The 57,671-nt window shown below is 67.8% G+C and carries 42 protein-coding genes, 2 pseudogenes and 2 riboswitches (2 of these 46 only partly in view); of the genes and pseudogenes, 33 read left to right on the top strand and 11 right to left on the bottom strand.

Going from position 1 to position 57,671, the window contains the following annotated elements; genetic code table 11:
• From QF050_RS17550 to QF050_RS17480, 15 genes and pseudogenes are all read left to right on the top strand, one after another.
• On the top strand, positions 1-5,731 hold the 3' portion of the coding sequence (locus QF050_RS17550; protein ID WP_308931560.1) for an Ig-like domain-containing protein. 380 nt of this gene lie to the left of the window's left edge; 5,731 of the gene's 6,111 nt are visible here — the last part of the coding sequence; the start codon falls outside the window, past its left edge; the stop codon is at positions 5,729-5,731.
• 69 nt (positions 5,732-5,800) lie between these two features.
• A complete protein-coding gene (locus QF050_RS17545; RefSeq protein WP_308931559.1) occupies positions 5,801-6,772 on the top strand; it encodes a MoxR family ATPase in 972 nt (323 codons plus the stop codon).
• Positions 6,773-6,846: 74 nt separating this feature from the next.
• Positions 6,847-8,190, top strand: coding sequence for a DUF58 domain-containing protein (locus QF050_RS17540; protein WP_308931558.1), 1,344 nt, complete (start codon positions 6,847-6,849; stop codon positions 8,188-8,190).
• A complete protein-coding gene (locus QF050_RS17535; protein ID WP_308931557.1) occupies positions 8,187-10,814 on the top strand; it encodes a transglutaminase-like domain-containing protein in 2,628 nt (875 codons plus the stop codon). Before QF050_RS17540 ends, QF050_RS17535 begins: the two co-directional genes overlap by 4 nt.
• A complete protein-coding gene (locus QF050_RS17530) occupies positions 10,811-12,565 on the top strand; it encodes an RDD family protein (protein WP_374121544.1) in 1,755 nt (584 codons plus the stop codon). The genes QF050_RS17535 and QF050_RS17530 overlap by 4 nt, the downstream gene beginning before the upstream one ends.
• The gene (locus tag QF050_RS17525) at positions 12,562-13,497 is read left to right on the top strand and encodes a protein phosphatase 2C domain-containing protein (RefSeq protein WP_308931556.1); all 936 of its coding nucleotides are present in this window, start codon (positions 12,562-12,564) and stop codon (positions 13,495-13,497) included. Before QF050_RS17530 ends, QF050_RS17525 begins: the two co-directional genes overlap by 4 nt.
• Positions 13,484-15,556, top strand: a complete 2,073-nt coding sequence (locus QF050_RS17520) for an FHA domain-containing protein (protein ID WP_308931555.1) — start codon at positions 13,484-13,486, stop codon at positions 15,554-15,556. Before QF050_RS17525 ends, QF050_RS17520 begins: the two co-directional genes overlap by 14 nt.
• A complete protein-coding gene (locus tag QF050_RS17515) occupies positions 15,553-17,310 on the top strand; it encodes a serine/threonine-protein kinase (RefSeq protein ID WP_308931554.1) in 1,758 nt (585 codons plus the stop codon). Before QF050_RS17520 ends, QF050_RS17515 begins: the two co-directional genes overlap by 4 nt.
• Positions 17,311-17,398: 88 nt before the next feature.
• A pseudogene (locus tag QF050_RS17510) lies at positions 17,399-18,104 on the top strand (hypothetical protein).
• Complete coding sequence (locus QF050_RS17505) at positions 18,101-22,546, top strand: FtsK/SpoIIIE domain-containing protein (protein ID WP_308931553.1); 4,446 nt, start codon at positions 18,101-18,103, stop codon at positions 22,544-22,546. Before QF050_RS17510 ends, QF050_RS17505 begins: the two are co-directional and overlap by 4 nt.
• 122 nt (positions 22,547-22,668) lie before the next feature.
• A complete protein-coding gene (locus QF050_RS17500) occupies positions 22,669-23,292 on the top strand; it encodes a hypothetical protein (protein WP_308931552.1) in 624 nt (207 codons plus the stop codon).
• 148 nt (positions 23,293-23,440) lie between these two features.
• Complete coding sequence (gene ligA / locus QF050_RS17495) at positions 23,441-25,696, top strand: NAD-dependent DNA ligase LigA (protein WP_308932207.1); 2,256 nt, start codon at positions 23,441-23,443, stop codon at positions 25,694-25,696.
• Complete coding sequence (locus QF050_RS17490) at positions 25,693-26,502, top strand: inositol monophosphatase family protein (RefSeq protein ID WP_308931551.1); 810 nt, start codon at positions 25,693-25,695, stop codon at positions 26,500-26,502. The genes ligA and QF050_RS17490 overlap by 4 nt, the downstream gene beginning before the upstream one ends.
• Positions 26,503-26,652: 150 nt before the next feature.
• Positions 26,653-27,156: a GNAT family N-acetyltransferase gene (locus QF050_RS17485; protein ID WP_308931550.1), complete on the top strand. Its 504-nt coding sequence runs from the start codon at positions 26,653-26,655 to the stop codon at positions 27,154-27,156.
• 48 nt (positions 27,157-27,204) lie between these two features.
• Entirely contained in the window at positions 27,205-27,585 is a 381-nt protein-coding gene (locus QF050_RS17480) for a RidA family protein (RefSeq protein ID WP_308931549.1), read from the top strand.
• A 4-nt stretch (positions 27,586-27,589) separates the two neighbouring features.
• On the opposite strand, the gene QF050_RS17475 is transcribed toward QF050_RS17480, so the two are convergent.
• Positions 27,590-28,252: a response regulator gene (locus QF050_RS17475; RefSeq protein WP_308931548.1), complete on the bottom strand. Its 663-nt coding sequence runs from the start codon at positions 28,250-28,252 to the stop codon at positions 27,590-27,592.
• On the bottom strand, positions 28,245-30,014 hold the full coding sequence (locus QF050_RS17470; RefSeq protein ID WP_308931547.1) for an ATP-binding protein: 1,770 nt from the start codon (positions 30,012-30,014) through the stop codon (positions 28,245-28,247). The genes QF050_RS17475 and QF050_RS17470 overlap by 8 nt, the downstream gene beginning before the upstream one ends.
• A 212-nt stretch (positions 30,015-30,226) precedes the next feature.
• Between QF050_RS17470 and QF050_RS17465 the strand changes: the two genes are divergently transcribed.
• The 5 genes from QF050_RS17465 to QF050_RS17445 all read left to right on the top strand — a co-directional run bounded on the left by QF050_RS17465 (position 30,227) and on the right by QF050_RS17445 (position 36,057).
• On the top strand, positions 30,227-31,714 hold the full coding sequence (locus QF050_RS17465; protein ID WP_308931546.1) for a CitMHS family transporter: 1,488 nt from the start codon (positions 30,227-30,229) through the stop codon (positions 31,712-31,714).
• Between the two features lie 146 nt (positions 31,715-31,860).
• Positions 31,861-32,157, top strand: coding sequence for an Asp-tRNA(Asn)/Glu-tRNA(Gln) amidotransferase subunit GatC (gene gatC / locus QF050_RS17460; protein ID WP_043455998.1), 297 nt, complete (start codon positions 31,861-31,863; stop codon positions 32,155-32,157).
• Between the two features lie 2 nt (positions 32,158-32,159).
• The gene (gene gatA / locus QF050_RS17455) at positions 32,160-33,731 is read left to right on the top strand and encodes an Asp-tRNA(Asn)/Glu-tRNA(Gln) amidotransferase subunit GatA (protein WP_308931545.1); all 1,572 of its coding nucleotides are present in this window, start codon (positions 32,160-32,162) and stop codon (positions 33,729-33,731) included.
• Positions 33,731-35,239, top strand: a complete 1,509-nt coding sequence (gene gatB, locus QF050_RS17450; RefSeq protein ID WP_308931544.1) for an Asp-tRNA(Asn)/Glu-tRNA(Gln) amidotransferase subunit GatB — start codon at positions 33,731-33,733, stop codon at positions 35,237-35,239. The genes gatA and gatB overlap by 1 nt, the downstream gene beginning before the upstream one ends.
• Before the next feature lie 206 nt (positions 35,240-35,445).
• Complete coding sequence (locus QF050_RS17445) at positions 35,446-36,057, top strand: DUF5666 domain-containing protein (RefSeq protein ID WP_308931543.1); 612 nt, start codon at positions 35,446-35,448, stop codon at positions 36,055-36,057.
• A gap of 47 nt (positions 36,058-36,104) precedes the next feature.
• On the opposite strand, the gene QF050_RS17440 is transcribed toward QF050_RS17445, so the two are convergent.
• Positions 36,105-37,016: a LysR family transcriptional regulator gene (locus tag QF050_RS17440; protein WP_308931542.1), complete on the bottom strand. Its 912-nt coding sequence runs from the start codon at positions 37,014-37,016 to the stop codon at positions 36,105-36,107.
• A 130-nt stretch (positions 37,017-37,146) separates the two neighbouring features.
• Between QF050_RS17440 and tdh the strand changes: the two genes are divergently transcribed.
• The 6 genes from tdh to QF050_RS17410 all read left to right on the top strand — a co-directional run bounded on the left by tdh (position 37,147) and on the right by QF050_RS17410 (position 43,637).
• Entirely contained in the window at positions 37,147-38,193 is a 1,047-nt protein-coding gene (gene tdh / locus QF050_RS17435; RefSeq protein WP_308931541.1) for an L-threonine 3-dehydrogenase, read from the top strand.
• Between the two features lie 8 nt (positions 38,194-38,201).
• Complete coding sequence (locus QF050_RS17430) at positions 38,202-39,398, top strand: glycine C-acetyltransferase (RefSeq protein ID WP_308931540.1); 1,197 nt, start codon at positions 38,202-38,204, stop codon at positions 39,396-39,398.
• Between the two features lie 69 nt (positions 39,399-39,467).
• Positions 39,468-40,583 (top strand): FAD-dependent oxidoreductase, encoded by a 1,116-nt coding sequence (locus QF050_RS17425; RefSeq protein ID WP_308931539.1) that lies wholly within the window; start codon positions 39,468-39,470, stop codon positions 40,581-40,583.
• Between the two features lie 11 nt (positions 40,584-40,594).
• The gene (gene hutI / locus QF050_RS17420) at positions 40,595-41,806 is read left to right on the top strand and encodes an imidazolonepropionase (protein WP_308931538.1); all 1,212 of its coding nucleotides are present in this window, start codon (positions 40,595-40,597) and stop codon (positions 41,804-41,806) included.
• Between the two features lie 98 nt (positions 41,807-41,904).
• On the top strand, positions 41,905-42,693 hold the full coding sequence (locus QF050_RS17415) for a DeoR/GlpR family DNA-binding transcription regulator (protein WP_308931537.1): 789 nt from the start codon (positions 41,905-41,907) through the stop codon (positions 42,691-42,693).
• A 164-nt stretch (positions 42,694-42,857) separates the two neighbouring features.
• The gene (locus QF050_RS17410) at positions 42,858-43,637 is read left to right on the top strand and encodes a CPBP family intramembrane glutamic endopeptidase (protein ID WP_308931536.1); all 780 of its coding nucleotides are present in this window, start codon (positions 42,858-42,860) and stop codon (positions 43,635-43,637) included.
• A gap of 114 nt (positions 43,638-43,751) precedes the next feature.
• On the opposite strand, the gene QF050_RS17405 is transcribed toward QF050_RS17410, so the two are convergent.
• From QF050_RS17405 to QF050_RS17400, 3 genes are all read right to left on the bottom strand, one after another.
• Positions 43,752-45,173: a DUF222 domain-containing protein gene (locus tag QF050_RS17405; RefSeq protein WP_374121543.1), complete on the bottom strand. Its 1,422-nt coding sequence runs from the start codon at positions 45,171-45,173 to the stop codon at positions 43,752-43,754.
• On the bottom strand, positions 45,149-45,469 hold the full coding sequence (locus QF050_RS20385; protein WP_374121542.1) for a hypothetical protein: 321 nt from the start codon (positions 45,467-45,469) through the stop codon (positions 45,149-45,151). Before QF050_RS20385 ends, QF050_RS17405 begins: the two co-directional genes overlap by 25 nt.
• 239 nt (positions 45,470-45,708) lie before the next feature.
• The gene (locus tag QF050_RS17400) at positions 45,709-46,347 is read right to left on the bottom strand and encodes a VOC family protein (protein ID WP_026265047.1); all 639 of its coding nucleotides are present in this window, start codon (positions 46,345-46,347) and stop codon (positions 45,709-45,711) included.
• A gap of 266 nt (positions 46,348-46,613) precedes the next feature.
• Positions 46,614-46,728: riboswitch (SAM riboswitch) on the top strand.
• A 43-nt stretch (positions 46,729-46,771) separates the two neighbouring features.
• On the opposite strand from QF050_RS17400, the gene QF050_RS17395 reads away from it, so the two are divergent.
• The 3 genes and pseudogenes from QF050_RS17395 to QF050_RS17385 form a co-directional block, all read left to right on the top strand.
• The gene (locus QF050_RS17395; protein WP_308931535.1) at positions 46,772-48,097 is read left to right on the top strand and encodes a bifunctional o-acetylhomoserine/o-acetylserine sulfhydrylase; all 1,326 of its coding nucleotides are present in this window, start codon (positions 46,772-46,774) and stop codon (positions 48,095-48,097) included.
• 99 nt (positions 48,098-48,196) lie between these two features.
• Positions 48,197-48,312: riboswitch (SAM riboswitch) on the top strand.
• 12 nt (positions 48,313-48,324) lie between these two features.
• The gene (locus tag QF050_RS17390) at positions 48,325-49,440 is read left to right on the top strand and encodes a homoserine O-acetyltransferase (RefSeq protein ID WP_308931534.1); all 1,116 of its coding nucleotides are present in this window, start codon (positions 48,325-48,327) and stop codon (positions 49,438-49,440) included.
• A 114-nt stretch (positions 49,441-49,554) separates the two neighbouring features.
• Positions 49,555-50,527: pseudogene (locus QF050_RS17385) on the top strand (zinc-binding dehydrogenase); the annotation flags it as partial.
• Between the two features lie 20 nt (positions 50,528-50,547).
• Here the strand turns inward: QF050_RS17385 and QF050_RS17380 are convergent.
• Both QF050_RS17380 and QF050_RS17375 read right to left on the bottom strand, forming a co-directional pair.
• Positions 50,548-51,123, bottom strand: a complete 576-nt coding sequence (locus QF050_RS17380) for a hypothetical protein (protein WP_308931533.1) — start codon at positions 51,121-51,123, stop codon at positions 50,548-50,550.
• Between the two features lie 49 nt (positions 51,124-51,172).
• Positions 51,173-52,042, bottom strand: coding sequence for an SGNH/GDSL hydrolase family protein (locus QF050_RS17375; RefSeq protein WP_308931532.1), 870 nt, complete (start codon positions 52,040-52,042; stop codon positions 51,173-51,175).
• 77 nt (positions 52,043-52,119) lie between these two features.
• Here QF050_RS17375 and QF050_RS17370 point away from each other — a divergent pair, with 77 nt between their 5' ends.
• Entirely contained in the window at positions 52,120-52,770 is a 651-nt protein-coding gene (locus tag QF050_RS17370) for an alpha/beta hydrolase-fold protein (protein ID WP_308931531.1), read from the top strand.
• 101 nt (positions 52,771-52,871) lie between these two features.
• On the opposite strand, the gene QF050_RS17365 is transcribed toward QF050_RS17370, so the two are convergent.
• Complete coding sequence (locus tag QF050_RS17365; RefSeq protein ID WP_308931530.1) at positions 52,872-53,105, bottom strand: RNA-binding S4 domain-containing protein; 234 nt, start codon at positions 53,103-53,105, stop codon at positions 52,872-52,874.
• Positions 53,106-53,137: 32 nt separating this feature from the next.
• Between QF050_RS17365 and QF050_RS17360 the strand changes: the two genes are divergently transcribed.
• From QF050_RS17360 to QF050_RS17350, 3 genes are all read left to right on the top strand, one after another.
• A complete protein-coding gene (locus QF050_RS17360; protein WP_308931529.1) occupies positions 53,138-54,133 on the top strand; it encodes a DMT family transporter in 996 nt (331 codons plus the stop codon).
• A 129-nt stretch (positions 54,134-54,262) separates the two neighbouring features.
• Positions 54,263-55,648 (top strand): glycine--tRNA ligase, encoded by a 1,386-nt coding sequence (locus QF050_RS17355; RefSeq protein WP_308931528.1) that lies wholly within the window; start codon positions 54,263-54,265, stop codon positions 55,646-55,648.
• Between the two features lie 2 nt (positions 55,649-55,650).
• Entirely contained in the window at positions 55,651-56,682 is a 1,032-nt protein-coding gene (locus tag QF050_RS17350) for a GNAT family N-acetyltransferase (protein ID WP_308931527.1), read from the top strand.
• 75 nt (positions 56,683-56,757) lie between these two features.
• On the opposite strand, the gene QF050_RS17345 is transcribed toward QF050_RS17350, so the two are convergent.
• Together QF050_RS17345 and QF050_RS17340 are read right to left on the bottom strand one after the other, a co-directional pair.
• A complete protein-coding gene (locus QF050_RS17345) occupies positions 56,758-57,585 on the bottom strand; it encodes a lysophospholipid acyltransferase family protein (RefSeq protein ID WP_308931526.1) in 828 nt (275 codons plus the stop codon).
• Positions 57,586-57,596: 11 nt separating this feature from the next.
• Positions 57,597-57,671 carry the end of an alpha/beta fold hydrolase gene (locus QF050_RS17340; RefSeq protein WP_308931525.1) on the bottom strand. It continues 708 nt past the right edge of the window, so 75 of the gene's 783 nt are visible here — the last part of the coding sequence; its start codon lies beyond the right edge, outside the window — the gene reads right to left on this strand; its stop codon occupies positions 57,597-57,599.

Raw genomic sequence — 57,671 nt, 5'->3', positions numbered from 1 at the left:
GGCGCAGACGATTTCGGTGACGGATCCGGGGTCGGGCAAGGTGTGGGCGGTGTCGCCGTCGACGGTGAATGGTTTTGATGAGGAGGCGTCGGAGCCTGTTTTGGTGGGTTCTGAGGGGATTGTTTCTGCGGTCGGGGCTGATGACCGGATTTATTCGGCGGATCCGAAGACCGGTGTGGTGTCGGTGACGGGGGTTGATGCCGATGGTGTGGTGACGTCCTCGGAGTCCGGTGCGTGGGATGGGCTTAAGGGTGCCGGGGATCTGCAGATGACGGTGGTGGGGGATAAGCCGGTGGTGTTGGATGCTGCGGCGGGGAACCTGTTTTTGCCTGGTGGTAAGCGGTTGGTGTTGGAGAATGCGCGGGATGCGAAGTTGCAGCAGGCCGGGCCGGGCAGTGATTTTGTTGCTGTTGCGACGCGGAAGGCGTTGTTGAAGCAGCCTCTTGATGGGGCGGCGGCGAAGACGGTGGGCTTTGATGGTGAGGGTGTGCCTGCTGCTCCGGTGCAGTTGGGCGGATGTGTGCATGCGGCGTGGTCGGGTGCGAACAAGTATGTCCGGGATTGCACCAATGATGCCGATGACAAGAATGTTCCGGTGCCCAAGGCGAGTGCGTCGCCGTCGTATGTTTTCCGGGTGAACCGGGACCTGGTGGTCTTGAATGATGTGAACTCGGGCAATGTGTGGCTGGTGAACCAGAACATGCAGCTGGTCAACAACTGGGACGACGTCATCCCGCCCAAGAACCAGTCCGATGACCAGGACCAGGAGTCGGCGGACAACAACACCATCAATGTGCTGCCGGACCGGACCAAACCCAACCGGCCGCCGGAAACCAAGCCCGACGCCATCGGCGTCCGCCCGGGCCGCACCACAATCCTCAGCGTGCTGGACAACGACTCGGATCCTGACGGCGACGTCCTGACCGCATCCGTGGGAGATGCAGGGCCGAAGTCAGGCACGCTCGAAAATATCTATGGCGGCACTGCCTTCCAAATCACCGTCCCGGCGGATGCCAAACCCGGCACGGAGACCTTCAACTACAGCGCCTCCGACGGCCGCGGGCTGTCCGCCACCGGGCAGGTCACGCTCAGCGTCGTCGGCCCCGACGAAAACAAGCCGCCGAAGTTCAAGCGCGGCGAGGACACCACCATGCTGGTGGAACAAGGCAAAACTGTCAGCCAAAACATCCTGACGGATTGGATCGACCCCGACGGCGACGACCTCGTCCTGCTTGACGCCAAGGCAGACAATGACCAGGACCAGGTCAAGGTCCGGCGGGACGGCCTGCTCACCTTCCAGGACTCCGGTGCGACAGCGGGCAAGAAGAACGTCCAAGTCACCATCTGGGACGGCCGCGCCACCGTCACCGGCAAGGTGGTGGTCAACGTCCAGCCGCCCGGAGCCTTGGCGCCGGTGGTCAACGCCGACCATGTCACCGCCGTCGTGGGCCAGGACCTGGTGATCTCACCGTTGAAGAACGACGTCGACCCGAACGGTGGTGCCCTCCGCCTCGCCCAGGTGGAGGCCAACGGTCCGGCCGAACTTAGCCCCGTCACCGACGGCGGCACCTTCACGTTCCGCAGCACCACCCCTGGGCCGGTCTACCTGACGTATATCGCCAGCAACGGGCCGCAGAGCAGCCAGGGTCTGATCCGCGTCGACGTCGAATCCGGCAACGACGGCGGCGATCCCGTGGCAGTCCACGACGTCGCCTTGATGCCCACGGGCGGCAGCGTCCTGCTGGACCCCCTGGCCAACGACTCCGACCCCTCAGGCGGCGTCCTGGTGCTGCAGTCGGTCAAAATCCCGGACAACGCCCCGGTGTCCGTCAGCGTGATCAACCACAGCGTCCTTCGGATCACCGACATCCTCGGAAGCAAGGATCCCCTGCTGTTCGAATACACCATGTCCAATGGCAAGAAGTCCGCCACGGGCAGTGTCTCCGTGGTGCCCGTCCCGGCGCCCGCCGTGCTGGAAGCACCCCAGCCAAAGCCGGACGAGGTGAACGTCCGCGTCAACGACGTCGTCACCATCCCTGTCCTTGACAACGACACGCACCCGCAAGGGCAGGAACTGACCGTCGATCCTGTCCTGCCGCAGGCCGTGGATCCGGCAGATGGCAAGAGTTTCGTCTCCGAGAACACCCTCCGCTTCATCGCGGGCAGCCAGCCCAAAACGGTCCGCGCCATCTACAACGCCGTGGATCCACAAGGCCAGAAGAGTGCCGCCGCGGTCACCATCCACATCCTTCCACTCGAAGGTGCCGAGAATTCCCGGCCCCAGCCGCGGAACCTCACCGCCCGGGTGGTGGCCGCCGGGACGGTGCGCATCCCGGTTCCGCTGGACGGCATCGATCCCGACGGCGACTCCGTCCAGCTGACGGGCATCGACAGCACCCCGGCCATGGGAACCGCCACCGTGGGAAGCAACTTCATCGACTTCACCGCCGCCGGTGACGGCGCGGGCACGGACACTTTCCGCTACAAGGTGGTTGACCGCCAAGGCGCCGTGAACACAGGCACCGTGACGGTGGGCATCGCCCCGCGCGGCGAGGTGAACCAGAAGCCCACCCCGGTGGACGACGAAGTCCGGGTCCGGCCCGGCCGGCAGATCGCCGTCGACGCCACCGCCAACGACACCGATCCCGACGGCGACCGCATCCGTATCCTCACCGACGGCATTGAGGCCGATCCCGCACTCCAGGCGAACGTCAGCAAGAACAGCGGGCGCATCATCCTGCTGGCACCGAACGAGGCCGGGACCGTCAACGTCCGCTACACCATCGCCGATGACCGCGATGCCACCGCGCAGGCGACCATCCGGCTGGTGGTGGACAACAACGTGCCGCTCAAGGCGCCCATTGCCCGTGACGACCGCGTGACGTCCGCCCAAGCGATGGGCAAGACCGCCGTCGATGTTCCGGTCCTCAAGAATGATGAGGACCCGGACGGTGTGGGGGAGAACCTGAAGATCAGCACGGAGGCCACCACCGCCAGGCCCGGCGGCAACGGCAACGTCCTGGTGGACCTGACCAAGGATCCCCAGCTCATCCCGTACACCGTGGAAGACGTGGACGGACTGCAGTCCACCGCGGTCATCTGGGTGCCGGGCCTTGGCCAGCAGGTTCCCACCCTGGCCAAGGATGAGGTCCTCGAGGTGGTGGCAGGCCAGTCGGTCGACGTGAACCTCAACGAATGGGTGAAGGTCCGCGAGGGCAGGTCGCCGCGGCTGACCCAGGCGGACCGGATCAAACTCATCGGCGCCGACAACGGCAACCCCGTGATCGGCGACGGCGCGGGCCTGAAATACACCGCAGGAGCCGACTACGTTGGCCCCGGGTCCCTCACGTTCGAGGTGACCGACGGGACCGGACCGGACGATCCTGCCGGCCTGAAGTCCACCCTCAGCATCCGTACCAAGGTCCTTCCTGACCCCAACAAGAACAACCCGCCCGAGCTGCTCGGCTCGGACGTGGACGTTCCCAAGGGAGACACGGCCAGCACGGACCTGGGCAAGTTGACCTCGGACCCGGACCGGGACGACGTCGAGAAGATGAAGTACGAACTGGTGGGCGGATCGCCCGGCGGCTTCAACGTGAGCATCGACGGAAAGACCCTCAAGGCTTCGGCGGCGGACTCCACCGCTACCGGCACCAGGGCGGCCGTCCAAGTCAAGGCCAGGGATCCGCGGGGGCTTGAGGCAACGGCCACGTACCAGCTTTCGGTGACCGCCTCCAACCGTCCCAAGCCGGTTGCCAACGACGACGTCGAAGCAAACGCCCCCGCTGGCAAGCCCGTAATCATCAACGTGCTGGCCAACGACGCCAACCCGTTCCCCGAGACCCCGCTGAAGATTATTGCCGCCAACACCGAAACGGGCAGCGGCAACGTGGGCGTCAACGGCGACTCGGTGACCGTCACGCCGGCGCCCGGCTTCACCGGAACCATGGTGGTGGCCTACACGGTGGAGGACAAGACAGGTGACGCGTCCCGGCACGCTACGGCGCGCATCCGGCTCACCGTCAAGGACAAGCCGGCGGCAGCCACCACGCCGCAGGCGCAGAGCGTGGGGGACCGCACCGCACTGCTGAACTGGACGGCCCCGGCGGACAGGGGCTCGCCCATCACCAAGTACACGGTGTATGGCGAGGGCGGGTTCCGCCAGGATTGCCCGGCCAACACCTGCACGCTCAACGGGCTGACCAACAACACTACGTACCACTTCCAGGTCACGGCCACGAATGAGTTCGGTGAGTCCGACCGTTCGCCGGCCTCGGCCGATGTCCGGCCGGACGTGAAGCCCGACACCCCGATGGCGCCCTCGCTGACCTTCGGCGACAAGCAGTTGACCGTCAACTGGACCCAGCCCGCCAGCAAGGGGTCGCCGGTGAAGTCCTACGATTTGGAAATCTCGCCGGCACCGGCCGGCCAGAACGCCCAGATCCAGAACCTGACGTCGGTCAGCTACGTCTGGAAGGGTCTGCAGAACGGGGTGTCCTACAAGGTCCGGGTCCTGGCGCGCAATGACGCCAAGGAACCGTCCGAATGGAGCCCGTATTCGGCAGCGGAGGTGCCTGCAGGGGTTCCCGCGACGCCCACCGCGCCAAGCGTGTCCCAGGCAACCCCGGTGGGCTCGCAGAGCCAGCTGCGGGTGGTCTGGTCCGCGCCCAACAACAACGGTGACGCGGTTTCTTCCTACACCCTGACCACACTCCGTGGCGGTGCGGCGGTGGCCAGCCAGCAGGTATCCGGCACGTCGCAGAACGTCACCGTGGACAACTCGGAAACGAACTACACCTTCACGGTGTCGGCCACCAACAAGGCCGGAACCAGCGGCACCAGTCCAGCGTCGGCACCTGTTCGTGCCGTCGGCAAACCGGGTATGGTCGGCACTCCCACTGCAACCCTGTATGACACCGGGGGCAACGGCGGCAAGATCGACGTGCGGTTCTCGCAGTTGACCGCCGCGCAGCGCAATGGATCGACAGCGGATGAGATCACCTATCGGTACAGCTTGACCTCCGGCGGGGGCAGCGGAACCATACCCGCCGGTGGTGGCGTAGTTCCCGCGGCCAATGGGACGCAGACCTCCGTGGTGGTGTGGGCGGTATCTTCACGCAGCACCACGGCGGGCGATGCAAGCCCGCCGTCCAACGCCGTCAACCCTTACGGGCTCGCTTTCGCTCCAACAGTCACTGGCAGCAACAGCAGCGGGGTGGGTGACAAGACCGTGTCCTGGACCTGGAACCAGCCAAGCGGCAACGGCCGGGCCGTGACCGGGTATCAGTACAGCCTGGACAACGGTCCGTGGCAGGACACCCAGCAACGGAGCTTCTCCAAGAGTGTCGGATACAGCGAGACGCACAAGCTGGAGGTACGTGCCATCAGCGCCGGCCAGCCGGGCAGGATCGGCAGCGATACCTCCCGCAGCGGTGCTGCGCCCGCCACGGACTGGTACGTCACTGCCAGCCCGACCCGAAGCTGCACGGAGCCCCGCCAGGGGACGGACAGCTTCATTGACGGCAACCCGTCGCAGTGCACCGGTGCAGGCAAGTGGCTCGATGCCGGTGCCCCGTCCACGGCTGACCGCTACCAGGTTTGGTACAAGACCTCCAATAACCCCAGCGGTATCTGGTACCACCTGAACTCCGGTATGGCCTCGGGCAACTGGCTCCGCTGCGACACCTCCAACGTGGGCTGCAACCCACCAAACGGCATGCCGAACCGCTAGCAACCGCATCACGCCTTGTGGGCCCGGGCCCACAAGGAAAATTCGACCCATCAGAAGGAAGCACATTTCATGACCATGACCATGGAGCAGGCCGAGTGGTTTGCCGGTACGTTCGAAAAGCTGGTTGCCAACGTGGGGCAGGCGGTGCTGGGCAAGGAACACGTCATCCGGCTGACCTTCACAGCCATGCTGGCCGAGGGCCACGTGCTGTTCGAGGACGCACCCGGAACGGGCAAAACCTCCCTGGCCCGGGCCCTCGCGGCCACCGTGCAGGGGTCCAACAACCGGATCCAGTTCACCCCGGACCTGCTTCCCTCCGACGTCACCGGTGTGACCATCTACGACCAGAAGACGCAGAAGTTCGAGTTCCACAAGGGCCCGATCTTCAACAACATCGTCCTGGCCGACGAAATCAACCGGGCATCGCCCAAGACCCAGTCCGCGCTGCTGGAGGTCATGGAAGAATCCCGGGTGACCGTGGATGGCGTCACCTACTCCGCGGGCCGGCCGTTCATGGTCATGGCCACCCAGAACCCGATCGAGCAGGCCGGAACCTACCGCCTCCCCGAGGCGCAGCTGGACCGGTTCCTGATCAAGACCTCCATCGGGTACCCAGACCACGCCTCCACGGTGCGGCTGCTGGGCGGCAACAACCTGAAGGACCGCTCCCAGGACCTGTCCGCCGTCATCACCACCCAGGCAGTGGCGGACATGGCAGACCTCGCCGCCACCGCGCACGTGGACACCGCAGTGCTGGAGTACATTTCGCGGCTGTGCGAGGAGACCCGGAGCGCCCCGGAAACCCGGCTCGGCGTGTCCGTGCGTGGTGCCCTGGCCATGGTCCGGGCCGCAAAGGTCTGGGCCGCCTCGCAGGGACGGAACTTCGTCCTGCCGGATGACATCAAGGAACTGGCACCCGTGGTGTGGACGCACCGGTTCGTGATGGACCCCGAAGCCGAGTTCTCCGGTGCCACCCCGGAGGCCGTCCTCACCAGGATCCTGGCCGACGTCGCCGCCCCTCAGCAGCGCACCAACGCCTGACCGGTCCGGCGCCCAGCCCAACGCTGCACGCCGGCCACCATCCCTTTCCAACGCAACAACGAAGGCACACCCACATGTCCGACGGCACGTCCAGCGGCACCCCGTTGACCCGGCTCGCGGAGCGGATCCAGCTCCTCTTCCACCGGAATGGCCGCCCCACCCGCCTGCATCCGGCAGCGGTATGGTCAGAAGCCAGCAACACGGCCCTCCTTGCCCTCACCCCGGCCTGGCGGGCCGTCCGCACCACCTGGCTGAAATACGTGTGGCCGGTCCTGTCCGTGGTCAGCATCCTGGGCTGGTCTGTCCTGGCCGCTGCCGTCCTGTTGTGGATCACCGGCCAGGCGTACGGATGGCAGGAGGCCACTGCAGCCGCCATCGCCGCCTTTGCCATGTTCGTGATCGCGGTGGCCTTCATCCTCGGCCGGTCCTCCTACGGCGTGGTCCTGGACCTTGCCCGGACCCGCGTGGCGGTGGGGGACAGCGCCGTCGGAAGCATCGCCGTCTCCAACACCTCCGCCCGGCCGTTGCTTCCCGCCGCCCTGGAACTGCCGGTTGGCAGCACCACAGCCGTGTTCCACCTGCCCCGGATGAAGCCGGGACAGGTCCACGAGGACCTGTTCACCATCCCCACCGCACGCCGCGCCGTCATCGTGGTGGGACCGGTCCGCTCCGTCCGCGCCGACCCGCTGCATCTCCTGCGCCGACAGGTCCTCTGGACCCAGCCGGAGGACCTCTTCGTGCATCCGCGGACCGTAGCCCTGGCCGGCTCCGCGGCAGGCTTCATCCGCGACCTTGAGGGCATGCCCACCACGGACCTGTCCAGCGCCGACGTCTCCTTCCACGCCCTGCGCGACTACGTGCCCGGCGATGACCGCAGGCACATCCACTGGAAGACCACCGCCCGGACCAACAAGCTGATGGTGCGCCAGTTCGAGGAAACCCGCCGCGCCCACCTGGCCATTTCGCTGTCCATCAACACGGACGAATACGCCTCCGAGAACGAATTCGAGATGGCCATCTCGGTGGCAGGGTCCATCGGCCGGCAGGCCATCCGCGAACAGCGCGAACTGGACGTCCTCACCCAGAAGGGGCCGCTGCGCTGCGAAACGGGCCGCAACCTGCTTGATGACATGACCCGGATCGTAGGCACCCCGATGCGCCGCACCGCCGTCGACCTTGCCCGGACCCTGGCGGACACCGTGCCCAACGCCTCCGTGGTGTTCTTCGTGGTGGGAAGCAACGTGACCGCCACCCAGCTCCGCTCCGCATCGGCCTCCGTCCCGCCGGGAGTCCGCAGCCTGGCAGTCCGGGTGGAAGCCGGCGCAGCCCCCACCAGGGCCAACATCGCAGACCTGACCGTCCTGACCCTCGGCGACCTGGCCGACCTTGCCATCGTGCTGAGAAAGGCCGCCGCATGAGCACCGCACCGGGCCAGTTCCCGCAAACCCGTACCCGCCGCAAAGCGCCCGGCCCCGAGTCCGCCTTCGCACACGGGCAGCCCTGGCACTTCCTGCTCGACGCCGGGGCCCTGGTTGTCCTGCTGGGGCTGGGCCTGCTCGGGTTCGGTTTGAGCTTCGGCGGCGACCCGTACTACCTGTTGTCCGGATTCGGCGGCATCATCCTTGGCTTGGGCATCGGTGCCGCCAACGCTCACCTGCGACTTGGCCTGCTGATCACCACGGCCCTGGCCTTGGCGGCCTACCTGGTCTTCGGGACCTGGCTGGCGGTGCCGGACGCGGCCATCGCCGGCTTCGTTCCCTCCCTGGATTCGTTGCGGACCCTGCTCCTGGGCGTCGTCTTCGCCTGGAAGGACATGCTCACCGTCGGCGTGCCGGTGGGAACTGCCGGCGGCGTGCTCATCGTGCCCTTCCTCAGCTCGCTCATCACGGCACTGGTGGCCGCGCTCCTGACCTGGCGCGCGCGGAGCCCCTACCTGCCCCTGCTGCCTGTCCTGGTCCTGTTCGTTACCGGCATCGCGTTCAGCACCAACGCGGCGTTCCTGACCCTGGAACGCGGAATCGGCCTGACAGTCCTCGGCATTGCCTGGGCCACGTTCCGCCGGGACATCCTGCGGCGGGACAGCACCCGGCGGGTGGCCGTCAACACCCCGCAGACCGACAGCGGCACCGCCCGGCGTGCCCGGATCCGGCGCCTCGGGATGGCAGCGGGAGTAATCGCCCTCAGCGTGGGCGTCACCGCCGTGGCCGCACCCCTGGTCAACGCCGGCGAGGACCGGAAGGTCCTCCGCAACGTGGTGGTCCCGCCGTTCGACCCCAAGGACTACGTCACGCCGCTGGCGAGTTTCCGCACCTACGTCAAGGACAAGAAGGACGACACCATCTTCGTCGTCAAGGGGCTGCCGCGGGACGGCCGGGTACGGCTGGGTGCGCTGGACGCCTTCAACGGCACCAACTACAACATGGACCCCAACGGCTCCGGCAACTTCAGCAAGGTGGGCGATGCCAAGTCCATCAACACCCTTGCCGACACTACCGGGGTGGTGCCCACCAACGACTACTCGATCAGCATCAACATCGAGGACTACCAGGGCTTCTTCGTCCCCGGCGGCCGCAAGACCACCGGCATCAGCTTTGACCAGTCCGGCTCCGCCGCGGCCGCCGGCCTCTACTTCAACCCCGGCACGGACACCGCCGTCACCACCAACGGCCTCACCCGTGGCGATTCCTACAGCGTCCAGGTTTCCGATCCCGTCAAACTCGAACACGGCCAGCTGACGCAGTACGACTTCGCGAAAGTCTCTCTACCCGATCCCCTGGAAGTGCCGCCCGTCGTAGGCTCCCAGGCCAATGACCTCTCCGCGGATGCCCCCACGGCGATCGACCGGGTCCGCCAAATCGAGGCGCATTTCCAGAAGACGGGTGCCTTCAGCAACGGCCTGGTCAGCGAAGGGCAGCTGCCCAGCGTTTCCGGCCACGGCGCGGCCCGAATCCGGAACCTGCTCACTGCCAAGCAGATGCTGGGCGACGATGAGCAGTACGCCGTGGCCATGGCCCTGATGCTCCGGCACCTGGGCATCCCGTCCAGGGTGGTGATGGGGTTCTATCCTGAGCCCACCAGCCCTGAAAACGGTGCCGGCGAAGTGAAGATCACCGGTAAGGACGTCCACGCCTGGGTGGAGGTCGCGTTCGAGCGCGTGGGCTGGGTCAGCTTCGACCCCACCCCGCCAAAGGACAACATCCCCATCCCGCCGGACCCGGAAAGCAAGTCCAAGCCCAAGCCACAGGTGCTGCAGCCGCCACCCCCGCCACAGGAGCCCGCGGACCTGCCGCCGGACTCCTCGCCGGACGCGCTGGACGCCGACCAGAAGAAGAACAATCCGTGGTTGTTCTGGGGTGCGCTGCTGGGTGCGCTGGGCGTCGTTGCCATCCCCGTGGTGATCATTGCCTTGCCGTTGTTGCTGATCGCCTTGTTAAAGACGCGACGGCGGAAGCAGCGTTTCCGCGACGGCCATCCGGCCCAGCGCGTCGGCGGAGGGTGGAGCGAGGTGGTGAGCCTGGCAACGGACATGGGTGCCGCCGTCGACGCCCGCTCGACGCGCCGGGAAAGCGCCGCAGTGCTGGCCGAGGCGTTCCCTGCCAGCCAGGGAACCACGACGCTCCTTGCCCGCCGGGCCGATGCCTCCATCTTCGGCGCCGGCCAGCCCACGGAAGAGGAGGTCAAGGAGTACTGGACTATCGTTGATGGCTCGCTCAAGGAGATGACCGCCACCGTGGGGTTCTGGCGCCGGCAACAGGCGCGGTTCTCGCCCCGCTCGCTGCTCAGCGACGCGCGGAGTGCGATGAACTCGGGCAGCGGGCTCTCGCTGCGCCGCCTCCGGCAGGGACTGCCGGCGTCGGCGTCCGTGTTCGCCGGCCGCCGCCGTCGTTCCCCGGGCGGCCCCGCAACGCCCGGCCCACCGGCAAGCGAACCACAAGGACCAAGCCAGCAAGGACCAAGCGAGCAAGGACCGGGCCAGCCGGGTGCCGGCCAACCGGGACCCGGCGATCCAGGAACCAACCAGCAAGGACCAACCGAGCAGTGACTTCAGACGCCGACCGCTGCCCGCGCTGCCAGCAAACCATCCGCGCGGGCGCCACCTTCTGTGCTGCCTGCGGTTCGCCGCTGCCCAACCGGGCGGCCCGCCGCAACCGCACCCAGACCCCCGGCGCGCACGGCGTCCAGGCCGGGGCCCGGACCGTGGGCGCCGCGCACGCGCCGGGGATTCCCGGTACTATCCCGGTAGTAGAAAGGCCTGCGGCAGCCCAGCCGGCGGGCATCGCATATCCGGGTACCGCACCTGCGGGCACCGATCCGGTCAGTGCCGGCGGTTCCACCAGGGTGGGGGCCGCTCCAGGGGGAGGAACGGGAATGGCAGTTAACCTTGAGCTTGTTCCGGCTGCGGCGGGCAAGCGGTTGGGCGCTGCCGTCATCGACTGGCTGCCCGGCGTGGCAGTGCTGGTGGTGACGTTCGCCATCGGCTTCGCCGGCATCACCCGGACCCGAAGCGGCGGCTTCATCGTCTACGACACTTCATCCCTGGTGCTGTTCGGCGGCATCGGCCTCGGCCTGACACTCGCCTACCTCTTTGTGGTGCTCGGCCTGGAAGCCCGTACCGGCAAGACCCCCGGCAACCTGCTGATGGGCATCCGCAGCGCGGACCAGGACGGCTACGCGCCCGGGGCCGGCGCCGTCTTCCTGCGGGGAGTGATCACCGGCGCAGGCATCCTGCTGGCCCTGCTGGCTGCTGTCCTGGTGGTGGTTTTCAAGTGGTTTGACGCCGCCCTATTCGTCCTCGGCCCGCTGCTCCTGCTGGGTGCCGTGTGGGCGGTGCTGGTGGTGGTTTCCAGCCAGTGGGACAAGAATGGCGGGTTGCGGGCCTGGAACGACACCGCCGCGAAGACGCTCATGTTCGACGTCAAGGCAGGCCGCGACCCCATCGCCACCGGTGGCATCCAGGGCCCCTACAGTTTCGCGCCCCTGGACCTTCCGCCCGTCCAGCAGGTGCTGTCCCCGGTGGCCGGGGCCGCGACGGCCCACGCGGCTGCCGCGCAGCCACCCGCGCCGCAGCCGCCGCACTCGCAGGCTCCGCTGCCCCGGACCGCCCCGCCGCAGGCAGCTCCGCTCCAGACGGCACCCCAATTCGCTCCTCCGCAGGCTCCGGTGCCCCAGGCGCCCCAGGCGCCCCAGGCTCCGGCGCCGTCAGCCACCATGCCGTCGCAAACCATGCCCTACACCAGCCCTGCCTCCTTCGCGCCGCCGCCCGCGCAGGCCGCCGCGTATCCCGCAGCGTCCCGGGACGCACAGCCCGCCCCGTCGCACGCCGCGCAGCCGGTGGGTGGCAGCCGAGGGTTCGCGCCGGGGGCGCCGGCTTCCACCGCAGGCCACCGGGTGGCCGGGCCGCACGTTGACGACGACGTCGAACGCACCCAGGTGCGCCCGGATGCCGGCGGACCGGCCCCCGTGGCCGTCCTGCGGATCCGCTTGGACGACGGCCGCGACTTCCAGCTGGACCGCAGCGTCCTGGTGGGCCGCAACCCCGTGGGCCAGGCCGGGGAACAGCATGCCCAGCTTCTGGCCGTGGACGATCCCGGACGCTCCATCTCAAAGACCCACCTGCACCTGCTCACCGATGGTGCAGGGATCTGGGTGACTGACCGGCAGTCGACCAACGGCAGCGCCGTGACCACCCCCGACGGCCTGCGCACCCCCTTGGCGCCGGGCGTCCCAACATTTGTTACCCCGGGCTCCAGCGTGCATTTTGGAGACCGCACCTTTTACCTAGGACAGGCATGAACCAGCACCCCGCCAGTGTTTCCTCCACCATCCAGCCGGGGCCGGGCCTCAGCCTCACCTACGGCTATGGGACGGACAGGGGACTCCGCAGGGAGCTGAACGAGGATTCCTACATCGCCGCGGATCCCGTCTTCGCCGTGGCCGACGGCATGGGCGGCCACGAGGCCGGCGAGATAGCCAGCGGCCTGTGCGTGCGGGCCCTGGCCGGGATTCCGCAGCTCGCCACGGGGGAGCGGAGCATCACGGCGTCGGTCCTCCAGCAGTACCTGGTGCGGGCGGACAACTCTATCCGTGAGGCCGCCGGAGCCCGCGCCGGCACCACCCTCACGGGAGCGGTCGTCGTGGAACAGATGGGCATGCCGTACTGGTTGGTGCTGAATATCGGCGATTCCCGCACCTACCGCCTCAGCCAGGGCCGGTTCGAGCAGATCAGCGTAGACCACTCAGAGGTCCAGGAGCTCGTGGACGCGGGGGAGATCACCGCCCAGGAAGCCGCCGTGCATCCCCGACGGCACGTTGTCACCCGGGCCCTGGGCACGGGGGATGAGACGGAAGCTGACTACTGGCTCCTGCCGGTCGAGGAGGGAGACAGGGTCCTGGTCTGCTCCGACGGGCTGACCGGGGAACTGGCGGACGAGGACATCCTCCGCATCCTCAGCACCGTGGCCCAGCCTCAGGACGCGGTGGACGCCCTGATCCAGGCCGCCCTGCGCAGTGGGGGCAGGGACAACGTCACGGCCATCGTGGTGGACGCCAGGAACGTAGCGAACGACGACGGCGCCGGCACCACCGCGCCGCGATTCAGCCCGGGGGACGGGGACGAGGAGACGCTGCCGCGTCCGCTGGCCAACGGAGCCGTGACGCAGCCCTTGCCCGAACAGGCGGAGACCGGCGCGGACGGCGAAGGGGAACGCGACGATGACCTGCGCTAGCTACATCCCCGGCACCTGGCTTGGCGTTGTCCGGTCCGGTACGGCCGTCCTCCTGGGCCCCGAGTCACCCGCCGAACTCGCCGGTGCCCTCTGGGAACTCCTGGCCGGCCGGCCCGAACCGCACGAGGTCCTCGCCGCCGTGACCAGCAGCTCGGGCGGATCGCTGGCCCGGATACCCTCCTTCGGCATCCTGGACTTCAACGGACCGTTGCGGGTCTTCCTGCGCGGCAACCTCGACCTCCGCGTGGAGCAGCCCGGCGGAGCCGTGGACCTGGACGGCCGGGACGTCACCACCTGGAACGAGCGCCGGTTTGCCGTCCCCGGGATGTGCCGGTTGGACATCGCTGACGGCGGCCCCGGGGACCAGCCCGAGCTGCCGTTCGGCGAAGGGGTGGTGTTGCTGCAGGCATTGACGCTCGGCGTCCCGTCCGGCCCCGCAGCGGTTACCGCCCCCGCGGCCCCGGAACGGGCCGCCGCCATGGAGAACCCGGATGCGGCAGAAGCCCCTGTTGACGCAGAAGCCCCGGGCCAGACGAAAAACCCGGTTGTCGTGGAAGACGTGGTTGCGCCCGAAAACCCGGTTGTCGTGGAAGACGTGGTTGCGCCCGAAAGTCCGGTCGGCGTCGAAAGCGTGGTTGCGGGGGATGCCCCCGGCATGGGCGGGGGCGCCGGCACGGCAGGCCGCTTCACCAGTCCCGACCCTGAGGAACAGGAGGACCTGCCCGGCATCACCCTCCTTCCCGAGCATGGTGCATCTGCCGAGACGGTGCTGGGAGTGCTTGACGAGGACCAGGAGGGGCTGCAGGTGGACGACGGACCCAACCCGGCAGCGGTCGGGGACGCGGCCGACCCCGACGCCACGATCGCCCCCGGCGCCATCTTCGCCGCTGACCCGGCGGTCGATGCCGGCACGGGGGACGCGGTTCAGCCGGAGGACGATGCGCCGCCGGCCGGTGCATCCGAATCGGCTGATGCGCCCCCTGCGGTGGAAATGACTACGTCCTACGACCATTTGTGGGACCGGACCGTGATGCGGAACATCGAGGACGCGGCAGTCCGTGAGGATCCCGACGCCAACTCCGGCCTCGTGGCCGTCAACCCGCAGCCTGCGCTGACGGCGGCCGAACAGCTCCCCGCCCTGGGCGCAGCCGAAGACTCATCCCCGGCCGGGCAGTCCTCCGGGCCCGCCACGGCGCCAGGAACCGCGGCGGTAGTTTCCGCTGGCACGGACTCATCTCCCAACCCCACCCCGGATACCGGCCCGGGAGCACAGGCTCCCGCCCCCGCTCCCACCGGCGTCCTCATCGACTCCGTACCGTGGCGCACCGGAGGAGCGGCGTCCGTTCCGTCGTCGGCCGGCTCCGCCCCAAACGTGGGGACGCCGCCTGCCTTCGCACCGCCAGCGGGCCCTGAAGGATCCGCGAACGCCGACACCGCACCCGCCTTCCCAGCAGGCCGGCCACCTGCGGCAGGAACTCCGGACCAGGCACCTGCCGCCGGATTCGACCCCGACCATGACGGCCAGACCGTCATGAAGAGCAGCCTCCCCGGCATGGCTCCGCATCCGGCGGCTCCGGCCACCGGCCAGGACACGGCCGGTGGACCGATGGTGCTGGCCCGGGTTTGTCCGCAAGGACATGCCAACCCGCCCACCCGCGCCCTGTGCAGTGCCTGCGGGGGCACCCTGCTGCCGGACGCCGTCCAGGTGGCGCGCCCCAGGCTGGGACGGGTGCGCCTGTCCACCGGCGACCTGCTGGACCTCGACCAGTCGATGGTTATTGGGCGGCAGCCGTCGGTATCGCGCGTCCAGGGCGGTGTGATGCCGCGGCTGGTGCAGGTGGCGAGCCCGGGCGGTGACATCTCCAGGTCCCACGTGGAGGTCCGGCTCGAGGGCTGGCACGTCATGCTCTGCGACCTCAAGGCCACCAACGGCACTGTCCTGGTGCGTGAAGGCCAGCCGCCGCGCCGCCTGGCCCAGAACGAGATGGCCATCCTGCTCGATGGCGACATCGCGGAGCTTGGCGACAACATCTCACTGCGTTTTGAGGAGATTCCTTGAGTTCCAAACGGCCCGTAGCGCCGCCGCCCCGGATCGCGGGGTTCAATTACATCAGCCTGCTCGGCTCGGGCGGGTTTTCCGACGTCTACCTGTACGAGCAGGACAGGCCGCGCCGGAAAGTCGCCGTTAAGGTGCTGCTCTCCGACTTGAAAACCGAGGGTGCCCGCCGGCGCTTCGAATCCGAGGCCAACCTGATGGCCCAGCTGTCCTCGCACCCCTACATCGTCACCATTTTCGAAGCGGAAGTGACCGACGACGGGCATTCCTACCTGGCCATGGAGTACTGCTCCCGGCCCAGCCTGGACGTGCGCTACCGGCGGCAGCGCTTCAGCGTCGATGAGGTCCTGGCCGTCGGCATCCAGGTGGCGTCCGCCGTCGAAACCGCGCACCGCGCCGGCATCGCCCACCGCGACATCAAGCCCGCCAACATCCTGGTGACGGACTACAACCGCCCGGCCCTGACCGACTTCGGCATTTCCGGCACCCTGGCAGGCGACACGGACGACGACTCGGGGATGTCCATTCCGTGGTCCCCGCCCGAGCAATTCCGCGACGGGAGCGTTGACGGCGTCATGGTGGACGTGTGGGCCCTCGGCGCCACCTTGTACACCCTCCTGGCCGGCCGCTCGCCCTTCGTCATGCCCGGGGCCGACAATTCGCAACGCGAACTGATCAACAGGATCAGCAACATGGCCCTGCCGCGGCTGGGACGGGCGGACGTGCCGGAATCCCTGGAACTGGCGCTGTCCACGGCCATGGCCAAGTCCGCGCAGTCCCGCTACAGTTCCGCGCACGCCTTCGCCCTGGCACTGCAGCGCATCCAGGCCGAACTCAACCTCTCCGTCACCCCCTTCGAAGTGCTGGAGGAACCGCAGCAGGAGGAGGGCCACCCGGACGACGGGACCGAGGAAACCCGCGTCCGCAGCATCGCCGCCATCGATCCCGAACGGACCGGCAGCGCACCAACGTTCCCCGCGCGCACCCGCCCCAACCAGCCCGGCGGCGGCACCGACGCAACCGGTCCAAGGGGAGGTGCCGTCCCGCCGTCGCACTTCACTCCCGCCACGCCGGGGCAGTGGCAGCCGGCCCCGTCCGTACCCCACCTTCCTGCCGGCCCCGCCGCGCCGGAAGCAGCCGACGGCGCCCGGCCGGGGGATTGGGCGCAGTCCACCGTGCTGCGGGGCAGCGCCGGGGCACCACACTATGGCGCGGCGGTCACCGGCCCGGCAGGCAGCGGGGAGGACACGGCATACACCGCTGACGCAACGGTCCAGCGGTCCGTGAAGGCGGACGAACCGCCGGCGGCTCCTGAGGCCGACCATGGCAAACGCAACCTCTGGCTCGCAATCGCCGGCGGGACCCTCCTGGCGCTTGCGGCTGTGGTGGGCATCGTGGTGGCCAATTCGGCCACCGGCACCTCCAAAGCTGTGGAAACCCAACAGGTCAGCAAACCTCCCGCGGACGCCCTGGACAACGGCACCGTGCCCGACGTCGAAGGGCTCAAGGGCACCATCGGCGCCGACGGGGAAGCCAGCTTCACGTGGACCAACCCGCAGCCCAAGGACGGGGACACCTACAAGTGGAAGGTGTACACCATCGGCGGCAACAGCGCGGAATTCACGTCGGTGGCGAACCCGCCGGTCCGGATCCGGCCCAATCCCGGCGGGCAGACCTGCATCCAGGTGATGATCGTGCGCACTGACGGTGCATTTTCACCCATGGAGGAGGGCTCCATCGCCTGCACCGGCCAATGAGCAGCTTGGACGTTCCAACGAGCCGGCAGCTCCGCACCACCAGCTTTGACGGTTACCGCAACACTTCTGCCCTGAGGAGGCACAGATCATGGGGGATCTCGCAATAGATTTCTGTGGCGAATGGTACGAGCCATCGGATGAGGACATCTTCAACATCGGCCGCGAAGGCGACCTTGAAGTGGACGACAACCCGTACTTGCACCGGCAGTTCCTGCAGGTTGCCCGCTACGACGGCATCTGGTGGCTCAGCAACGTGGGCAGCATGCTGTCCGCCACGGTGGCCGACGCCTCCGGCGGCATGCAGGCCTGACTTTCCCCCGGCGCACGGATCCCGCTGGTATTCAGCCACACCAACATTATTTTTACGGCCGGGCCCCACCACGTACGAGTTCGCGGTGCACCTGAAGACCCCGTCCTTCCGGCAGGAAGCCCGTGAAGACAGCAGTGGCGGCGACACCACGATCGGACCGGTGGTCTTCACCGATGCGCAGAAGGCACTGATCGTGGCGCTCGCCGAGCCGGTCCTCCGGCGCGAAGGCACCGGCTTCAGCACCATTCCGTCCTCGGCCGCGGCCGCCAAGACGCTCGGCTGGGCGCTGACCCGCTTCAACCGGAAACTGGACAACGTCTGCGACAAGCTGGACCGGGTGGGCGTTGTGGGGCTGCGCGGGGGCGGCGGCAAACTGGCCACCAACCGCCGCGCCCGGCTGGTGGAGCACGCCGTCACCACCCACCTGGTGACGCCTGATGACCTGTACCTGCTGGAAAAGATGAGGGGCGTGGACGAAGGATGAGGATCCGCCTGACACTCCGCCGCGAGCCCGCCGACGCCAAGGACCTGGCCGTCACGGTGGACGGCCTTGCCACTGTGGCCGACATCGCCACAGTCCTGTGGGCGGCGGACCCGGACCGCAAGGGAACGCCCCCGCCGGAGAACCTCTCGCTGCGCATCGACGAAGCCTTCGTCGGCGGCGGCATCACCGGAAATGTCCTGGCCCGCCAGGACAACCTGCTCGAATCGGGCCTGCGCCCCGGTTCGGTGGTATCGCTGGCCCAGGTCAGCGAGCAGTTCCACGAGCCGGGCGCCAGCCGCGGACCGGCCGCCGCCACCTTGCGCGTATTGTCAGGGCCCGACGTCGGCCGCGAATTTTCGCTGCCCACCGGCACCAGCTACATCGGCAGGGACCGGGACGTCGATATCCGCCTGACGGACCCGCTCACTTCCAAGCGGCACGCCCGGATCACCGTGGCCGACGGCATCGAGATCGTTGACACGAACTCCGCCAACGGCCTGCTGATGGACGGGCTTCCCGTCACGCGCGCAACCCTGAACTCCTCCGACACGGTGACCCTGGGGGACACCACTGTCACCGTGGTTCCGCTGGGCCACAACCATGCGGCAGCGCCGACGTCGCCCCTGGTGGACTTCAACCGTTCCCCGCGGGTGGTACCTCGGTTCGAGGTGCCCACACGCGTCCTGCCGGCCGGCCCCAAGCGCCCCGAAGACCATCCCTTCCCCTACATCATGCTGGTGGCGCCGCTGATGATGGGCGCGGTGATTTTCGCGGTCACCCAGAACGTGCTCTCCATGGTGTTCATGCTGATGATGCCCTTGTTCATCGTGGGCCATTACGTGGACCAGAAGATGCGGACCAGGAAGCAGCAGAAGGAACAGCTCAAGCAGTTCCGGGCGTCCATGGCGGCGTTCCGGCAGGACCTGACTGAACTGCAGCAAGTGGAACGGGCCGTCCGGCTGCAGGAAGCGCCGTCGGTCAGCGACACCGTGGACGCCATTTACAAGCTGGGCCCGCTGCTGTGGACCCACCGCCCGGAGCATTCCTCGTTCCTGGGCCTCCGCTTCGGCCTGGGCACCGCACCGTCCCGCGTCCCGTTGGAGGAACCCTCCAGCAATGACACCGAAGTCCAGTACAGCCGCGAAATCCAGGACTGCATCAAGCAGTTCAGCGAGATCGAAGGCGTGCCCGTGGTCTCCCAGCTGCGGACCTCCGGTGCCCTGGGCATCGCCGGTGCCCGCGGGCTGGTGGACGATGTTGCCCGCGGCATGGTGCTCCAACTGGTGGGCCTGCATTCGCCAGCCGAGGTTGTCCTGACGGCCATCACGTCAGCCCAGTCGCGGCAACGCTGGGACTGGCTGCAGTGGCTGCCGCATGTCGGTTCGGGCCACAGCCCGCTGGGCGGGGACCACCTCGCGGCCGGCTCCGCCGGCGGGTCCTCCCTGCTGGCCCGGCTTGAGGACCTGGTGGACGCCCGCGAAGCCGCGGCCAAACGTGCTGGCCCGGAGCTGCGCCCCGGCATCGACCCCGCCAAGCACGAGCTGGAAGAGCCCGTCCTGCCCGCGGTGCTGGTCATCGTGGAGGATGACGCGCCGGTTGACCGCGGCCGCCTGACCCGGCTGGCCGAGCAGGGACCGGATTCGGGCGTCCACGTCCTGTGGGTGGCCACCGACATCCAGGCGCTCCCGGCTGCCTGCCGCGATTTCATGGTGGTGGACGGCGACCACGGCACGACCACCGGACAGGTGCGCCTGGGCCGCCATACCTACCCCGTCAGCTGCGAGAGCGTAGACGCCGGGCTTGCGGCCCAGCTCGCCCGGATGCTGGCGCCAGTGGTGGATGTGGGCAAGCCGGTGAACGACGACTCCGACCTGCCGCGGGCCGTGTCCTATGCGACCCTGATCGGCAAGGACTTCCTGGACAACCCGCAGGCGGTGGCCGAGCGCTGGACGGAAAACAACTCCGTGCATGCCACCGCCGTGGCAAACCGCAAGGACAACGGCACGCTCCGGGCCCTGGTGGGCTCCAAAGGTATCGAGCCGCTCTACCTGGACCTGAAGAATGAGGGCCCGCATGCCCTGGTGGGCGGCACCACCGGCGCAGGCAAGTCCGAGTTCCTGCAGTCCTGGGTGATGGGCATGGCCGCGGCCTACAGCCCGGACCGGGTCAGTTTCCTCTTTGTGGACTACAAGGGCGGCGCCGCATTCGCGGACTGCATCAACCTGCCGCATACGGTGGGCCTGGTCACGGACCTTTCCCCGCACCTGGTGCGCCGGGCCCTGACGTCCCTGCGCGCCGAGTTGCATTACCGTGAGCAGCTGCTGAACCGGAAGAAAGCAAAGGACTTGCTGGCCCTGCACCGCGAAGCTGACCCGGATGCCCCGCCGTACCTGGTCATCATCGTGGACGAGTTCGCCGCCTTGGCAAACGATGTTCCCGAGTTTGTGGACGGGGTGGTGGACGTGGCCGCCCGTGGCCGCTCCCTGGGCCTGCACCTCATCCTGGCCACCCAGCGGCCGGCCGGCGTCATCAAGGACAACCTCCGCGCCAACACCAACCTTCGCGTGGCCCTGCGCATGGCCGACGAGGAAGACGCCACCGACATCCTCGGCGTCCCGGACGCAGCCTACTTCGACCCCGCCATCCCCGGCCGCGGCGCAGCCAAGACCGGCCCGGGCAGGATCCAGGGGTTCCAGACCGGCTACGCCGGCGGCTGGACCACCGACAAGCCGCAGCGGCCGCAGATCGACATCGTGGAGATGGCCTTCGGGTCCGGTCCCAGCTGGGAAGCGCCCGCGCCCGACAAGCCTGCTGCGCCGGAGCCGGCCGGCCCCAACGACATCGCGCGGATGACCTCCACGATCGTGCACGCGGCGGACACACTGGACATCCGGCCGCCGCGCAAGCCGTGGCTGGATGAGCTGGCAAAGACCTACGACTTCTCCAAGCTGCCCAACCCCCGCACGGACGAACAGCTGCTGTTGGGCGTCGCGGACGACCCCGTCCACCAGGACCAGCCCACCGTGTTCTACGAACCCGACCGAGACGGCAACATGGCCATTTACGGCACGGGCGGCTCGGGCAAGTCGGCCGCACTGCGGGGCATCGCGATTGCCGCAGCTGTGACCCCGCGCGGCGGACCGGTGCACGTCTACGGCATCGACTGCGGCTCGTCGGGGTTGCGGATGCTTGAGGAACTGCCACACGTCGGCGAGATCATCAACGGCGACGACGTCGAACGCGTGGGGCGCCTGCTGCGGCTCCTGCGGGACATCGCCGAGCTGCGTTCCGCGCAGTTCGCCGAGGTGCGGGCGTCCACCATCGTTGAATACCGGAAGCTGGCGAACCGGCCGCACGAGAAAAGGATCTTCGTTCTGGTGGACGGCATGTCCGCCTTCCGCGAGGCCTACGAGCACAGCAAACTCTCCGGGCTCTGGGACATCTTCCTCCAGCTGGCCACCGACGGCCGCACCTTGGGCATCCACCTGGTGGTGACGGGGGACCGGCCCAACGCCGTGCCCGCCTCACTGCTGGCCTCGATCCAGCGCCGGCTGGTCCTGCGCCTGTCCTCCGAGGACGACTACATCTCCATGGACGTGCCCCGGGACGTCCTCACCGCCACGTCGCCCCCGGGCCGCGGGCTCCTCGACGGCCTCGAAGTCCAGCTGGCGGTCCTCGGCGGCAACTCGAACCTGGCCCTGCAGGCCCGCGAAGTCCACAAACTCAGCGAAGCCATGCAGCGCCAGGGCCTGGACACCGCCCCCGGGATCGAACGGCTCCCGGACCAGGTGGACCTGGACGTGCTGCCCGCCGGCAGCCCCGACCTGCCCGTCATCGGTGTGGACGACGAGTCGTTGCAGCCGGCCGAGGTCATGGCCCGCGGCCCGCTGCTGCTGGCAGGCCCGCCCGGCGCCGGGCGTACCGTGGCGCTTGTCACCCTGGCATACTCGCTGCGCCGGTCCAACCCCGCCACCGAGCTGATCTACATCGGTTCCCGCCGGTCCGCCGTCGCCTCGTTGCCCATCTGGAACCGGTCCGTGGTGGGCCCGGACGACCTCGCCGAGGTGGTGGAGGACCTGGTGGAGCACTCCACCGGCAACCCGGGATCGGTGGCGATCTTCATCGAGGGCCTCACCGAGTTCACCGACACCGTCGCGGAATCCGGAATCGCGCAGCTGGTCACGGCGTCCCTCAAGGCAGACCAGTGGGTGATCGGCGAGTCCGAGTCCTCCACCTGGTCCTCGGCCTGGCAGCTTGCCCAGCCCTTCAAATCAGGCCGGCGGGGATTGCTGCTGAACCCGGGGGACATCGAGGGCGACAGCCTGCTCAACACCTCCCTGGGCCGGGTCAGCCCCGACTTCATTCCCGGCCGTGGCTACGTGGTGGGACGCGGCAAGGCACGGAAAATCCAGGTGGCGCTGCCGCCTGAAAACCGGGACTGAACAGCCCGGATAATTGCGGGGCCGCCACAGCCGCGGATTTGCGGCCCCGCAGGGCGTTGTAGAAGACTACCGGGGACACCAGAAAGCCGCGGTGGGGGGACTGCGCGCAGCGAAAGGTAGCAATGGCCCCGTCCGCACCGGTTCTCCGCACTGTTTCGACGACGGCAACAGCAGCTGTCCTGGCCCTGGCCTTCGGCATCTTTCCGGCTGGCCCGGCGCTCGCCGCCACCCCGCAGCCCTCGCCCACCCTCGCGTCAGGGACCCAAACGACGCCAGACTGCGGGATGCTCTGCCTGCCCGTCCTTGCCAGCAGCCCGGACACCGGCCAAACGGGGCGGCCGCGTAAATCCAAGGACCCGGTATCGCCGCCCGCGTCCCCGGCGCCTCCCGCCGGGGACGCGCCGGTCCAGCCGCCACAGCCTGCCGAACCCCCGGCCGGCACCCCGCTACCGGCCGACGCTCCGGCCCAGTCCGCAGACGCGGAGGCAGCTCCCGACGGCGCGGCAACCGCAGCCACTTCAGCCGATGCCGGTTATCGGCCGCCCACCGGCCCGTCCAGCGGGCAGGACTGGAACAGCCCGGTCACCCGGTCCGCGGCGCCAACCCAGCTGGCTGCCGTTTCCCCCGCCCGCGGAGAGGGCCCCGGCGGACCGGCACTCCTGCCTATTGCGCTGGGAACGGTGCTGTTGGCCATAGCGGCCGGCGCTTTCGCATGGTGGAACCGCAACCGGCTCCGGTCGCACTGACGCCGCCTCGGCACGGCCTTGGTTCGTGCCGTGCAGTCCTGCCAAGGAAATCGTCGGAGGGGTAGGGCAAGATAGGTCTGTGAGTACAGGACCAGGACCCGCAGAACAGACCGCCACCCGGACCGCGGCCCCACACGAGCCCGAGGCCATCCCTACCGAAGCCCTCCGCGAGGAATACGAGAACCTCGCGGACCTGGTGCGGAAGTACCGGTTCGCCTATTACCAGGAGGATGCGCCCCTGGTGTCGGACGCCGAGTTCGACACCCTCTTTCGCCGTCTGGAAGAGATTGAGGCCCTGCATCCGGAACTGGTGGCCAACGACTCGCCAACCCAGGAGGTGGGCGGTGAAGTTTCCGCCGCGTTCGCCCCGGTGGAGCACCTGCAGAGGATGTACAGCCTGGAAGACGTCTTCTCGCTGGAGGAACTCGAAGCGTGGCTCAACCGGGCGGAGGCAAGCATCGGGAAGATCGGTGACGGGGGAACCAAGGTCGCGTGGCTGACTGAACTCAAGATCGACGGCCTCGCCGTCAACCTCCTGTACCGGGACGGCAAGCTGGTCCGCGCGGCCACCCGCGGCGACGGGACCACCGGTGAGGACATCACCCACAACCTGCTCACCATCAAGGAAATCCCGCAGGAACTGCACGGCAGCGGCTTTCCCGCCGAGATGGAAATCCGCGGCGAGGTCTTCATTCCCTCCAAGGCGTTCGCCGAATTCAACGAAGCCCTGATCGAGGCCGGCAAGGCCCCGCTGGCGAACCCGCGCAACGCGGCGGCGGGTTCGCTGCGGCAGAAGGATCCTGCCGAAACCGCCAAGCGGCCCTTGAAGATGTTCGTGCACGGCATCGGCGCCCGCGAAGGGCTTGACGCCCGCAGCCAGTCGGAAACCTACCAGCAGCTCAAGGAATGGGGCCTGCCCGTCAGTCCCTACTTCGAGGTGCTGGCGGCCCGCGACGACGTCCTGGGCTTCATCCAGCGGTACGGGGACCAGCGCCACAAGCTGCTCCACGAAATCGACGGCATCGTCATCAAGGTGGACGACTTCGCCACCCAGCGGGCCCTGGGCTACACCACCCGCGTTCCCCGCTGGGCCGTGGCCTACAAATACCCGCCGGAAGAAGTGCACACCAAGCTGCTGGATATCCAGGTCAACGTGGGCCGGACGGGCCGGGTGACACCCTTCGGCGTGATGGAGCCGGTCAAGGTGGCAGGCTCCACCGTGGAGATGGCCACCCTGCACAACCAGGACGTGGTCAAAGCCAAGGGCGTCAAGATCGGCGACATCGTCATCCTGCGGAAGGCAGGGGACGTCATCCCCGAAATCGTCGGCCCGGTCCTGGCCCTGCGCGACCAGCAGGACCCGCCGGTCCGGGACTTCGTGATGCCCGTCGACTGCCCCTCCTGCGGGACCCCGCTGGCCCCCGCCAAAGAGGGGGACGTGGACGTCCGCTGCCCCAATTCCAAGTCCTGCCCGTCCCAGCTCCGCGAGCGGGTGTTCCATGTGGCTGGGAGGGGGGCATTCGACATTGAGGCTCTGGGCTGGGAAGCAGCCATCGCACTGACCCAGCCGGCCGAACCGGAGGTGCCGCCGCTGACGTCCGAAGCGCGGCTGTTCGAGCTCACCCCGGAGGACCTGGCCGGCGTGCGGATCCGCCGGGAGAAGAAGTCCAAGGGCGTCCCCACCGGGGAGTTCGAACTGGTGCCGTACTTCTACAGCAAGGGCACGGCAAAGTCGCCCTCTGCGCCCACGGCCAACACCCGGAAACTCTTCACCGAACTGGAAAAGGCCAAGGCCCAGCCCCTGTGGCGGGTCCTGGTGGCGCTGTCCATCCGGCATGTCGGCCCCCGGGCGTCACGGGCCTTGGCCCAGGCCTTCGGCACCATGGACCGCATCCGGGCCGCCAGCGAGGAGGAACTGGCCCACGTGGACGGCGTAGGCCCCACCATCGCCGCCGCGCTCAAGGAATGGTTCGCAGAGGATTGGCATGTGGAGATCGTTGACCGCTGGGCCGCCGCAGGGGTGCGTATGGAGGACGAACGCGACGAGTCCATGCCGCGCACCCTCGAAGGGCTCACCGTGGTTGTCACGGGCTCCCTGCCGAACTTCAGCCGCGACGAAGCCAAGGAAGCCATCCTGCTGCGCGGCGGCAAGGCCGCGGGCTCTGTTTCCAAGAACACCAGTTATGTGGTGGCGGGAGAGAGTGCCGGAAGCAAGCTGGACAAGGCGGAACAACTGGGCATCCGGGTGCTGGACGAGGACGGCTTCCGGCAGTTGCTCGACGGCGGCCCGGCAGCCCTGGGCGACGCCGCAGCCAACGGGAACACGGCGGACGGCGACGCCGCGGACCAAGGCAGTGCCGGCCAATTTACACTCGATGACACCACCGCGGAGGAAAGCGCATGACGTCCACTTCTGAACTGCTGGACGTGGCGCGGCAGGCCGCCGCGGCTGGTGCACAGGTACTCTCCGGCCGTGACGGCAACGCACTGGACCCCAGCAACAAGGGCGCCGCCGGGGACTGGGTCACTGCCTTCGATGTCGCCGCCGAGGATGCGGTGCGGGCCGTCATCGCGGCCGTCCGCCCTGGCGACATCGTCACCGGGGAGGAACAGGGAACCACCCGCCCCGCCAACCCCACCGGTTACCGCTGGTCCATCGACCCCCTGGACGGCACCACCAACTTCATCCGCAACATCGTCTACTACGCCACCTCCGTGGCAGTCGCCGATGCCGACGGCGTCTGGCAGGCCGGCGTCGTCAACGCCCCGGCCCTGGGACGGGTGTACTACGCCGCCCGCGGCCAGGGTGCGTGGCTGGAGGAACGGGGGAACGTGACCCGGCTGGAAGGGCCGGTCTCCGGCCGCACCGGCCAGATCCTCGCCACCGGTTTCAGCTACGAGCCTGCCGTCCGCTCCGAGCAGGCGGCCGCGTTCGCCACGCTGATGGACGGCTTCGCCGACGTCCGGCGGCTCGGTTCCGCTGCCCTTGACCTGTGCATGGTGGCGGACGGAACCCACGACGCCTACGGCGAACGCGGCCTGAACGAGCACGACTTCTCGGCCGGCGCCCTGATCGCCGAAGAAGCAGGCTGCTGGGTGCGCAGGCCCCGGCTGACCAGCCCGCTCGACGGCGGTCCCTCCGACGACGAGCGCCTGGACGCCTGGACCTGCGCCGCCGGCCTGGAACTGTCCGGCAAGTTTCCGCTCTGAGCTGGACCCCGTGGAACTTTCCCGCTTGTGCAGGGTTGGGGTATGGCGTGGGAACGGGTTGAGGCGCCAAGCCGTGCCGGTTCTGATAGTTCGATCACGGAAAGCCCCGTTTTGCCCGGTGGGGACCCCATCCGCCACTACCATTGACGGGTGCACCCGCAGCTAACCATCCGTCCCGCCGTCGTGGCCGACTTCGGCGACGTCGCCCGCATCACCGGCGACTCCTACCTTGCCGCAGGGTATTTCGACGACGCCGCCCACCCGTACATGGTCAAAGTCATGGATGTTGCGGCGCGCGCGGAACAGGCCACCATCTGGGTGGCCGAACGGGAGGGGACCGTCATCGGCTCGGTCACCCTGGCACTCGCCGGCGAACCCTACGCGGACATTGCCCTGCCGGACGAACTGGAATTCCGGATGCTGGTGGTGGACCCTGCCGTCCAGCGCAGCGGTGCCGGCCGGGCCATGGTGGAAGCCATCATCAGCCACGCGCGGACCCTGCCCGGCATCCGTGCGGTGGCGCTGACCACGGGGAAAGACTGGGAAAGCGCCCACGGGCTGTACCGCAGGACCGGCTTCCACCGGGTGCCCGAACGGGACTGGTTTGTTCCCGGAACCGACACAAAACTGCTGGTTTACCGGCGCGACCTGTAGCGGCCCTACAGTGGTGGCGACCCAATTCCAGCTTTGAAAGGCCCACCCATGCGTAAAACCTTCGGCACCGGCTCTGTCTGGGAACAGACCCTCGGCTACTCCCGCGCCGTCCAGGTGGACAACACCCTCTACATCTCCGCCACCGCGGCCAGCGGCGAAGACGGCATCGTGGGAGATGACTTCTACACGCAGACCCAGTACATCCTGCAGAAACTCGGCAAGGTCCTGGCCGACGCCGGCTTCGCCTACGAGGACGTGGTGCAGACCAAGCTGTACCTGACGGACATCAGCAAGTGGGAGGAAGCAGGCAAGGCACACGGCGAAGTGTTCGGCGAAATCCGTCCCACCCTGTCCCTGGTGCACGTGCTGCCGTTCCTGGACCCGAACATGCTTGTCGAGATCGAACTGGTCGCCCAGAAGAGCGCGTAGTTCCCTACCTCCCCGGCAGGCCGTAGCGGTGTTCCGGCCTTCCCGTGGTGCCGTAGCGCAGCTGGATGTCCACCGCGCCGTCGTCGGCCAGCGACGACAGGTACCGTTGCGCCGTGGCACGGGAGACGCCTACCCGGGCCGCGACCTCGGCAGCGGAATACTGTTCGCCCGGAGCCAGCGATTCCAGCACTGCCGCTTCGGTTGCCGAGCGGGGTTTTGACGACGACGTGACGTCCCCCGGGATCAGCGACCGTTTTGCGCGCTCCACCGCCTCCTGGTCCAGTGCCCCGGCCTGGCCCAGGAGGCGCCGGTACCGTGCATAAGAGCGAAGCTGCTGGGACAACGACTCCGCGGTGAAGGGCTTGAGCAGGTACCCCAGGGCGCCCCGGCGGAACGCCACCCGGAGGGACGCGGCATCGGAAGCGGCGCTGAGGATGATCGTGTCCACATCCAGCTGCTGCAGCAGGTCCAGGCCGGAAGCATCGGGCAGGTAGACATCCAGCAGCACCAGGTCCGGGCGCAGGCTGTGGATGGCCTGCCGAGCGAGCGAGGCCGTGCCAACGGGGGCCAAGGCCAGGAACCCGGCCACCGAGTCCACGTAAGCTGCGTGCAGCTTGGCCACATGGAAGTCGTCGTCCACGATCAGGACCCGAAAATCGTCAGCCATTGTTATCCTTTCCGGCGGCTCCCGGGGTCTTGGCGGCCGGGTTTCCCGCCGTGGTGTGCGGAAGGACCGCCATGAACACGGCGCCCGGTCCGCCGGCGGTGCCACCGTCCAGCACCTTCACGTCCCCGCCCCGGCGGCGCGCCAGCTGCCGGGCCAGGGCAAGGCCGAAGCCCTGCCCGCCACCGGCACGGGCCGGGCCCGCGGCGGTGGTGAAACCTTCGGCAAATACGCCCTCGGGATCGGTGCCTTCCGCCAGCCCGTCACCGGAGTCCGCCACCACGATGTGCAGCGTCCCGCCGTCGTCGCCCGGCTCATCCAGCACCTCGAGCTCAACCCAACGGTCGTTCGAGGACCCTGCAACGGCGGCATTGACGGCGTTGTCGATCAGGTTCCCCAGCACCGTGGTCACATCCTGGGCCTCCGTGACCTGGCCGCGGACCAAGGTTTCTGGCCCGATGCGGAGGGCTACGCCGCGCTCGTCCGCCTCCACGCCCTTGGCCCCCACAAACGCCTGCAGGTAGGGGTCCTGGAGCAGTTCGGCCTGGTCCACCGGGAACTTCAGCGGACCGGTGGCGGCCAGCCCGGCCAGGTAGTCGCGGGCCTCCTGGTGCTGCCCGATGCCCAGGAACCCGGCCAGGGTATGCAGCTGGTTGGCGAACTCGTGCCGCTGGGCGCGCAGCGCGGTGGACATGGTGCCCACGGCGTCCAGCTGCCGCGTGAGCTCCTGCAGCTCGGTGCGGTCCCGCAGCATGACCACCCAGCCCAGGTCCTCCCGGCGGTGCAGTGCTTTGCGCGCATTCACCACCAGGACCCGGCCGCCGGCCACCAGCTCCAGGGCATCCGGCCCCGTGGCATTCGCCTCCGGACCGGCGGCAGCCAACCGGGGAGCGGCGGCCACGGGGACGGGGCTGGTGAGGGACTTCAGCTGCGCAGGAACGGGGGCGTCCTCCCAGCGCGTTCCGGACAGGTCCGGCAAATCGAGCAGGCGCTGCGCGGCGGCGTTGAACACGCTGACCCGGCCGTCGGCACTGACGCCAATGACGCCGTCGTCCACGCCCTGCAGCACCGCCACCTGGTCGTGGACCAGCGTGCTGATCTCTTCGGGCTCCAGCCCCAGGGTCAGGCGCTGGAGGCGGCGGCGCAGCAGGAAGGATCCCAGCACCCCGGCCAGCAGGGCCCCGGCAGCCGTCAGGGCCACCGGCCCGATGTCGCGGCTCACGCTTTGGGCCACAGTTTCCATGGAGTAGCCCACGCTCACCTCACCCACCACCGTGGCGGTGCCGGGCGCGTAAACGGGAACTTTCGCGCCGGCGGAAGGACCCAGCGTTCCTGTGTTCCGGGTGGTGATTTCCTGCCCGGACAACGCCTCGGAGGGGTCCGTGCTCACCTTTTCGCCGAGCCGCTGCGGATCCGGGTGGGCCAGCCGGATACCGGTTTCGTCGGTTATCACCACGAACAGGGCGCCGGTCCTGGTCCGTGCGGCCTCGGCGGAGGCCTGCAGCGGGCCGGCCAGCAGCTCGGCGGGTGGGGGAGTGCCGGGCTGCCCGCTGATGGCCAGCACGTCTGCCCTGACCTCCGGATCTGATGCTACGGTCCGGGCCAGCGTCAGCGCCTGGTTCTCCGCGTCGCTGCCCACACGGTCGTACGTCAGCCAGGCATGCACAGCGGCGCTCAGGAGCACCACCAGGAGCACCACGGCCACCTGCAGCAGGAGCATCTGGGTGGAAAAGCGCAGCGGTTGCCGGGGCGCGGGACGCTGCATTCATCCTCCTTGACGGGCGTGGCGTGACAGGTATGGCTCTACGGTAACGGCTGCCGGCAGGTGCCGAAACAGCGTGAGCACAATGAGCAAAATGCTCCCAATAAGCAGTATGCCAATCAATCGAGCCAAAGGCACCGCCGTGACGGGCGCCACCCTACAGTCTGTAGCACGCGTCACACCGCTGTGCCGCTGTTCACACGAAGGAGCCGGCTGTGCTGGTAATACTTGGATTCGCCATGATCGCGGTTTTCATGGTGCTGATCATGACGAAGAAGTTGACGCCAGTGCTGGCGTTGATCATTGTCCCCACCGTTTTTGGCCTCTTTGCCGGCGCCGGCCTGGGCATCGGCGACATGGTCATGGACTCCATGAAGTCCATGACCTCCACCGCGGCCCTGCTGATGTTCGCCATCATTTACTTCGGCCTGATGATCGACGTCGGGCTGTTTGACCCGCTGGTCAAGTTCATCCTCCGCAAGCTGGGCAACGACCCCGCCAAGGTTGTCCTGGGCACCGCCATCCTCGCGGCCGCCGTATCGCTGGACGGCGACGGGTCCACCACCTTCATCCTCACCACCGCCGCCATGCTGCCGGTCTACCTGCGCCTGAAGATGAGCCCCGTCGTCCTCACCTGCGTCGCCGGCCTGGCCAACGGCACCATGAACATCCTGCCCTGGGGCGGCCCCACGGCCCGCGCCGCCACCGCCCTGAAGATCGATGTCAACGACGTCTTCGTCCCCATGATCCCGTCCCTGGTGGCCGGCCTCGTGGTCGTCTTCGCCTTCGCCTGGCTCCTGGGCCTGCAGGAGCGCAACCGCCTCCGTGCCACCGCTCCCGAGATCTGGGGCGTGCCTGATACTGCGGAAGGGTTCGACGGCGGCGCCTCCACAAGCGGCACCGGCGGCACGGCTGCCGGAACGGGCCGCGGACGCAAGGGCGGCAACCCCGGCGGGGCAGCCCCCGCCGTCGACGGCTCCCCGGCAGGATCCTCCATAGCCGTGCTGGAGCGTACCGACACTCTCGTTGAGGACGGCGGCGCCGGACTCACCGACACCGCGCTGGATCCCAACCGCAGCACCCTGCGGCCCAAGCTGTTCTGGTTCAACCTGGCCCTGACCGTCGCCGTCATGGTGGTGCTCGTGGCCAATGTCATCCCGCTGCCGTTCGTGTTCATGGTGGGCGCCGCCATCGCCCTGCTGGTCAACTTCCCCAAGGTCAAGGACCAGGGCGCGCAGCTCATTGCGCACGCACCGTCCATCGTCGCCGTGGTCAGCATGGTCATGGCCGCCGCCGTCCTCACCGGCGTCCTCAAAGGCACCGGCATGGTCGAAGCGATGTCCGCCTGGCTGGTCCAGATCATCCCGTCCTCCATGGGCCCTTTCATGGCCGTCATCACCGGCGTGCTGAGCATCCCCATGACCTTCTTCATGAGCAACGACGCCTTCTACTTCGGCGTCCTGCCGGTCCTCAGCGAGACGGCCGCGCACTACGGAGTAAGCGCCGCGGACATGGCCCGGGCTTCCATCACCGGCCAGCCGTTCCACCTGCAGAGCCCGCTGGTTCCTGCCATCCTGCTGCTGGTCTCGCTGGCCAAGGTGGACCTGGGTGACCACCACAAGAAAGTCCTGTGGCGCACCGCCGTCATCTCCTTGGTGATGCTCGGCGTCGGTTTGCTGACTGGAGCCATTGGTATCGGTTAGTCTTTAGCTGCCCGCGCTCCTGTCCCCGAGGCAGGACCGGGTACCGAAGGTGCCCGTCTGACGCCCGCTGGGGGCCGTCAGACGGGCATCTGCGTTTCCGCACTAGACTGGATCGGAAAACAATTCGAACTTTGCAGGGGAGATCCATGGCTGCGATCAACCGTGACGACGTCGCGCATCTTGCGCGCCTCGCTCACATCGAGATGAGTGCCGAAGAGCTGGACAGGATGGCCGGCGAACTCGCCGTCATCGTCGATTCGGTCAAGTCCGTCAGCGAGGCCGCCGGGGATGACGTTCCGGCCACCTCGCACCCCATTCCACTCACCAATGTCTTCCGCGAAGACGTTGTTGGACACACCTTCACGGCGGAACAGGCACTCTCCGGCGCGCCGGATTCCGATGACAACCGTTTCAAGGTCCCGGCCATCCTGGATGAGGCATAACCATGACTGAACAGAACCCCGCCGGCATCAGTGCCGAAACCCTGATCCGCCTCTCCGCCGCGCAACTGGCTGAAAAGCTCGCCGCCGGCGAGGTCACGGCAGTCCAGGCCACCCAGGCGTACCTGGACCGGATCGCCGCCGTTGATGGCCAGGTCAACGCCTTCCTGCACGTCAACGCCGAGGAAGCGCTCACGGTTGCCGCAGAGGTGGACGCCATCCGCGCAGCCGGGGGCGCCGAGGCAGAAGCCCTGCACGTCCTGGCAGGCGTCCCCATCGCCGTCAAGGACCTCATCGTCACCATCGGCCAGCCCACCACCGCCGGTTCCAAGATCCTCGAAGGCTGGCACAGCCCGTACGACGCCACCGTGGTGGAACGCCTGCGCGCCGCGAAGATGCCCATCCTGGGCAAGACCAACCTGGACGAGTTCGCCATGGGCTCCTCCACCGAACACTCCGCCTACGGACCCACCCGCAACCCCTGGGACCTGGACCGGATCCCGGGCGGCTCCGGCGGCGGTTCAGCGGCCGCCGTCGCCGCCTTCGAGGCCCCGCTGGCGCTCGGCACGGACACCGGCGGTTCCATCCGCCAGCCCGGCGCCGTCACCGGCACCGTGGGCGTGAAGCCCACCTACGGCAGTGTTTCCCGCTACGGTGCGATCGCCATGGCGTCCTCCCTGGACCAGATCGGCCCCGTGACCCGCACGGTTTTGGACTCCGCCCTGCTGCACCAGGTCATCGGCGGCCACGACCCCCGCGACTCCACCTCCCTGCCGGAACCGCTGGCTGACCTCGTTGCCGCTGCCAAGACCGGCAACGTCGAGGGCCTGCGGATCGGCATCATCAAGGAACTGCACGGCGAGGGCTACCAGGCCGGCGTCGAAAACCGCTTCAATGACGCCCTGGAGCTGCTCAAGGACGCCGGCGCTGAGATCGTGGAGGTCTCCTGCCCCAACTTCCAGTACGCCCTGGGCGCGTACTACCTGATCATGCCGTCCGAGGCTTCCTCCAACCTGGCCAAGTTCGACGGCGTCCGGTACGGCCTGCGGGTCCTGCCGGAGGACGGCCCCATGACCATTGAACGCGTCATGGGCGCCACCCGCGCCGCCGGCTTCGGCGACGAGGTCAAGCGCCGCATCATCCTGGGTACCTACGCCCTGTCCGCAGGCTACTACGACGCCTACTACGGCTCCGCCCAGAAGGTGCGCACGCTGGTCCAGCGGGACTTCGATGCCGCCTTCGCGCAGGCCGACGTCCTGATCTCGCCCACCGCCCCCACCACGGCTTTCCCGCTCGGCGAAAAACTGGACGACCCGCTGGCCATGTACCTCAACGACGTCGCCACCATCCCGGCGAACCTCGCCGGGGTTCCGGGCCTGTCCCTGCCCGGCGGCTTGGCGGACGAGGACGGCCTGCCCGTCGGTATCCAGCTGCTGGCCCCGGCCCGCGAGGATGCCCGCCTCTACCGGGTGGGCGCTGTCCTGGAAACACTGCTGGAAGCCAAGTGGGGCGGCCCGCTGCTGGCCCAGGCTCCCGCGTTGGGCGCTGTATCCCTCGAAACCCAGGAGGCAAAATAATGAGCACCGATGACATCCTGAGCTTCGAAGAGGCCATGGAGAAGTACGATCCCGTCCTGGGGTTCGAGGTCCACGTGGAGCTCAATACCAAGACCAAGATGTTCTCCTCCGCGCCCAACGTCTTCGGCGACGAGCCCAACACCAACGTCAACGAGGTGGACCTGGGGATGCCGGGCGTCCTGCCGGTGGTAAACAGGACGGCCATCGAGTCCTCCATCAAGATCGGCCTGGCGCTGAACTGCAAGATCGCCGAATCCTGCCGGTTCGCCCGGAAGAACTACTTCTACCCGGACACCCCCAAGAACTTCCAGACCTCCCAGTATGACGAACCCATCGCGTACGACGGCTACCTGGATATCGAGCTTGAAGACGGCACCGTGTTCCGCGTTGAGATCGAGCGCGCGCACATGGAGGAGGACGCCGGAAAGCTGACCCACATGGGCGGCGCCACCGGCCGCATCCAGGGCGCCGACTTCTCCCTGGTGGACTACAACCGCGCAGGCGTTCCGCTGGTGGAAATCGTCACCAAGCCCATCGAGGGTGCCGGCTCCCGTGCGCCGGAGCTCGCCAAGGCGTACGTGGCTGCCGTCCGCGAAATCGTCAAGAACCTCGGCGTCTCCGACGCGAAGATGGAACGCGGCAACGTCCGCTGCGACGCCAACGTCTCGCTCCGCCCGCACGGCCGCGAACGCTTCGGCATCCGCTCCGAAACCAAGAACGTGAACTCGCTGCGCGCCGTCGAACACGCCGTCCGCTACGAGATCCAGCGCCACGCCGCCGTCCTGGATTCCGGAAACCCGGTGGTCCAGGAAACCCGCCACTGGCACGAGGACACCCGCACCACCACCTCGGGCCGGCCGAAGTCCGACGCCGACGACTACCGCTACTTCCCGGAACCGGACCTGGTGCCCGTGGTCGCTTCCCGCGAATGGGTGGAGGAACTCCGTGCCACGCTGCCCGAACCGCCGGCCGAGCGCCGGAAGCGGCTCAAGGCCGACTGGGGCTACTCGGACCTGGAATTCCGCGACGTGGTGAACGCCGGCGTCATGGACGAAATCGAGGAAACCATCGCTGCCGGGGCTTCTGCATCCGTGGCCCGCAAGTGGTGGATGGGCGAGATCGTCGGCCGCGCCAAGGCCGCCGATGTTGACCCCGGCCAGCTGGGTGTCCAGGCTGCCACCGTGGTGGAGCTGAGCCGCATGGTGGAGGCCGGCAAGATCAACAACAAGATGGCCTCCCAGGTGCTGGATGGCGTGCTTGCCGGCGAGGGCACCCCGGAAGAGATCGTCGAAAAGCGCGGCCTCGCCGTCGTGTCCGACGACGGGCCCCTCCTGGAAGCCATCGACGCCGCCCTTGCCGCGCAGCCCGACGTCGCGGACAAGATCCGCGCCGGCAAGGTGCAGGCCGTCGGCGCGATCGTGGGCGGCGTCATGAAGGCCACCCGCGGCCAGGCCGACGCCGCCCGTGTGCGCGAGCTGATCCTGGAGAAGCTGGGCGTCAACGCCTAGTCCCCTCTTTGCCGGGTAGCAGCCACTGCCGTTTCGGATCCTCGAAACGGCAGTGGCTGCTACCCGGTTTTTTCGTTAGGTACTCAGTTTCCACGGGCGGCAAAGTACCCGTGGCCGCGCGGGCGTGGCGGACTTACACTGGAGCGCACAGGGCACCGGTGGGTAAAGGGCGGTAATGCCCTGGAAGTGCTGCGGAAGGAACAACCATGGTCCGGGAACCATTGAGGATGCGCAAGGCAATGCTGGCCGGGGCGGTGGCCTTGGCTCTGTCCGGGACCGGCGTTGCCCTTGCATGGTCGGCCACCGGGACGCCAACGCCGTCCCCCTCGCAGGCCGCGCCAAACCCCTCCCAGACTGCACCGGGCCAACAAAAGGCGCCGGGCCAACGAAAGGCACCCGGCCAACAAAAGGCCCAGCGCGCACAGCCGCTGCACGGTGAGGAAGTGGTCAAGCAGCCCGACGGAACCTTCCAGACAGTCCTCGAACAGCGCGGAACCGTAGAGTCCGTCAGCGACTCCGCCATCACCGTCAAGAGCGAGGACGGCTTCACCCAGTCCTACACCGTCAACGCGGACACCAAAATCACCAAACTTCCAGCGGCCGACGACGGTACGCGCAGTAAGCCGGCGGACGGAACCATTGCGGACATCGCCACCGGGGACACCGTGCGCATAGCGGGCGTCAAGGACGGGGACAAGGCCACCGCCAAGCGGATCGTCGAGGGTGCCGGCGACGGCCCCGGCCTGGGGTTGGGACGCGGGCATGGCATGGGCCACAAGATGGGTACGGGCAACCAGGAGGATGACGAAGGGGCGTAACTCCGCCAGGCCAGCCACCCCGGTTCGGCCCTCCTGAGAAGCCCCGCTTAGCCCTGCCGCACCAGCCCTGCCATGATGTCCTCCAGCGCCTCGCAGACCAGCACCACAGCCCGCCGCTTCAGGTTCTCCGGCCTGGTCAGAAGATCGATCCGGCGGCGTGTGCTGATGCCTTCCAGCGGGCGCAGGACGATGTCCGGATTCAGGACAGGCCGGGCGGTGTACCTGGGCAGCAGCCCCACCACGCCTCCGGCCGCCACCAGGGCCGCCACCGTGGAGTAGTCGTTGATCCGGTGGATGATGTTCGGTTCCCGGCTGGAGACGGCCGCGACGGCGGCCAGGACGTCGGCGGGGGAGTAGCCGGGGTGGCTGGTCACCCAGGCCTCGGCGCCGACGTCGTGCACCGTGACCGTGTCCTGCCGGGCCAACGGGTGCCCGGCAGGAAGCGCTACGTCCAGCGGCTCGTGCGCCAGCGGGATCACGGCAACACGTTCTGTGGGCCAGCGGGGGCTGTGGTCCATGCGGTGTGCCAGCACAAGGTCATACCGGGCAGTGAGGGCCGGGAAGTCCTGCTGGGCAACGTCCTCGTCCGAGAGTTCAATCCGTGGGTGTTCTGGCCGGTCCAGCATCCGGGCCAGCGGGCCAAAGAGGGCCTGCCCCGCGCTGTGGAAGCCACTGAGGGTGACCCTGCCGGCGGGCGAGCCGTGGTACGTGCCGAGCGCACCGCGGGCATCGGCCATGGCACTGACGACGGCGGCGCCCGCGTCGGCGAGGACCTGGCCGGCCTCCGTCAGCACCAGGCTCCGGCCCTCTTTGCGCGTCAACGGCACGTCCACTGTCCGCTGCAGATGAGCCAGTTGTTGCGAAACCGCCGACGGGGTGACCATGAGGGTGTCGGCCACCGCCTTCACGCTTCCCAACGCACCGAGCTCGCGGAGGATTTCCAGCTGATGAATTTCCACCCCGCCAGTGTATCCATTAGTGAGAGCTAATTCGTCGATTGAGAAGATTCCTGTTGTGCTAATGCTTTGCCGGGGCTTCAATGAGGAGGACAAGACCTCCAGACTTGAATGCCAAGAAGTAAGGATGCCAATGAAGGCTCTGTACAAGGCCGGCCCGCATGCCGGTTTCGAACTCGTCGACAGGCCCGAGCCGGAGGCTGGTCCGGCGGACGTCAAGATCCGGGTGATGACCACCGGGATCTGCGGAACCGACCTGCACATCCAGTCGTGGGATGCCTGGGCGCAGGGAATGATCGAGGCTCCGCTCATCGCGGGCCACGAGTTCTACGGCGAAGTGGTGGAGGTGGGCGAGGACGTCCGCGAGGTCAAGGTCGGCGACCGTGTCTCCGGCGAAGGCCACGTGGTCTGCGGCATCTGCCGCAACTGCCGTGCCGGGCGCCGGCAGATGTGCATCCATACGGTCAGCGTGGGAGTCCAGCGTGATGGCGCCTTCGCCGAGTTTGTGGTCATCCCCGAGACCAACGTCTGGGTCCACCATGACCCCTCGGTCACGCCGGAGCTCGGAGCCATCTTTGACCCGTTCGGCAACGCCGTCCACACCGCGCTGAGCTTCCCCCTGGTGGGCGAGGATGTGCTCATCACCGGCGCAGGTCCCATCGGCCTGATGGCCATCGCTGTCGCCCGCCACGCCGGGGCGCGGAAGATCGCCATCACGGATGTCTCACGGCCCCGCCTGGAGCTGGCCAAGCAACTGGGCGCCGACCTCGCCATCGATGTCTCCACGACCCGCGTCCGTGACGCCCAGCGGGAGCTTGGCATGCGGGAGGGCTTCGACGTCGGGATGGAAATGTCCGGCCACCCCACCGCCCTGCCTGAGATGATCGACAACATGAACCACGGCGGCCGGATCGCCATGCTGGGCCTGCCCAGCCAGGACATCACCATCGACTGGGGCAAGGTGGTCACCCACATGCTCACACTCAAAGGCATCTACGGCCGCGAGATGTACGAAACCTGGTACGCCATGAGCGCCATGCTCTCCTCCAACCCCGTGCTGCACGCCGGGATCTCCGCCGTGGTCACTGACACGCTGCCCGCCACGGACTGGGAGAAGGGCTTCGACATCGCCCGCAGCGGCGTGGGCGGCAAAGTTGTCCTCGACTGGACCCGACTGTAAGGAACCCCATGTACACCTCCATCAAGGACCAGCTCCGCGACGAACTGGATGAGATCCGCACTGCCGGTCTCTACAAGACCGAACGCAGCATCAGCTCACCGCAGTCCAGCCACATCACCGCGGGGCAGATCGGCGCTCCGGGTACCGACGTGCTGAACTTCTGCGCCAACAATTACCTGGGCCTGGCAGACCACGCGGACATCATCAGCGCGGCCAAAGCCGCCATGGATGAACGCGGATTCGGCATGGCCAGCGTCCGGTTCATCTGTGGCACCCAGGACCTGCACCTGGAACTTGAAGCCAGGGTGTCCGCGTTCCTGGGGACCGAAGACACCATCCTTTTCTCCAGCTGCTTCGACGCCAACGGCGGCGTCTTCGAATCCCTCCTCGGCCCCGACGATGCCGTCATTTCAGACGCCCTCAACCACGCCTCCATCATCGACGGCATCCGCCTGTGCAAGGCCCGCCGGTACCGTTACGCCAACCAGGACATGGCCGAGCTCGAGGCCCGGCTGCAGGAGGCACAGGACGCCCGCCGGAAGCTGATCGTCACGGACGGTGTGTTCTCGATGGACGGGTTCCTTGCTCCACTGGCTGCCATCTGCGACCTCGCCGAAAAGTACGGCGCCATGGTGATGGTGGACGATTCCCACGCGGTGGGCTTCATGGGGGCAACCGGCGCGGGCACCCCGGAGCATGCAGGGGTTTCGGACCGGGTGGACATCTACACGGGAACCTTCGGCAAAGCCCTGGGCGGGGCGTCCGGCGGCTACGTGTCCGCCCGCGGCGAGATCGTGGCCATGCTGCGGCAAAAGGCACGGCCGTACCTGTTTTCCAACTCGCTGGCTCCCGCCATTGTTGCGGCGACGGTCAAGGCGCTCGACCTCGTGGAGAATTCGGCGGAACTGCGGCGCCAGTTGTTCGAGAACGCCGCACTGTTCCGCCGCAGGATGACCGAGGAAGGCTTCGACCTGCTCCCGGGCGAGCATGCGATCGTGCCGGTCATGTTTGGTGACGCGGTGATGGCCGCCAAGGTGGCTGACCGCATGCTGCAGCACGGCGTGTTTGTCACCGCTTTCAGCTTCCCCGTGGTCCCGCGCGGTGCCGCCCGGATCCGGGTGCAGTTGTCCGCGGCGCATTCAGCGGACGACGTCGAAGCATGCGTTCGTGCCTTCGTCGCCAGCCGTGCCGGGGCAGCAGCCTAAAGGGGAGCGCCGGAGGACTTCCAGCCAGGCAGGAGTTCCTGCGGGCCCTATCTCTGCGAGGATGGACCGATGGCAGCACATTACGATGTCCTGATCGTTGGCGGCGGCATTGCCGGCCTGTCCCTGGCGTCCGCATTGGCGGGGCGTTGCAGCGTGGCGCTGGTGGAGGCGGAGCAGGAGCTGGCGTACCACACGTCCTCCCGTTCCGCCCGCCAGCTTATCCCCAGCTACGGACCTCCCGTGGTGCAGGAACTCACCGTCCGGACCCTTGAATTGCTCGCGGCCCGCGATCAGGAACTGCCGGAACCGGTCCTGACGCCGCGCAGTTTCATGCTGATCGGCTCCGAGCCGGAGGTGGCTTCCGAGGCCAGCGGACACATGCAGCCGATCACAGTCGACCGTGCCCTCGAGCTGTGTCCAGCCCTCCTGCCGGGAACGTTCACCGCGGCCGGGCTGGACACCGGTTCCTTCGGCTGCAATGCACCGGTCCTGTTGGAAGACCACCGCAAGAGTGCGCTCGCCGCTGGGGCGGACATCATTGCGGGTGCCCGCGTCCATTCGGCCCAGCGGCTGGGTTCGGGATGGCAGGTGGGTGCCGGAGCCGAGGGATTTGAGGCCGGCGTCCTGGTCAACGCGGCGGGTGCCTGGGCCGACGAGCTCGCCGTGATCAGCGGCGTCGAGAAGCTGGGCCTCCAGCCGTACCGGCGCACTGCGGCGATTGCCGCCGTCGAACGCCCTCTGCCTGAAGGCAGTCCCATGGTGGCGGCAGCGGACAATACGTTCTACTTCCGCCGGGACGGTGACGATGTGCTGATTTCGCCGTCGGAATCAGTGCCGAGTGGTCCGGAGGACGCGCGGCCGCGGCCCGGCGATGTGGAACGCCTGGTGGAGAAGCTGAACTCCATCACCGGCCTCGGGATCACCCACATCAGGAGGGCCTGGACGGGCCTGCGCACCGAAGCGGCCGACGGGGTACCTGTGGCGGGGTTCGACGCGGAAGCAGCCGGGTTCTATTGGCTTGCGGGGCAGGGCGGCTACGGCTTCCAGACTTCCGCGGCCCTGGCGGAGCTGGCGGCCACCCAGATCCTTGCCGGACAATCCGGACGCGGCGACACAGGCGGGGCGGGTCCGGAATCCCGGACAGCGCACGCACTGGCTGCCACCCGCTGGTCCATCCGACGCTGAAGAATGGTCCCATGAGCACCCTGATCACCAATATCGCCGAGCTGATGACGCAGGACCTTGAACACCGGATCCTGAAGGACGCCGCGGTAGTGGTTGAGGGGGAGCGCATCTCGTGGGTCGGCGCTGCGGCTGACGCACCCGCCGCGGACGACGCCGTCGATGCCGGCGGAAGGGCCATGCTGCCGGGGTGGGTGGACTCCCACAGCCACTTGCTGTTTGCCGGGGACCGCACGGCAGAGTTCGAAGCCCGGATGGCGGGCGAATCGTACGCGGCCGGCGGCATCGCCGTCACCATGAATGCCACCAGGGCCACGTCCGATTTTGATCTCACGCGGCTGGCGATGGGCCGGGTAGCCGAGGCCCTCTCGCAGGGAACCACCTACCTGGAGACGAAGACCGGATACGGCCTTGACATCGAAAACGAGGCCAGAAGCGCCCGGATCGCTTCCACGGTGGCAGACCAGGTGACCTTCCTCGGGGCGCACCTGGTTCCTGCCGGCCAGGACCCGGAGACCTACACGGACCTGGTCTGTGGTCCGATGCTCGCCGCCGTCAGGCCCTATGTCCAATGGGCCGACGTTTTCTGCGAGGAAGGCGCCTTCACTGCCGAGCAGTCGCGCCGCGTCCTGCTGGCCTGCCGGGCTGCGGGGCTGGGGCTGCGCGTGCACGGCAACCAGCTGGGCGAGGGGCCGGGTGTGCAACTTGCCGTTGAGCTTGGCGCCGCCAGCGTGGACCACGTCAACTACCTTTCCGCGCAGGACGTAAAGGCGCTGGCGGCCTCGTGGTCGGGGTGGGACCCCACAGCCGGAACGGGCGAGCGGGGCACCGTGGCCACCTGCCTGCCCGCTTGCGACCTTTCCACCCGCCAGCCGCTGGCCCCCGCCCGGGCCCTCCTGGATGCGGGAGTCCAGGTGGCGTTGGCCTCCAACTGCAATCCCGGCACGTCGTACACCAGTTCCATGGCGTTTTGCGTCACCACCGCCGTCCTCCAGATGCACCTGAGCGTGCACGAAGCCGTACGTGCTGCCACCTACGGCGGTGCGCTGGCGTTGCACAAGGAAAGTGGGCGCGACGCGGACGGTGAACGCGCCGTGGGGTCGATCGCCGTCGGGCACCGGGCCGACCTGCAACTGCTGAACGCCCCTTCCGCCACGCACCTCGCTTACCGCCCCGGCATGCCGTTGACGTACGCTGTGTGGCGGGCCGGAGTGCGGACGCGGTAAATATCTCCGGATTGATGATTGTTCTTGATTGTTTGCCCTGGGTTATAATCAGGAAACGTCATCCGGGTGTGGTGGCTGGTGTATCGAAAGGCCTCTGCATGACGCGCACTGACCGGCTGACGGCAATTCTTGACCTGCTGGCCAAGACCGGGCAAGTGGAAGTTGACGAGATCGTCAGCACCCTCAATGTTTCTCCGGCCACTGCCCGCCGCGACCTGGACAGCCTCGCCAAGCGGCGGCTGCTGACCCGAACCCGCGGCGGCGCAACCACCGGCGCCCTGGCCTACGACCTGCCCGGACGTTACAACCGTGACGACCACGCAGAGGCCAAGGAACAAATCGCGCAGTGCGCGTCGGCCTTGATCCGGCCCGGAGCGGTCATTGGCCTGTGCGGGGGAACCACCAGCACGGCGCTCGCGCAGATTCTGGCGACCCGGGAAGACCTCAACGCCCCGTCCAACCAGCCAACCCTCACCGTGGTCACCAATGCCATCAACATTGCCGGCCAGCTGGCGGTGCGGCCCAACATCAAGGTGATGGTCACCGGGGGCATCCTCAACCCGCGCTCCTACGAGCTGGTGGGACCGTACACGGACATCATCATGCAAAAAGTGGTGCTCGACATCGCGTTCATCGGCGTCAATGGCATCGATCCCGAAGTGGGGCCAACCAACACCGGCGAAGGGGAGGCCTCAGTCAACGCCCTGCTCGCCAGCCGGGCCCGCGTTTCCTACGTCCTGGCCGACTCCTCCAAAGTGGGTGTGCGGGCCTTCGCCACCATGGACGGCTACGACTTCACCCGGCTCATCACCGATTCCGGCATCTCTGCGCGCGACAAGGCGGCTTTCGAAGCCCGAGGCACGGAAGTGATCATCACTCCCGCCTGACTCGCGCGGTGTCTGATTTCCCGCCTGGCTCGCGCGGTGTCTGATTTCCCGCCTGACTCGCGCGGCCTCTGGTTTCCCGCCTGGCTCCTCGGCGTCGCCAAGGCTTATGGCCCACACGGCCGTTCCATCAGCCCGGATCCAGAAACTGAAGGCAAGATGGGAACATGCTGGTTCCCTCCCGCCGTCGCCTGCGGCTCGAAGTCTGGATCGTCCTGGGCCTGTCCCTCGGCCAGTCGGCTGTCTACTCTGTGGTGCAGCTGCTGGACAAAATGACCCGTGCGCCGCTGGCGGAGGGCACCTCCACGCTGAACCGGTCGCAGAGCACGCGGGAGTACTTCGACCTGACCTACCAGCTGCTTGACATCATCTTTGCGCTGGTTCCCGTGCTGCTGGTGCTCTACTTCCTCACGGACCAGCGCCAGGCTGCCCCCGGCGAGGCCGGTCAATCGGGTTCTGCGTTCCGGAAACTTGGGTTCAACTTTGCACGGCCTGGAAGGGACCTGCTGCAGGGGCTGGGGCTGGCCGCCCTGATCGGGATACCGTCGCTGGGGCTGTACGCTGCCGGCCGTGCGTTGGGCATCACGACGGCGATCATCCCCAGCGCGCTGGACGCCTACTGGTGGACGGTGCCAGTCCTGATCCTGTCAGCCATCAGGCACGCCGTCCTGGAAGAAGTTATTGTGGTGGGTTACCTCATGGACCGCTTCGGCAAATTCGGTTGGAGCACACCTCTCGCTATCGCCGTCAGTTCCCTGCTGCGTGGCAGCTACCACCTGTACCAGGGCTTCGGGCCGTTCATTGGCAACGCGATCATGGGTGTGGTTTTCGCGTGGCTGTACACCCGAACCCGACGCGTCATGCCGCTGGTCATCGCCCACGCCCTGCTGGATATCGTGGCTTTCGTCGGCTTCAGCCTCTTTGGCAAGGCCGTGGGGCTGGGGTAGGAGTCTCAGGCCGTCTTCGCCGCCGGCAGCCCCTGCGGAAGGTGTTGACCTCTGGGTTGGTAGTCGTGGATCGTTTGCAGCGTGAGCACTGGGTTGATATGCGTGACTAGCCACTTAGGTGTGCGACGCCGGCTGTTGCCAATCGGCTTGTGGGTCGGCAGGCAACCGGAATGGCCCGGCGAAGAAGTCGTCCCACAGGGGATCCTGCGAGGAAAGCTCATCCGGGTCCAGGAGGTGGTTGCCTTGTGGTTCCTCGGGTGGCGGGTCCGGCCATGTGGGCATCCCGGCGATGAGTTGCTGGAAGTGCAGTTCCTCCAACTGCCATTCCGGGTGCGGCAGTGCTGAAGTATCCGGCGTGGCCGTCATCTCCGGTGAAGTTGTGGGGCTCGGCGGGGCGCCCATCTCATTTAGCCCCGCGTCAACTTTCACCGGCAGGGTTGCTGGTGGCCAGTGGGTTGGTTCGGGGTCTGGTTGTTCGGGTTTGTAGTGGCGGCCGGTGGGTGAGGTCCAGCCGGGTGGCTCATTCGTTGTTGCGGGGGTTGGTATCCAGGGGCGGGCGTGTTTGAGCCGGTGATGTTTGGGGCAGAGTTGGCCCAGGTTCCGGACATCCGTTTGGCCGCCGTTCTGCCAGGCGGTGAGGTGGTCGGTGTCGTTGTCCGCGGTGCGGTTGGTGCAGCCGGGGAAGGTGCATTTGCCGTCGCGCATCCTGATCCACTTCTTGATGGTCTCGGGCAGCCGGTAGCGGATGCGGCCGATCTCCAGGGGCGCCCCGTCGCGGGGGTCGACGAGGACCCGGTAGAACGATTTTGCCCCGCCCGCGACCAGCTTCCGTGCCATGGAGGCCGGGATCGGGCCAAACCCGTCCAGCACCGCTGGCTCATCCGTGAGGCCAAGCAACGAGAAGACCGGGACCATGACCAGGACATCGGCCCGCGGAACGGGAACGGCGCCAAGCCCGCCAGCGGTCCCCGCACCCTCGGTGCTGCCGCTGTCGCTGGTGCTCGCGGCGCCGAGGAGCAGGGAGGCGGCGACGTCGGCGCGGAGCTGGGTGAGGGTCCGCTCTTCCGTAGGGCCCTGCAAACCGCGGGCGGTGGCGGTGCTCCGGTTCCAGATTGCGCACGCGGTATCGCCAGGAAGGCGGAGCGAGACCCAGGCCATGCCGTCCCGGTCCGGGCTAAATTCCATCCGCCGACCAGCCACCCCCTTCGCATGCCGCTTCTCCAGGGTTTCGGGGTGGTGGCGTTCCCGCCACCCACGGACCTTGACCCGGAACCGGGACGGAACGAGCTCACCAGGGGCGGCACCGCGGGCCGGGTTGGGGGCGTCAGGGTCGAAGAAGTGCGCCACCAGAGACGCCGCGCCCTCGGAGGTGAGGCCTTCGGTTTCGTCGGCGACGATGCGTGCGTGCTGCCACGAAATGTCCCCAGCGGACAACGCCCTGAACACCGGCGGCAGGGAACAGACCTGCCGTGCCTGCTCCACCAAGGCCCCAGCGGCCCCGGAGCTGATGGTCAGGACCGCGGCGATCTCCTCCACCCCGACATCTCCGCGAACGTGCGCTCATGCACCGGGGCGTCGGGTGCAGTCATGGCCTGCTGGAACTCGACGGCGTCGGCAGCGTCCCGCACCTGCCCGGCCATGAGGCGCGCCGCCAGCCGGGAGCGAATTTCCAGCCGCTCCAGCCGGATCTCGTACCGCCGCTGCAATGCGTCCACTTCAGCATCAGCGTGAGCGCCGGAAGCCAGAAGAGCATCTTCGAGGTCCAGCGCATCCAGGGCAGCAATAGAGGCAGCAATACCCTCCACCGCCACTGCTTCACCGCTGCTTCCCATACCCACATCATCCAACGAGGGTCTGACATTCAAAGCCGAGGCGTTGGGTTCGGTGCCTCTTCCAGGGAATTCAGGGGTCCACTCTTGTGATCCTTAAGAGATGCCAAATGACGCTTAAAAGAATTCGGCCGCCATCGGGTGGTGACGCCGTTGTCACCACCCGATGGCGGCCGAAGCTGTTTGGGCGCAGGCCCATAGGAGCCCTCTCCGGAGATACGCCGGAGAGCGGGGGCGGAGGATCAGATAGTGACGGCCCCGTTTGCGGTTTCAAACGTGACGGACAGAATGCCGGGGGTGCCGTGCGGGGCTACCCACTCGACCGCAACGTCCTCAAGCGGCTTCTCCACCGGCTCGCCCAGCCACTCGGTCACCCGCGACGCGGAGCCGGCAATGGTCAGGCAGCTCATCTTGAGGTTGCTCTCGTAGGCGTTGGACGGGTGCAGGGACGGGTCGCCTTCCCACTTGAGCATGTAGGGGACCTGGGGGTCTGCAATGAGGCCCAGGATGCCAATCTGCTTCCAAACGAGTTCGCGGCCGTCCGGGAACTTGCGGTTGCCGTTCACGGCGGCGCGGCCCAGGCGTTCCTCGAACGGGGCGAGGTCGTCCACTTCGACGCACCATCCCATCCAGCCGCCGCCCGCTGCGGAACGGGCACGCACTGCCTGTCCGAACGGTGCCTTATCCGAAGCCGGGTGGTCCAAAACCTCCACAACTTCGAGGTATTTGTGCCCGGCGAGGGGGATGATCATATTCCGGGTGCCGAACCGGGGGTGGACCCCGCCCTTCACTGCCTCAACGCCGAGGGCAGTTGAAATACGTTCGGTAGTGGCCGCGAGGCCATCGTGTTCACAGGCGTAAGAGACGTGATCCATGCGCATGGCAACATCTTGGCACTTTGTGATCAGGCTCTCAGCTAAGGGCATCCTTACTTGGATTTTCGCCTCCGGCCGTGGTCAAAGTCCGGCCCTGGAACCCGGCCTAACCGGCGACGTAGTAGCCGGAGGTGTCGGCGATGACGTGGACGGTGCCGCTGGAGTTGTTGGTCAGGGCGATGGCCGCGACGGCCCGCTGGGCGCCAACAACGGAAGACCATGTTCGTCACAATGCTGTCCCCGCCCGCAGCGATGTTCCTACACTGGGCGCAGGTCATGAGCGCCAGCGACAAGCCCCGGCTCGCTGGCCGGCAACCCTCCATCCGCGGTGGGGTGCCCCGGGTGAGGACCAGACTGTCCGGCAATAGCCGGAAGTAAGCGCGGCCCGTGGTGCTCCCAGCATGCCGGGCCCATGTCATAGGAGACTGCGATGTCCAACGGATGGTCCTTCGAAACCCGCCAGATCCACGCAGGCCAGGAGCCTGACAGTGCCACCGGTGCCCGCGCACTGCCCATCTACCAGACCACGTCTTTCGTGTTCCCGAGCGCCGAGAGCGCAGCCAACCGTTTTGCCCTGGCTGAACTGGCACCGATCTACACCCGCATCGGCAACCCCACCCAGGATGCTGTGGAGCAGCGGATCGCCAGCCTCGAAGGTGGCCTCGCCGCTTTGCTGCTGAGCTCCGGCCAGGCCGCCGAGACCTTCGCGGTCCTGAATATCGCAGAGGCCGGGGACCACATCGTGGCCAGCCCCAGCCTGTACGGCGGCACGTACAACCTGTTTGCCCACACCCTCAAGAAGTTCGGCATTTCGGTCACCTTCGTGGAGGATCCGGACAATCTGGACCAGTGGCGCGACGCCGTCCAGCCCAACACCAAGCTCTTCTTCGGTGAAGTGGTGTCCAATCCCCGCCAGGACGTCCTGGATATCGAAGGCATCTCCGAGGTGGCCCACCAGGCCGGTGTGCCCCTGATCGTGGACAACACCCTCTCGACCCCCTACCTGATCCGGCCGCTGGAATGGGGCGCGGACATCGTGATCCACTCCGCCACCAAGTACCTGGGCGGCCACGGCTCCGCCATCGCCGGCGTCATCGTCGACTCCGGCAAGTTCGACTTCGGCAAGGAGCCCGAACGGTTCCCCGGCTTCAACACCCCGGACCCCACCTACAACGGACTGGTCTACGCCCGGGACCTTGGCGAAGGCGGCGCATTGGGCGCCAACCTCTCCTACATTCTCAAGGCGCGTGTCCAGCTGCTGCGCGACCTCGGCTCGGCCGTCTCCCCGTTCAACGCCTTCCTGATTTCCCAAGGCCTGGAAACGCTGAGCCTGCGGGTGGAACGGCATGTTTCCAACGCCACGGAAGTGGCGCGTTGGCTGGAGGCAAGGGACGACGTCGAATCCGTCGCCTACGCGGGGCTGCCGTCCAGCCCCTGGTACGAACGAGGCCGCACGTACGGCCCCAAGGGGACCGGCGCCGTCGTCGCCTTCAACCTGGCCGGGGGCGCGGAGGCGGGCAAGCGCTTCGTCGACGCCCTTGAACTGCACTCCCACGTGGCCAACATCGGTGACGTGCGGTCCCTTGTCATCCACCCGGCGTCGACCACCCACAGCCAGCTCTCGCCCGAGCAGCAGGTGGTGGCCGGGGTCAATCCCGGGCTGGTCAGGCTGTCGGTCGGCCTGGAGCACATCGACGACATCCTGGCCGACCTCGAAGCCGGTTTCCGCGCGGCCAAGGGCGCCGCTGACGCCTGATTGGCAGCACGCGGCGGCACCGCCGGCCGGCAACGCCGGGAAGTCACAACCAGTCACACTCTTGGCCTGGGGTGGGGGGTGTTTCGTACACTCGAACCAGGTCATGAGTGCCAGTGACAGCCCCGGCTTGCTGGCCGGCAACCCTCCTTCCGCGGTGGGGTGCCCCGGGTGAAGACCTGGCCTGCCGGTCAAATGACGGCAGGCAAGCGCGTAGAAGAGGTCTTGCCATGACGGTTACCGTCGCCCGTACCACCATTCCCGAACACGGAGTTGTCCGCTACGCCTCCATTGGAGGACTCGAGCTGGAGGGCGGCGGCTACCTGCCGGATGTCACGCTGGCTTACGAAACCTGGGGCACGCTGAATGCGGACGGCAGCAACGCCATCCTGATCGAGCATGCCCTGACCGGCAGCACCCACGTGACGCGCGGCGACACCGACGAAGAGGGCTGGTGGGAACAGCTGGCCGGTCCCGGCGCTCCCGTGGATACCGACCGTTTCTTCGTGGTGTCCATCAACATCGTGGGCGGTTGCTACGGATCCACGGGACCGTCCTCGCCAGCCCCGGACGGAGCGCCGTGGGGGTCACGGTTCCCGCTGGTCACGCTGCGGGACAGCACTGTTGCGGAGGCCCGGCTGGCGGATCAGCTGGGCATCGGGAGCTGGTACGCCGTCCTTGGCGGTTCCATGGGCGGCGCCCGCGCCCTGGAGTGGGCCGTGACCTACCCCGACCGCGTGCAGCGCTGCGCCGTCATCTCCGTCGGGGCTGCCAGCACGGCCGAACAGATCGCTTTCGCCCAGGCCCAGACCCTGGCCATCCGCCAGGACCCGAACTTCAACGGCGGCGACTACTACGGCGGCCCGTGCCCGGAAGACGGACTGGCCCTGGCCCGGCGCATCGCCCACATCACATACCGGTCCGCCGCGGAACTGGAAGGGCGGTTCGGCCGGGAACCCCAGGCGCCGGAGTCGCCCCTGCGCGGCGGATTACTGGCAAACCGCGGCCGCTACCAGGTGGAAAGCTACCTGGACCACCAAGGCAGCAAGCTCGTCCGGCGCTTCGACGCAAACAGCTACATCGCCCTCACCGAGGCGCTGATGAGCCACGACATCTGCCGGGGACGGGGGCCACTGGCCGAAACACTGGCATCCTCCACCGCCCGGTTCTTCGTCGCCGCCGTGGACTCCGACAGGCTCTACTTCCCGTCCCAGTCCCGCGAATTGGCGCACGCGCTGCCCGGCGAGGTCGACGTACATATGATCCAGGCACCAATAGGCCACGACGGCTTCCTGACCGAGATCGGACAGCTGGGACACCAGCTCCGGACCGCGTTCCTGGTCTAGCGGCGCTTGCCGGCCCCCGGCCGCTGGGTGCCGCCCACCATTCGGCGCCCACCGCGGGGCTGCCGACGCGGCGGAGGCCCACAGTGCAGGCGCCCCGGATGCAAAGTACGGCATGACCTGTCCGTGGTGGACGGCTCCCGGGTCCGGCCGCTTCCGATGGCACTGGGCCAGGAGGCCGCGGGGCGGGTGGTATCCGTGGGCAGCGGCGTTGCCGATGTGTCCATAGGAGACCACGTTGTGCTGGTCTTCGTGCCCAGCTGCGGCCACTGCCGGGCGTGCCGGTCCGGAAGGCCCGCGCTCTGCCCCCGCGCAGCGGAGACCAACGGTTCCGGTGACCTGCTGCACGGGCCGGCCCTGCTGCGCTCGCCCGCGGGGGAGCGCATCAACCATCACCTGGGCGTCTCGGCCTTTGCCGATTATGCGGTGGTTGCGCGGGAATCGGTGGTGGTAATTGACGACGACGTCCCGGACACAGTTGCGGCGATGTTTGGTTGCGCCGTGCTCACCGGAATGGGGGCTGTGCTTAGTACCGCGGGCGTCAGTCCCGGACAGTCCGTGGCAGTCTTTGGCCTCGGAGCAGTGGGCTTGTCCGCAGTCATGGCGGGCCGGCTCGCCGGGGCAGCCGGCGTGATCGCCATCGATCCGAATCCGGGCAAGCACCAGTTGGCCCTGGATGCCGGCGCCACAGCCGTGGGAACACCGGCGGACGCGGCCCTGCTGATTGAAGAGGCCGCCGGAGACAGTGTGGACGTTGCCGTCGAGGCGGTCGGCTCGCCCGGCGTGATCGCCACGTGCCTGGCACTGGTGACGCGGGGCGGTGCGGTTGTCTCGGTGGGCCTGCCGCATCCGTCCGCCGAACTGACGGTTCCCGCGCTGCAGTTCGCGGGGGCGGGCAAGCGCCTCCTGGGCTCCTGCATTGGGTGACGCAGTGCCCGGCCGCGACATCCCGAAATACCTTGGCTACTGGCGGGAGGGCAGGCTTCCGGTCGAACTGCTGCATACCGACATCCGGCCGCTCACGGAGATCAACGAGGGACTGGATGCGCTGGCTTCCGGGCAAGTGGTCAGGCGGCTTTTCCGTGCCTGAGGCGTGGCGGAGTCGGGCAGTCAGCCGTTCATGATCTCGCCGCGGCGCTTCATATAGGCCTCCATGGACAGTTCGCCGTTGCTGTACTGCTGGTCCAGTTCTGCGAGTTTCCGGGCACGGAATCCCTGGGGCGCTCCCGACGGGGGAGTGGCCGGACCCGACGGCGGGCCGGCCGGCGGCTGGCCGGGACCCTGCTGCTGGCCAAAGCCTTGCTGCTGGCCGGGGAACTGCTGGAACGGAGGCTGCTGCTGGAAGGGCGGTTCCTGCGGAGCGCCGTACCGGGGGTCCGGCATGGGCGGCTGCCCATACTGGTAGGGCAGTGGCTGGGAATCGTCGGCAGGCCGGGGCTGGCGGAAACCGCCGGACAAGTAGTCCTGCTGGGTGTAGCCGTCGCGGGGCTGGTTGCTCTGCGGCCCTGCGGACCCGGGAAACCGGCCCGGGTACTGCCCGGGCCCCGGGAAGCCGCCGGGCCCGTACTGCCCGGGCCCCGGCAAGCCTTGGTCCCGGTCCCGCCGCGCCATGGATCGCCGGTACATCCGCATGGCCATGGGGACAACGAAGGACAGGATGATGATCCACAAAAACAAACTGCTCACGGTGCCGCGCCTCTCGAAGGTTGTCCTTCCAGCCTAACCCCGGGCGGTGCTACCGGCGGCTGGGCTCCGAGGTTCCCAGCGGACCCTCACCGGATCCCAACGGAACGCCCGGGCCGAAGGCGGGACCCGCCGTCGGCCGTTTTGCCGTGATGCCGTCACCGGAGGACTGGTGCCGCAGCCGGCGCAGTACCCAGGGCACGAAGTATTCGCGCGCCCACACCAGGTCCCCGGTCCTTGCCTCGCGCCAGGTCCGGGGCGGCAGCGCCTTGGGCTGGAGCGGTTCCAGCGAGTGCTCCACGTTCAGCGAGTCCAGCACCATGGCCGCGATGGTGTGGTGGCCCAGCGGTGAGAAGTGCAGCCTGTCCTGGTCCCACATTTGTGGATCGCTCAGCTGCCGGAGGGACCACATGTCCGCAATGACGGCGTCATGCCGGGCCGCGACGGTCCGCAGGTTCTCGTTGTAGATGGCCACCTTGCTCCGGATCCTGCCCAGGACCGAGGAACCGGTGTCCGGACCGTTGAACAGGACCACGGTGGCGCCGCCCATGGACAGGATCTGGACCACGGAATCGAGCTTTTCGGCCAGTGCGTCGGGGTCGCCGCCCGGACGGATCAGGTCGTTGCCGCCGGCGGACAGGGTGACCAGGTCCGGCTTCAGCTCCAAGGCCGGAGCCAGCTGCTGGTCCACGATCTGCTGCAGGAGCCGGCCGCGGACGGCCAGGTTGGCGTAGGCGAAGTCCGGCTTGGTGCGGCCCAGTTCTTCGGCCACCCTGTCGGCCCAGCCGCGGTGGCCGCCGGGGCTTGAGGGCTCGGGGTCGCCGATGCCCTCGGTGAAGGAATCGCCCATCGCCACGTACCGGTTCCAGGGGTGGGAACCGGGGTGCACGGACGGGGTCTGGATGGCACTTGCGTCAGTCACTGTCCTATCCTGCCTTCCGCTTCACTGGCTACGCCAACGTAGGTTGTTACTTTCCGGTAACTGTAAGAATGGAAACCATGACTGACGCCGAAGTATTTCCCGCTCCCGTTGTCCTGTGGTCCCATCACGAAGACCAGCGTGCCGGCAAGCCGCTGCTGGTGCTGCTGCACGGCTACGGCGCGAACGAGCAGGACCTGTTCAGCCTGGCCGATATGCTTCCCGGGGACTTCGCGGTGGCATCCGTCCGGGCGCCGATCGCCATGGGACCCGGCTTCACCTGGTTCCCCCTCACGGCCTCCATCGACTACTCCCTGGACCGGGTCAAGGCGGCTTCGGCGTACGTCCTGGAATGGATCGACACCATCAGGGAAGGCCACCCCTCCGTCTCACTGCTGGGCTTCTCCATGGGCATGGCCATGGCCACCACTCTCCTGCGCCAGCGCCCCACGGACTTCGCAGCCGTCGTCGGACTCTCAGGCTTCGTGGTGGACGCCGTCGGCGACCCCACCTTCAGGGACGCCGAACTGGACGGAACCGTCCCCATGTTCTGGGGCCGGGACCAGCAGGACCCGGTGATCACCGAGGACAAGATCGAGTTCACCATGGGCTGGGTGCGCAAGCACGTCAAGCTCACCAAGGTGCTCTACACCGGCATGTGGCACGGCATCAACCAGCAGGAGATCGGGCACGTGGGGGAGTTCCTCACCCATGAGGTCCTGAACAAGTAGGCGTACGACGGCGGCGTTTTAGTCCCGGCGGCCGTTTCCAAGGTGCAAGTTACCGGGTGCCGGCCGGGTCTGCTTCGGTGCAGCAGCCGGGCGGCCCGGGGTCAGTCCGCTTCGGGCGCCACCACTCGGACGGTCTGGCCGTTGACGGTGACGGTGTCGCCATTGTGCAGCTGGCGTCCGCGGCGGTCTTCGATTTCGCCGTTGACCTTGACCAGCCCGTTCTTGATGAGCTCCGTTGCCTCCACACCGTCCTCCACGAGGTTGGCAAGCTTCAACAGCTGGCCCAGCCGGATCATGTTGTCGCGGATGGGGACGTCGTCAATGGGGTTGCTCATACAGCAATAATGCCTGAACTAAGGTGGATTCAATGACCTCCCCTTCACGCCTGCCGGTGCTCGCAGGCCTGCCCTTGGCCGTGGGTTCCGGCCTTGCCATTCCCGTCCAGGGGCGCATCAACGGGGCGCTCGGTGCCCGGCTCAATGACGGAATCGCCACAGCCGTGGTGAGTTTCAGCACAGGCCTGCTGCTGATGATCCTGATCTCCCTGGTCCTGCCGCGCGGCCGTGCCGGTCTGGCGAGCATTCTCCCGGCCGTCCGTACCCGCGCTTTTCCGCGCATCTATGTGCTGGCCGGTGCCATCGGCGCGCTGTTCGTTTTTGCCCAGTCGTTTACCGTCGGCCTTCTTGGGGTGGCCCTCTTTACCGTCGCCACCGTCACCGGGCAGACCGTGAGCGGGTTGCTCGTGGACCGGCTGGGGATCGGGCCGGCCGGGAAGAAATCCGTCACGGGAATCCGCATCATCGGTTGCGTCCTGACCATCGCCGCCGTCGCCTGGGCAGTGTCGCCGCGGTTCAGCGGAGCGGGGGCCGGCAGCGATGCCGGCCCGGGTGCGTTGCTCGTTCCGCTGCTGCTGCCGGTGGCGGCAGGGTTCCTCATGAGCTTCCAGCAGGCCATGAACGGCACCGCCACGGTCCACTACGGCACCCCCATCGCGGCCACGCTGGTCAACTTCGTGGCCGGCACAATCGTGCTGTGGGCAGCGTTCGCCGTGAAGCTCGCCGTGGCCGGGCCGGGCAATCCGTTGCCCGCCGACTGGTGGTACTACCTGGGCGGTCCCATGGGCTGCGTCTTCATCGGCTTGGGCGCCCTCCTGGTCCGCAGCCTCGGCGTGCTGGTCACCGGGCTGGGCATGATCGCCGGCCAGCTGCTGGGCTCGCTGGCCCTGGACCTGGTGCTGCCCGCGCCGGGCACCGTCGTCGCCCCCGCCACCGTCCTGGGGACCCTGCTCACGCTCGGTGCCATTATCCTGGCAACCCTGCCCTGGCCGCGGGGCGCGCTGCGCAGGCAGCGGCCGGTACGCTAGGACACAAGCTTTCCCACGTCTTCCTTCATCCGCCCTGACGCGCTGGCCACTGTGCTCACGCACAAAGCAGCCGGGGCCCGACAACCCGCGGACCGCACCCAGCGGCCCTGTAGAAATTGGAGTTATCCCATGGCAGCAAAATCCGTCCTCGACCAGGTCATTTCCCTCTCCAAGCGGAGGGGCTTCGTGTTCCAGGCCGGTGAGATCTACGGGGGCTCGCGTTCTGCCTGGGACTACGGACCCCTGGGCGCGGAACTGAAGGAAAACATCAAGCGCCAGTGGTGGCAGTCCATGGTCCGCGGCCGCGAGGACGTGGTGGGCCTTGACTCTTCCGTGATCCTGCCCCGCCAGGTATGGGAAGCCTCCGGCCACGTCGAGGTCTTCTCCGATCCCCTGGTGGAGTGCCTTTCCTGCCACAAGCGCTACCGTGCGGACCACCTCGAGGAAGAGTACGAGGAAAAGAAGGGCCGCCCGGCCGAAAACGGCCTGAAGGACATTGCCTGCGCCAACTGCGGCACCCGCGGCCAGTGGACCGAGCCGCAGGAGTTCTCCGGCCTGCTCAAGACCTACCTGGGACCGGTGGCCAGCGAGGAAGGCCTGCACTACCTGCGCCCCGAAACCGCCCAGGGCATCTTCGTGAACTTCAACAACGTCCTCACCACGTCGCGGAAGAAGCCGCCGTTCGGCATCGGCCAGATCGGCAAGTCCTTCCGCAACGAGATCACCCCCGGCAACTTCATCTTCCGCACCCGCGAGTTCGAGCAGATGGAAATGGAGTTCTTCGTCGAGCCCGGCACGGATGAAGAGTGGCACAAATACTGGATGAACGAGCGCATGGCCTGGTACACGGGCCTGGGCATCCGCGAGGAGAACCTGCGCTTCTTTGAGCACCCCAAGGAGAAGCTCAGCCACTACTCCAAGGGCACCACGGACATCGAGTACCGCTTCGGTTTCCAGGGCTCGGAGTGGGGCGAGCTGGAAGGCATCGCCAACCGGACCGACTTTGACCTCTCCACCCACGCGAAGGCCTCCGGCACGGACCTGAGCTACTTCAACCAGGCCACCAACGAGCGCTACACCCCGTACGTGATCGAACCCGCCGCCGGCCTGACCCGCTCCTTCATGGCGTTCCTGGTGGACGCCTACACCGAGGATGAGGCCCCCAACGCCAAGGGCGGCGTGGACGTCCGCACCGTGCTGAAGCTGGACCCGCGCCTGGCCCCGGTCAAGGCCGCCGTGCTGCCGCTGAGCCGCAACGAAGACCTGTCGCCGAAGGCCAAGACCCTGGGCGCCCAGCTGCGCAAGAACTGGAATATCGACTTCGACGACGCCGGCGCAATCGGCCGCCGCTACCGCCGCCAGGATGAGATCGGCACCCCGTTCTGCATCACCGTGGACTTCGACACCCTCGAGGACCAGGCCGTCACCATCCGCGAGCGGGACACCATGAGCCAGGAACGAGTTTCCCTGGACAAGGTGGAGGGTTACCTGGCCGCACGGCTGATCGGCGCCTGAGCATGGCCATCGAATACCGTCCATGGCGCGACGGCGATGACCTTGCGCTCTTGGAAATCTGGGGTGACCCCGACACCGGGGAGGCCCGCCAGTTCCGCGGCGCCCTGGCGCTGTCCTCCAACGGCCGGGACGGCACGCCGTGGCGCCGCTGCATCGTGGCCGAGGACGTCATTGACGGCGTCGGCATCCCGGTGGCAGCCGGCGTCGCCTACGAGGCGTCCCTGCACCCCGAACGGCTCTGGACCTACATCGAGGTGGCCCGCGACCACCGCCGCGCCGGCATCGGGGCCAGCCTCCTGACCATGCTGCGGCGCGAAGCCGAAAACGCGCCGTCGGGCGTCACCAAGCTCCGCGCCAAAGTGGAGCCCGGCACGGCCGGCGCCGCATTCGCCGAAGCGTTCGGGCTGGAACCCATCCAGCGTTCGCGCCTGGTGGTCGTGGAGCCGGGCGCCCTCCGGCTCCCCGTCTTCCCGGCCAAGGACGGCGAGGGTGCGGCCGGCGGCGAGGACGCCGGCTCCGACGTCGTCATGGACCTGGCCACGGGATCGGTCGAGCTCACCGACGTGGTGGGCCGGTACTACACATCCATCCACGACTGGGACTCACCCGGGGTCCTGTCCATGGGGCAGGTGCAGAAGCTCTTCCTTGACGAGCTCACCGGCGCCCACGGCGCCATAGTGCTGCGGGCCCAGCCGGAATCGGCCTTCGGAGCGGGAGTGGCGCCGAGCAAGAAGGGCCGCATCCGGGCTTTCGCCGTCAGCTACGCTGCCCCGGCCGACCCGGACGCCGCGCCGGGGACCGAGGCCGCGGGGCCCGACACGCCGACGGACGTTTTCGTGGGGCATGAGCCGGCACTGTCCGCCGGGGATGCTGCCGAGGCCGTGCGGGACATGCTCGCCCTCATCGCGTACCAGCACCCGGTGATGCTGGAACTGGACGACTCCATGACCGCCCTGCGCGCCGCCGTCGAACCCCTCCTGGAGTCCGGCAAGGCGCGCCTCGCGGCGGCGGAAACCCTGGTGGTCTCCGACTAATCAAGGTTGGCCCGCCCTTCCGGCGGCCAAGACAGCGCCAGGTGTCGTCGTGACCTGCACGGCGAGACCTGGCGCTTACCTGGTTTGGCGGGAACCACGACGACGGCCCGCGGCGGCGTCCGCAGCGTCCAGGAGTTGCCGCTCGGCATCCGAGGGAGCGCCGCCGCCCAGGTGCGCCGGCATCCACCACGCCCCGGGCTCCGGCTGGCGCGGAAAGCCTGCGGTGCACCGATCGATCCCGGCCTGGAGCGTGCGGCGCAGCCCCTCTGTGGCTTCCTCCACGTCAACGTCACGCGGAAAGACGATCGGCTCTCCCACTTCAAGCCGCACTGGCGCCCGCCAGCTGCGCCGAAGGGAGAATCCGTGGCCGCGGGTCATCACCCGGTGCGCGCCCCAGACCGAAACCGGAATGACCGGGACGCCGGCCTCCGCCGCCATCCGCACGGCACCGGTCCGGCACTCGCGGACCGTGAAGCTGCGGCTCACCCCGGCCTCCGGGAAGACCGCGAGGTACTCGCCGGACCGCAACTTGGCCACCGCGGCGTCGTAGGCGTCTGAACGGTCCGTATATCCCACCACCACATGGCCGCTGGCGCTGATGGCGGGGCCGGCCAGCCAGTGGTCCGCGGCGCCTTGATGGATCAGGAACCGCAACTGGGCGCGGGTGTGCCGCCACAGGAGCAGTTCGACCACCGCAAAGTCCACATAGCCGAAGTGCGTGATGGCGAAGACGGCTCCCTTCCCGGCGGACGCCTGGCGGAAGGGGCCGGCGCCGGGTTCCTTCGCGGGCAGGTGTTCCAGGCCCGTGGCCACGATGTCCAGCCGGAAGGCCCAACGCAGGAACTGCCCGGTGCGGACGATGACCCGGTAGAAGCGGTCGTTGGGCGGGGGACGCCAAGGCATCGGGACCGCGCCTAGAGGGTGACGTGCACGGACGATTCCGGCAGCAGCTGCGTGAAGGCCCTGGACGGCCGCACGGCGGCGCCCGT

Source organism: Arthrobacter sp. SLBN-112 (genome assembly GCF_030944625.1).
Taxonomy (GTDB): domain Bacteria; phylum Actinomycetota; class Actinomycetes; order Actinomycetales; family Micrococcaceae; genus Arthrobacter.
Note: the sequence above shows the minus strand (reverse complement) of the source record. Positions and strands in the feature narration are given on the sequence as shown.

What these genes read in the sequence shown, in the direction of transcription:
- QF050_RS17490 (WP_308931551.1), top strand. Translation starts at nt 25,693, where the DNA reads ATGACGTCCACTTCTGAACTGCTGGACGTGGCGCGGCAGGCCGCCGCG.
- gatC (WP_043455998.1), top strand. Translation starts at nt 31,861, where the DNA reads ATGGCTGCGATCAACCGTGACGACGTCGCGCATCTTGCGCGCCTCGCT.
- QF050_RS17345 (WP_308931526.1), bottom strand. Translation starts at nt 57,585, where the DNA reads ATGCCTTGGCGTCCCCCGCCCAACGACCGCTTCTACCGGGTCATCGTC.
- QF050_RS17470 (WP_308931547.1), bottom strand. Translation starts at nt 30,014, where the DNA reads ATGCAGCGTCCCGCGCCCCGGCAACCGCTGCGCTTTTCCACCCAGATG.
- QF050_RS17370 (WP_308931531.1), top strand. Translation starts at nt 52,120, where the DNA reads ATGACTGACGCCGAAGTATTTCCCGCTCCCGTTGTCCTGTGGTCCCAT.
- QF050_RS17535 (WP_308931557.1), top strand. Translation starts at nt 8,187, where the DNA reads ATGAGCACCGCACCGGGCCAGTTCCCGCAAACCCGTACCCGCCGCAAA.
- tdh (WP_308931541.1), top strand. Translation starts at nt 37,147, where the DNA reads ATGAAGGCTCTGTACAAGGCCGGCCCGCATGCCGGTTTCGAACTCGTC.
- QF050_RS20385 (WP_374121542.1), bottom strand. Translation starts at nt 45,469, where the DNA reads ATGGGAAGCAGCGGTGAAGCAGTGGCGGTGGAGGGTATTGCTGCCTCT.
- QF050_RS17350 (WP_308931527.1), top strand. Translation starts at nt 55,651, where the DNA reads ATGGCCATCGAATACCGTCCATGGCGCGACGGCGATGACCTTGCGCTC.
- QF050_RS17540 (WP_308931558.1), top strand. Translation starts at nt 6,847, where the DNA reads ATGTCCGACGGCACGTCCAGCGGCACCCCGTTGACCCGGCTCGCGGAG.
- QF050_RS17500 (WP_308931552.1), top strand. Translation starts at nt 22,669, where the DNA reads ATGGCCCCGTCCGCACCGGTTCTCCGCACTGTTTCGACGACGGCAACA.
- QF050_RS17475 (WP_308931548.1), bottom strand. Translation starts at nt 28,252, where the DNA reads ATGGCTGACGATTTTCGGGTCCTGATCGTGGACGACGACTTCCATGTG.
- QF050_RS17360 (WP_308931529.1), top strand. Translation starts at nt 53,138, where the DNA reads ATGACCTCCCCTTCACGCCTGCCGGTGCTCGCAGGCCTGCCCTTGGCC.
- QF050_RS17355 (WP_308931528.1), top strand. Translation starts at nt 54,263, where the DNA reads ATGGCAGCAAAATCCGTCCTCGACCAGGTCATTTCCCTCTCCAAGCGG.
- QF050_RS17505 (WP_308931553.1), top strand. Translation starts at nt 18,101, where the DNA reads ATGAGGATCCGCCTGACACTCCGCCGCGAGCCCGCCGACGCCAAGGAC.
- QF050_RS17425 (WP_308931539.1), top strand. Translation starts at nt 39,468, where the DNA reads ATGGCAGCACATTACGATGTCCTGATCGTTGGCGGCGGCATTGCCGGC.
- QF050_RS17520 (WP_308931555.1), top strand. Translation starts at nt 13,484, where the DNA reads ATGACCTGCGCTAGCTACATCCCCGGCACCTGGCTTGGCGTTGTCCGG.
- QF050_RS17365 (WP_308931530.1), bottom strand. Translation starts at nt 53,105, where the DNA reads ATGAGCAACCCCATTGACGACGTCCCCATCCGCGACAACATGATCCGG.
- QF050_RS17400 (WP_026265047.1), bottom strand. Translation starts at nt 46,347, where the DNA reads ATGCGCATGGATCACGTCTCTTACGCCTGTGAACACGATGGCCTCGCG.
- QF050_RS17390 (WP_308931534.1), top strand. Translation starts at nt 48,325, where the DNA reads ATGACGGTTACCGTCGCCCGTACCACCATTCCCGAACACGGAGTTGTC.
- QF050_RS17430 (WP_308931540.1), top strand. Translation starts at nt 38,202, where the DNA reads ATGTACACCTCCATCAAGGACCAGCTCCGCGACGAACTGGATGAGATC.
- gatB (WP_308931544.1), top strand. Translation starts at nt 33,731, where the DNA reads ATGAGCACCGATGACATCCTGAGCTTCGAAGAGGCCATGGAGAAGTAC.
- QF050_RS17480 (WP_308931549.1), top strand. Translation starts at nt 27,205, where the DNA reads ATGCGTAAAACCTTCGGCACCGGCTCTGTCTGGGAACAGACCCTCGGC.
- gatA (WP_308931545.1), top strand. Translation starts at nt 32,160, where the DNA reads ATGACTGAACAGAACCCCGCCGGCATCAGTGCCGAAACCCTGATCCGC.
- QF050_RS17445 (WP_308931543.1), top strand. Translation starts at nt 35,446, where the DNA reads ATGGTCCGGGAACCATTGAGGATGCGCAAGGCAATGCTGGCCGGGGCG.
- QF050_RS17395 (WP_308931535.1), top strand. Translation starts at nt 46,772, where the DNA reads ATGTCCAACGGATGGTCCTTCGAAACCCGCCAGATCCACGCAGGCCAG.
- QF050_RS17415 (WP_308931537.1), top strand. Translation starts at nt 41,905, where the DNA reads ATGACGCGCACTGACCGGCTGACGGCAATTCTTGACCTGCTGGCCAAG.
- QF050_RS17525 (WP_308931556.1), top strand. Translation starts at nt 12,562, where the DNA reads ATGAACCAGCACCCCGCCAGTGTTTCCTCCACCATCCAGCCGGGGCCG.
- hutI (WP_308931538.1), top strand. Translation starts at nt 40,595, where the DNA reads ATGAGCACCCTGATCACCAATATCGCCGAGCTGATGACGCAGGACCTT.
- QF050_RS17545 (WP_308931559.1), top strand. Translation starts at nt 5,801, where the DNA reads ATGACCATGACCATGGAGCAGGCCGAGTGGTTTGCCGGTACGTTCGAA.
- QF050_RS17410 (WP_308931536.1), top strand. Translation starts at nt 42,858, where the DNA reads ATGCTGGTTCCCTCCCGCCGTCGCCTGCGGCTCGAAGTCTGGATCGTC.